The 56973-nt window shown below is 65.2% G+C and carries 51 protein-coding genes, 3 tRNA genes and 1 riboswitch (1 of these 55 only partly in view); of the genes, 26 read left to right on the forward strand and 28 right to left on the reverse strand.

What is annotated here, in order from left to right; translation table 11 throughout:
• Window positions 1-114: 114 nt before the first annotated feature.
• Window positions 115-191 (reverse strand) — tRNA-Arg (locus HHL14_RS00805).
• 67 nt (window positions 192-258) lie between these two features.
• Window positions 259-335: transfer RNA gene (locus HHL14_RS00810), tRNA-Arg, on the reverse strand.
• Window positions 336-469: 134 nt separating this feature from the next.
• On the opposite strand from HHL14_RS00810, the gene greB reads away from it, so the two are divergent.
• A complete protein-coding gene (gene greB, locus HHL14_RS00815) occupies window positions 470-1039 on the forward strand; it encodes a transcription elongation factor GreB (RefSeq protein WP_169495694.1) in 570 nt (189 codons plus the stop codon).
• A gap of 178 nt (window positions 1040-1217) precedes the next feature.
• On the opposite strand, the gene HHL14_RS00820 is transcribed toward greB, so the two are convergent.
• Together HHL14_RS00820 and HHL14_RS00825 are read right to left on the reverse strand one after the other, a co-directional pair.
• Entirely contained in the window at window positions 1218-2366 is a 1149-nt protein-coding gene (locus HHL14_RS00820; RefSeq protein WP_169495695.1) for a porin, read from the reverse strand.
• A 538-nt stretch (window positions 2367-2904) separates the two neighbouring features.
• The gene (locus tag HHL14_RS00825; protein ID WP_169496275.1) at window positions 2905-3153 is read right to left on the reverse strand and encodes a hypothetical protein; all 249 of its coding nucleotides are present in this window, start codon (window positions 3151-3153) and stop codon (window positions 2905-2907) included.
• Between the two features lie 399 nt (window positions 3154-3552).
• Between HHL14_RS00825 and HHL14_RS00830 the strand changes: the two genes are divergently transcribed.
• Together HHL14_RS00830 and HHL14_RS00835 are read left to right on the forward strand one after the other, a co-directional pair.
• Window positions 3553-3756, forward strand: a complete 204-nt coding sequence (locus HHL14_RS00830) for a cold-shock protein (RefSeq protein ID WP_169495696.1) — start codon at window positions 3553-3555, stop codon at window positions 3754-3756.
• Between the two features lie 312 nt (window positions 3757-4068).
• Window positions 4069-5217, forward strand: a complete 1149-nt coding sequence (locus tag HHL14_RS00835; protein WP_169495697.1) for an exonuclease domain-containing protein — start codon at window positions 4069-4071, stop codon at window positions 5215-5217.
• Window positions 5218-5280: 63 nt separating this feature from the next.
• Here HHL14_RS00835 and HHL14_RS00840 read toward each other — a convergent pair whose 3' ends face one another.
• A complete protein-coding gene (locus HHL14_RS00840) occupies window positions 5281-5877 on the reverse strand; it encodes a chorismate mutase (protein WP_169495698.1) in 597 nt (198 codons plus the stop codon).
• A 289-nt stretch (window positions 5878-6166) separates the two neighbouring features.
• The gene (locus HHL14_RS00845) at window positions 6167-6316 is read right to left on the reverse strand and encodes a hypothetical protein (RefSeq protein WP_008921206.1); all 150 of its coding nucleotides are present in this window, start codon (window positions 6314-6316) and stop codon (window positions 6167-6169) included.
• 1036 nt (window positions 6317-7352) lie between these two features.
• On the opposite strand from HHL14_RS00845, the gene HHL14_RS00850 reads away from it, so the two are divergent.
• Together HHL14_RS00850 and HHL14_RS00855 are read left to right on the forward strand one after the other, a co-directional pair.
• Window positions 7353-8465, forward strand: coding sequence for an acyltransferase family protein (locus HHL14_RS00850; RefSeq protein WP_169495699.1), 1113 nt, complete (start codon window positions 7353-7355; stop codon window positions 8463-8465).
• A 1158-nt stretch (window positions 8466-9623) separates the two neighbouring features.
• Complete coding sequence (locus HHL14_RS00855; RefSeq protein WP_169495700.1) at window positions 9624-10667, forward strand: RelA/SpoT domain-containing protein; 1044 nt, start codon at window positions 9624-9626, stop codon at window positions 10665-10667.
• Window positions 10668-10722: 55 nt separating this feature from the next.
• Here HHL14_RS00855 and HHL14_RS00860 read toward each other — a convergent pair whose 3' ends face one another.
• From HHL14_RS00860 to pepN, 12 genes are all read right to left on the reverse strand, one after another.
• Window positions 10723-11850: a phage major capsid protein gene (locus tag HHL14_RS00860; RefSeq protein WP_169495701.1), complete on the reverse strand. Its 1128-nt coding sequence runs from the start codon at window positions 11848-11850 to the stop codon at window positions 10723-10725.
• A 164-nt stretch (window positions 11851-12014) separates the two neighbouring features.
• The gene (locus HHL14_RS00865; protein WP_169495702.1) at window positions 12015-12497 is read right to left on the reverse strand and encodes a phage terminase small subunit P27 family; all 483 of its coding nucleotides are present in this window, start codon (window positions 12495-12497) and stop codon (window positions 12015-12017) included.
• Between the two features lie 168 nt (window positions 12498-12665).
• Window positions 12666-13082, reverse strand: coding sequence for a hypothetical protein (locus HHL14_RS00870; RefSeq protein ID WP_169495703.1), 417 nt, complete (start codon window positions 13080-13082; stop codon window positions 12666-12668).
• A 32-nt stretch (window positions 13083-13114) separates the two neighbouring features.
• Window positions 13115-14026 (reverse strand): hypothetical protein, encoded by a 912-nt coding sequence (locus HHL14_RS00875; RefSeq protein ID WP_169495704.1) that lies wholly within the window; start codon window positions 14024-14026, stop codon window positions 13115-13117.
• 167 nt (window positions 14027-14193) lie between these two features.
• A complete protein-coding gene (locus HHL14_RS00880; RefSeq protein WP_169495705.1) occupies window positions 14194-15273 on the reverse strand; it encodes an AAA family ATPase in 1080 nt (359 codons plus the stop codon).
• Window positions 15270-15536, reverse strand: coding sequence for a hypothetical protein (locus tag HHL14_RS00885; protein ID WP_169495706.1), 267 nt, complete (start codon window positions 15534-15536; stop codon window positions 15270-15272). Before HHL14_RS00885 ends, HHL14_RS00880 begins: the two co-directional genes overlap by 4 nt.
• 12 nt (window positions 15537-15548) lie before the next feature.
• The gene (locus HHL14_RS00890) at window positions 15549-15890 is read right to left on the reverse strand and encodes a hypothetical protein (RefSeq protein WP_169495707.1); all 342 of its coding nucleotides are present in this window, start codon (window positions 15888-15890) and stop codon (window positions 15549-15551) included.
• A 134-nt stretch (window positions 15891-16024) separates the two neighbouring features.
• On the reverse strand, window positions 16025-16561 hold the full coding sequence (locus HHL14_RS00895; protein WP_169495708.1) for a hypothetical protein: 537 nt from the start codon (window positions 16559-16561) through the stop codon (window positions 16025-16027).
• The gene (locus HHL14_RS00900) at window positions 16558-17565 is read right to left on the reverse strand and encodes a tyrosine-type recombinase/integrase (protein WP_169495709.1); all 1008 of its coding nucleotides are present in this window, start codon (window positions 17563-17565) and stop codon (window positions 16558-16560) included. Before HHL14_RS00900 ends, HHL14_RS00895 begins: the two co-directional genes overlap by 4 nt.
• 71 nt (window positions 17566-17636) lie before the next feature.
• Window positions 17637-17712, reverse strand: a tRNA-Thr gene (locus HHL14_RS00905).
• A gap of 74 nt (window positions 17713-17786) precedes the next feature.
• Entirely contained in the window at window positions 17787-18803 is a 1017-nt protein-coding gene (locus HHL14_RS00910) for a class 1 fructose-bisphosphatase (RefSeq protein ID WP_169495710.1), read from the reverse strand.
• A gap of 293 nt (window positions 18804-19096) precedes the next feature.
• Complete coding sequence (gene pepN / locus HHL14_RS00915; RefSeq protein ID WP_169495711.1) at window positions 19097-21799, reverse strand: aminopeptidase N; 2703 nt, start codon at window positions 21797-21799, stop codon at window positions 19097-19099.
• A gap of 367 nt (window positions 21800-22166) precedes the next feature.
• On the opposite strand from pepN, the gene HHL14_RS00920 reads away from it, so the two are divergent.
• Window positions 22167-22874, forward strand: a complete 708-nt coding sequence (locus HHL14_RS00920; RefSeq protein WP_169495712.1) for a DUF4136 domain-containing protein — start codon at window positions 22167-22169, stop codon at window positions 22872-22874.
• 233 nt (window positions 22875-23107) lie between these two features.
• Here HHL14_RS00920 and HHL14_RS00925 read toward each other — a convergent pair whose 3' ends face one another.
• On the reverse strand, window positions 23108-23680 hold the full coding sequence (locus tag HHL14_RS00925) for a TMEM165/GDT1 family protein (RefSeq protein ID WP_169495713.1): 573 nt from the start codon (window positions 23678-23680) through the stop codon (window positions 23108-23110).
• 11 nt (window positions 23681-23691) lie between these two features.
• A riboswitch (yybP-ykoY riboswitch) is annotated at window positions 23692-23902 on the reverse strand.
• 649 nt (window positions 23903-24551) lie between these two features.
• Here HHL14_RS00925 and HHL14_RS00930 point away from each other — a divergent pair.
• From HHL14_RS00930 to HHL14_RS01010, 17 genes are all read left to right on the forward strand, one after another.
• The gene (locus tag HHL14_RS00930) at window positions 24552-25286 is read left to right on the forward strand and encodes a beta-ketoacyl synthase chain length factor (RefSeq protein WP_169495714.1); all 735 of its coding nucleotides are present in this window, start codon (window positions 24552-24554) and stop codon (window positions 25284-25286) included.
• Window positions 25270-26064 carry a lysophospholipid acyltransferase family protein gene (locus HHL14_RS00935; protein WP_169495715.1) on the forward strand — a complete coding sequence of 265 codons (795 nt, stop codon included), beginning with the start codon at window positions 25270-25272 and terminating at the stop codon, window positions 26062-26064. The genes HHL14_RS00930 and HHL14_RS00935 overlap by 17 nt, the downstream gene beginning before the upstream one ends.
• Complete coding sequence (locus tag HHL14_RS00940) at window positions 26039-26338, forward strand: phosphopantetheine-binding protein (RefSeq protein WP_169495716.1); 300 nt, start codon at window positions 26039-26041, stop codon at window positions 26336-26338. The genes HHL14_RS00935 and HHL14_RS00940 overlap by 26 nt, the downstream gene beginning before the upstream one ends.
• 2 nt (window positions 26339-26340) lie before the next feature.
• Window positions 26341-26592 carry an acyl carrier protein gene (locus tag HHL14_RS00945; protein WP_169495717.1) on the forward strand — a complete coding sequence of 84 codons (252 nt, stop codon included), beginning with the start codon at window positions 26341-26343 and terminating at the stop codon, window positions 26590-26592.
• Window positions 26592-27269 carry a COG4648 family protein gene (locus HHL14_RS00950; protein ID WP_169495718.1) on the forward strand — a complete coding sequence of 226 codons (678 nt, stop codon included), beginning with the start codon at window positions 26592-26594 and terminating at the stop codon, window positions 27267-27269. The genes HHL14_RS00945 and HHL14_RS00950 overlap by 1 nt, the downstream gene beginning before the upstream one ends.
• Window positions 27266-28972: an AMP-binding protein gene (locus tag HHL14_RS00955; RefSeq protein ID WP_169495719.1), complete on the forward strand. Its 1707-nt coding sequence runs from the start codon at window positions 27266-27268 to the stop codon at window positions 28970-28972. Before HHL14_RS00950 ends, HHL14_RS00955 begins: the two co-directional genes overlap by 4 nt.
• Window positions 28972-30741 (forward strand): glycosyltransferase family 2 protein, encoded by a 1770-nt coding sequence (locus HHL14_RS00960; protein WP_169495720.1) that lies wholly within the window; start codon window positions 28972-28974, stop codon window positions 30739-30741. The genes HHL14_RS00955 and HHL14_RS00960 overlap by 1 nt, the downstream gene beginning before the upstream one ends.
• A complete protein-coding gene (locus tag HHL14_RS00965; RefSeq protein WP_169495721.1) occupies window positions 30728-32299 on the forward strand; it encodes an HAL/PAL/TAL family ammonia-lyase in 1572 nt (523 codons plus the stop codon). Before HHL14_RS00960 ends, HHL14_RS00965 begins: the two co-directional genes overlap by 14 nt.
• Window positions 32296-32745, forward strand: a complete 450-nt coding sequence (locus HHL14_RS00970; RefSeq protein ID WP_169495722.1) for an acyl-CoA thioesterase — start codon at window positions 32296-32298, stop codon at window positions 32743-32745. The genes HHL14_RS00965 and HHL14_RS00970 overlap by 4 nt, the downstream gene beginning before the upstream one ends.
• A gap of 23 nt (window positions 32746-32768) precedes the next feature.
• Window positions 32769-33512 carry a LolA family protein gene (locus HHL14_RS00975; protein WP_407945257.1) on the forward strand — a complete coding sequence of 248 codons (744 nt, stop codon included), beginning with the start codon at window positions 32769-32771 and terminating at the stop codon, window positions 33510-33512.
• The gene (locus HHL14_RS00980) at window positions 33512-35989 is read left to right on the forward strand and encodes an MMPL family transporter (RefSeq protein ID WP_169495723.1); all 2478 of its coding nucleotides are present in this window, start codon (window positions 33512-33514) and stop codon (window positions 35987-35989) included. Before HHL14_RS00975 ends, HHL14_RS00980 begins: the two co-directional genes overlap by 1 nt.
• Window positions 35986-37170, forward strand: coding sequence for a beta-ketoacyl-[acyl-carrier-protein] synthase family protein (locus tag HHL14_RS00985; RefSeq protein ID WP_169495724.1), 1185 nt, complete (start codon window positions 35986-35988; stop codon window positions 37168-37170). Before HHL14_RS00980 ends, HHL14_RS00985 begins: the two co-directional genes overlap by 4 nt.
• Window positions 37171-37175: 5 nt before the next feature.
• On the forward strand, window positions 37176-37664 hold the full coding sequence (locus HHL14_RS00990; protein WP_169495725.1) for a hotdog family protein: 489 nt from the start codon (window positions 37176-37178) through the stop codon (window positions 37662-37664).
• Window positions 37661-38386 (forward strand): 3-ketoacyl-ACP reductase FabG2, encoded by a 726-nt coding sequence (locus HHL14_RS00995; protein ID WP_169495726.1) that lies wholly within the window; start codon window positions 37661-37663, stop codon window positions 38384-38386. The genes HHL14_RS00990 and HHL14_RS00995 overlap by 4 nt, the downstream gene beginning before the upstream one ends.
• Window positions 38386-39612, forward strand: a complete 1227-nt coding sequence (locus tag HHL14_RS01000) for a beta-ketoacyl-ACP synthase (RefSeq protein WP_169495727.1) — start codon at window positions 38386-38388, stop codon at window positions 39610-39612. The genes HHL14_RS00995 and HHL14_RS01000 overlap by 1 nt, the downstream gene beginning before the upstream one ends.
• Window positions 39609-40847, forward strand: coding sequence for a beta-ketoacyl-[acyl-carrier-protein] synthase family protein (locus tag HHL14_RS01005; RefSeq protein ID WP_169495728.1), 1239 nt, complete (start codon window positions 39609-39611; stop codon window positions 40845-40847). The genes HHL14_RS01000 and HHL14_RS01005 overlap by 4 nt, the downstream gene beginning before the upstream one ends.
• 76 nt (window positions 40848-40923) lie before the next feature.
• Complete coding sequence (locus tag HHL14_RS01010) at window positions 40924-41346, forward strand: signal peptidase (protein ID WP_169495729.1); 423 nt, start codon at window positions 40924-40926, stop codon at window positions 41344-41346.
• A gap of 84 nt (window positions 41347-41430) precedes the next feature.
• Here the strand turns inward: HHL14_RS01010 and HHL14_RS01015 are convergent, their stop codons facing one another.
• Window positions 41431-42159, reverse strand: coding sequence for a class I SAM-dependent methyltransferase (locus HHL14_RS01015; RefSeq protein WP_169495730.1), 729 nt, complete (start codon window positions 42157-42159; stop codon window positions 41431-41433).
• 136 nt (window positions 42160-42295) lie between these two features.
• Between HHL14_RS01015 and HHL14_RS01020 the strand changes: the two genes are divergently transcribed.
• Window positions 42296-43540, forward strand: coding sequence for an NAD(P)/FAD-dependent oxidoreductase (locus HHL14_RS01020; protein WP_169495731.1), 1245 nt, complete (start codon window positions 42296-42298; stop codon window positions 43538-43540).
• Window positions 43541-43665: 125 nt separating this feature from the next.
• Here HHL14_RS01020 and guaD read toward each other — a convergent pair whose 3' ends face one another.
• From guaD to HHL14_RS01060, 8 genes are all read right to left on the reverse strand, one after another.
• Complete coding sequence (guaD, locus tag HHL14_RS01025) at window positions 43666-45093, reverse strand: guanine deaminase (RefSeq protein WP_169495732.1); 1428 nt, start codon at window positions 45091-45093, stop codon at window positions 43666-43668.
• 46 nt (window positions 45094-45139) lie between these two features.
• A complete protein-coding gene (locus HHL14_RS01030; RefSeq protein WP_169495733.1) occupies window positions 45140-45304 on the reverse strand; it encodes a hypothetical protein in 165 nt (54 codons plus the stop codon).
• A gap of 67 nt (window positions 45305-45371) precedes the next feature.
• A complete protein-coding gene (locus HHL14_RS01035) occupies window positions 45372-46424 on the reverse strand; it encodes an adenosine deaminase (RefSeq protein WP_169495734.1) in 1053 nt (350 codons plus the stop codon).
• 92 nt (window positions 46425-46516) lie between these two features.
• The gene (gene xdhC / locus HHL14_RS01040; protein WP_169495735.1) at window positions 46517-47533 is read right to left on the reverse strand and encodes a xanthine dehydrogenase accessory protein XdhC; all 1017 of its coding nucleotides are present in this window, start codon (window positions 47531-47533) and stop codon (window positions 46517-46519) included.
• A gap of 127 nt (window positions 47534-47660) precedes the next feature.
• The gene (gene xdhB / locus HHL14_RS01045; protein WP_169495736.1) at window positions 47661-50141 is read right to left on the reverse strand and encodes a xanthine dehydrogenase molybdopterin binding subunit; all 2481 of its coding nucleotides are present in this window, start codon (window positions 50139-50141) and stop codon (window positions 47661-47663) included.
• Entirely contained in the window at window positions 50141-51706 is a 1566-nt protein-coding gene (gene xdhA / locus HHL14_RS01050; protein ID WP_206002145.1) for a xanthine dehydrogenase small subunit, read from the reverse strand. The genes xdhB and xdhA overlap by 1 nt, the downstream gene beginning before the upstream one ends.
• Before the next feature lie 579 nt (window positions 51707-52285).
• Window positions 52286-52795, reverse strand: a complete 510-nt coding sequence (locus HHL14_RS01055) for a disulfide bond formation protein B (RefSeq protein WP_169495738.1) — start codon at window positions 52793-52795, stop codon at window positions 52286-52288.
• Between the two features lie 264 nt (window positions 52796-53059).
• Entirely contained in the window at window positions 53060-54439 is a 1380-nt protein-coding gene (locus HHL14_RS01060; protein WP_169495739.1) for an amidase, read from the reverse strand.
• 215 nt (window positions 54440-54654) lie between these two features.
• On the opposite strand from HHL14_RS01060, the gene HHL14_RS01065 reads away from it, so the two are divergent.
• Both HHL14_RS01065 and HHL14_RS01070 read left to right on the forward strand, forming a co-directional pair.
• Window positions 54655-56412, forward strand: coding sequence for a cation:proton antiporter (locus HHL14_RS01065; RefSeq protein WP_169495740.1), 1758 nt, complete (start codon window positions 54655-54657; stop codon window positions 56410-56412).
• A 173-nt stretch (window positions 56413-56585) separates the two neighbouring features.
• Window positions 56586-56973, forward strand: partial view of a type 1 glutamine amidotransferase gene (locus tag HHL14_RS01070; protein WP_169495741.1) — the 5' portion only. Its footprint extends 1103 nt past the window's final position; the window shows 388 of its 1491 coding nt (coding positions 1-388); its start codon is at window positions 56586-56588; the stop codon falls past the right edge of the window.

A 56973-nucleotide genomic window follows, 5' to 3' on the forward strand; every position in this document is an offset into this window, starting at 1 on the left:
TTGCGCCTTGGCTGATGCTCATCGGGCCGGACACGCATAGGTGGTTTGACGTGCGTGTTCGATGTGATGCCCGGAAAAACAAAGGGCCTTCCGATTGGAAGGCCCTTCATAAAGTGGCGCGGCTGGCAGGATTCGAACCCACGACCCCTTGGTTCGTAGCCAAGTACTCTATCCAACTGAGCTACAGCCGCACGCGAAACGGTGATGCTTGCTGCAATGAAACTTGCAAACTTCCGTAGGGAAATCTGCTTGAAAAGGTGGCGCGGCTGGCAGGATTCGAACCCACGACCCCTTGGTTCGTAGCCAAGTACTCTATCCAACTGAGCTACAGCCGCACACAGAAACGAGATTATAGCCAACAGATTTGAAAAATGGAAGCCCATCGCGGCGATTTGTGTCGCGAGCCCGATCGTCGTGTAACCTTTTCCTTTTAGGCAATTGTGGTTAGCTGCTGTTTTACTGGATCACTATGAACAAGGCCTTTGTCAAAGAGTCGAGCGAAGACAACGACGACGATCTCGACGTCGCTCAACCCGATGTGCCCGCAGGCACCAAAAACTACATGACGCCTGCCGGCCATCGCCGCATGCGCGATGAGCTGCTGAATCTGATCGATGTCGAGCGGCCCGAGGTGGTCAAGCTGGTGTCGTGGGCGGCATCGAACGGCGACCGCTCGGAGAACGGCGATTACATCTACGGCAAACGCCGGCTGCGGGAAATCGACCGACGTATCCGCTTCCTGACCAAGCGTCTCGATCTGGCCGAGGTGGTGGATAGCAGCCGGCAGGAAAACGTCGATCAGGTGTTCTTCGGCGCGACGGTCGAATATGCGACCGAGGATGGCGAGGAAAACACGGTGACGATCGTCGGTATTGACGAGGTCGATCTCGACATCGGGCATGTCAGCTGGATTTCGCCGATTGCGCGTGCGTTGTTGAAGGCGAAGGTCGGCGATACCGTCACGTTGTTCACGCCGGCGGGGCCTCAGCCAATCGATATTCTCGACGTCAAATATCCGCCGCCCGATAGCGGTGCTTAGGCGGTTGTCGGCGCTGCGCAGGGAGGTACGTAAGCTACCTGAACTTGACTTGTGCAAACGCCTGTCTTTGGCCACCGTAGGCATCGGGTCGTCGCGAACGGGCACAAAGGGCATAAGGGCATAAAAAAAGGCGCCGCGAACGGCGCCTTTTCTACTGCAGTAACGACTTCCGCAGTGCTTAGAAGCGGTGACGCAGACCCGCCGTCACAGCAACCTGCTTGTTGCTGCTCGAAGCTGCGCCAAGGCCGTTGATGTTGGCGTCGACGATCGAATCTTCGTTAGCCGCCTGATAGACGCCCTGCAGGTACACGTCGGTACGCTTGGACAACGCGTAGGCGGCTTGCAAGTTCGCCTGGTTCCAGTGGACGTGTGTGCTGGACAGGTTCGCGCGGGTGTAGGTGTAGGCGGCCGCGAGGCTCAGTGCCGGCGTCAGAGCGTAACGGGCATTGGCTTCGAAGTTCTGGAACTGCGCGCTGTTGGTCGGGAAGCCCACGCCGCCCGCGATACCCGATGCAGCCTGGCTGATGCCGGCCAGACCATGCAGGTTCGTCTGCGAGTACACGAGGCCGACCGTTGCCGGGCCGAACGCGTAGTTGGCACCTGCGCCCCACGTTTGCTGGCGTGCCGCGAAGAACGTGTTGTCGCCCGACACCGCACCCCCCGAGTTGAATGCCGCGGCCGCGCTGCTGGCACCGTTGCTGTTCAGTTGCAGGTAAGCCGCTGCGACGTTCAGGCCGCCCCAGTTGTACGACGCGCCCGCGCTGTACGCACGGTTGTTCGCGAAGCCGTCAGCCTGGTTCGAGAAGCCGTACAACGCACCGAACTTGAAGCCGCCGTAGTTCACGCTTTGATACTTGATCGAATTGTTGATTCGGAACGAGTTGTTCAGATTGTCGTTGTCGAACGGGTGTGCGAACTGCGTGCCGCCGTATTGCGTGCCGGTCAGCGCAAGGGGACCGACGTAGTCGACCATGCTGTCATATTGGCGGCCGAGGGTGACGGCGCCGAAATCATTGCTCGACAGACCGACGAACGCCTGGCGGCCGAACAGACGGCTGTTCTGCTTGAGCGTGCCGTCATTGATGCCGAAGCCGTTTTCCAACGTGAAGATTGCCTTCAGACCACCGCCCAGATCTTCCGCGCCGCGCAGGCCGAAACGGCTGCCGTTGACCGAGCCGCTCGTCATTTGCCAGTTGGCATGGCCGTGCTGATTGTTCGAATAGGTGATGCCGGCGTCGATCAGGCCGTACAGCGTGACGCTGCTTTGCGCATGCGCTGCCGTTGCAAAAACGCCCGTGAGGGCCGCGACCATGAGTGTCTTCTTCATTTATATGACTCCAGGAGCGAGAGAGGTATAAAACCTTGGCTTGGGGTACCTTCACACGGCGCCGCGGATAGCGGAATTCGCGTGATAAGCGCGTGACCAGATTCGCGCCGGTTTCCGTTTAGGCAGAGTGTAGAGAGACACTTCTGAAAGTGGACGTTCCGATTTCAGCAATAAAGTATTACGGGATAAGAAATTATGGAGAAGGGGCGCTTAAGCCTTGCGGATAAAGGCTTCGAGCGTTATCGACGGGATTGAAAGACAGGTGCGCTTTGATTGGCGTTGCTCATTTGCGACACCAAATGATGCGAAAAAACAACGAGATGGAAATGCAAAAAATGATTGTTGTTGATTGTTGTTATTAGGGCAATAGATGATTGTTAATAGTGTGAATAATAGAAGTTGCAGACGGCCGCTATACTGTAATTTCTGCTTTCCGAAGCAGACTTTTTCGTTGACGAAAAAGATCTCCAAACCTTTGTCGGCGCGGCTCCCCAGTCGCGCTTTTTTTTGTCTGCGAATAACGTATTCGTGGCCTTGCCTAGTGCGCGGGGGCGGTCCCGTCCGCTTCGTCCCAGTCCGTCGCGACTGACGCACTCCAGTCTTCCATCACATATCGACGCGCGTCCATCGGCGACGACAGCAGGTTCTGCCAGTGATCCCCATGCCACATCGGATCGAAATCAAAGACCGTCGACGTGTCGGCCGTCTGGGCAGGTTGATCTGCCGCTACCTCGGTATGTGAATGGGTGAGCCAGGCAAGGAGTCGGCGAATTTCATTGAACGGCATGGCAACCTCCTGAAGCACATCGCTACTACCGATTTGCATCATGCGATGTCGCATGCATCGCAACCAGTCGGACAAACACTTACGGAAACCAGGATTTAGTTACATTTATGCATCATAGGTGCAAATTTTGCTGTTCCTTGATGTAGATTAAATCCTATTTTCGGTAATTCTGATCCGAAATCTGGGATTCAATGCCGGGTGAGGGTGCTTTTTAATGCGGCAAGCACAAATGTAAAGTTTACTTGACGCCCATTCTCTGTTCCCCGTATAACAACGAAGCCGTATTTCATTGGCTGGTTCTGATTTTTATACCTGTCGGATATTAGCTAATAATGAATACGGGGTTGGTTCGCTTCTGGGCAATGCCTGATCTGGATAAACAACGAGGGAAAACAGGAAATGGAAACCGGTATCGTCAAATGGTTCAACGATGCTAAGGGCTTTGGCTTTATCACGTCGGATGCGGGCGGCGAAGATCTGTTCGCCCACTTCTCGGAGATCCGCGCGGAAGGCTTCAAGTCACTGAAGGAAAATCAGCGTGTGTCTTTCGACATCAAGACCAGCCCGAAGGGCAAGCAGGCGGCAAACATCCAGCCACTGTGAAGCTGCGGTATTGAGTGCAAACGCTCAGCAGTTTTCAGGGAAAACCCTCGCCGAAGTGCGAGGGTTTTTATTTTGAAGTGATGTAATTGGCTGCGTCCGTGGCATTGCCTTCTGTCAGTTCAATAATGCCAGGCAATGCTTGCCGGTAATTTTGACGAAAATCATTTTGCTTTAATCATAGCTACAATTTGCCGGCTAAATCGGTCTCCCAAGCTCGCGTCCAGTTTTGCCGCCGAACCCGGCTACATGGATGCCCGGCGCTTACCTGGTGCATACTTGCCGCACAGCCACGCGTCTCAAACTTTTTCCCTCATGTCTGAACAGTTTTCGCCGGAAGCGGCTCTCGATGTGCCGATCGTCTTTGTCGACCTTGAAACGACCGGGGGCTCCACGAGTGAACATCGTATTACCGAGGTCGGTGTCGTCGAGATCGGGCCGGCCGGCGTGTCGCGCTGGAGCAGTCTGATCGACCCGCAGCAGCCGATTCCATCGTTTATTCAGCAACTCACCGGCATCACGAACGAGATGGTGCGCGGCGCGCCCACGTTCGAGTCGGTCGCGCCGGCGCTGCTCGAGCGTTTGAACGGCAAGCTGTTTGTGGCGCACAACGCGAGTTTCGATCGCGGATTTCTGCGCAGCGAATTTCGTCGCGCCGGACTGGCGTTCGATCCGGACGTGCTGTGCACGGTGCGGTTGTCGCGCGCATTATTTCCGGCCGAAAAACGCCACGGCCTCGACGCGCTCGTCGAACGTCACGCGCTCGTGCCGTCGGACCGTCACCGCGCGCTCGCCGACGCCGATCTGATCTGGCAGTTCTGGCAGCGTCTGCCCACGCTCGTGCCGCTCGATACGTTGCGCGCGCAGATCGAACGCACCACACGGCGTTACCGGCTCGCCGGAGATATCACCGAGGATCTGCTCGACACCGCGCCGGCCGGCTGCGGCGTGTATGCGTTCTATGGCGAAGATGACGCGCCGCTCTACGTCGGGCGCAGCGTGCGAGTGCGCCAGCGATTGCGCTCGCATCTGACGGGCGAACGGCGCTCATCGAAAGATATCCGGCTGGCGCAGCAGGTGCGGCGCGTCGAGTGGCGCTCGACCGGGGGCGAACTCGGGGCGATGCTGGCCGAAGCCCAGTGGATTACGACGTTGCGGCCGGGCCAGAACCGTTTGCCGCGCGTCACGAAGAGCGACCCTGCGGATGCGCCGTGGCCGTTCGACGGCCCCATCGTGTTCGAGGAGCGGGACGACACGCAGCGCGTCTTTCATGTGGTCGACCGATGGCGCTACCTGGGCCATGCGCCGTCGCTCGCACAGGCTGCGCAACTGCATGTGTCGGCGATCGCCGGCGCGTTCGAGCTGTCGACCTATCGCATCTTGCAGAGCCATCTCGCGCGCGGTCTGCGCGTGATGCCGCTGAGCGTGTCGAGCGACACGCCCGAGTCAAGCTTTGCCGCTTGAGGCGCGCGGCCCGCATGCGGGCCGTTGCGTGGAGAGGAGCGGCGGGCGGGGCGGCGGACGAAATCAGCCGGTCGCGCCGACTCCACCCGTTTCGCATACGTGTCCGAGCGCGCGCGTCAGCGCGCCCGAATGGACGGCGTCATAACGCGTTAGCGATTTCCAGTTGGCCAGCGATTGCGCGACGCGCGACGGGCAATCGTCCGCGGTGCGCATCGGTTGGACGCGTGCGAGACCGGCCACCAGCGATTGCGTCAGCTTGTCCAGTTGCGGTCGCGTGCTCGCGGCGAGATCGGGCGCGGGGCCTTGCGGCGGTTGCGTGCTGCGCCATGTGGCGAAGAGCGCATTCTGAACGTCTTTGCTCGCGTCGATCTGATCCTGGAAGAACGCGTGGGCGAATGCCGGATCGACGTTCGCCGCGGCGGCGCGTTTTTCGACATCGGCGAGCAGCGCTTTTTCTCGCGGCGTATCGGTGATCGACTGGTGATTCGCCCATTTCCAGCGTGCAACGGGTTCGGCGAGCGCGAGGCGCTGCGAAACCAGCGCAATCAGGTTGGTGAGTGCGGTGTCGTCGCCATCGGCGAAAGCTGGGGCGGGTGTGACGATGAGCGTGGCAGCCAGCGCGAGCGCGCAGGACATGCCGAGGCGAAGCGAACGATTCATGAGGTGACCTGGCCGGGCGGCCGATGACGGAAAAAACAGAAGGATAAATGATGCCCGGCCCACAACGGGTACGTGCCGCTCAAAACCCGATGTGATGGAAGTTCAGACATGCGCGCCGGAGGAGTGGGCGCACGGAATCGAGCGCGTAAGCCGGTCGGCCCAGCGCTACGGAATGTTCAGACGAGCCGATCCTGCGTCATGACGCGGAAAACGGTCGAATAATGAGGGCGCGAGTATTCGCCACGCGCTGATTGCACGCGCACCGATGCTGCATCGCGCCACTGCCCCGTTACTTCGGATCGCACGACTTACGTTGTTCGTCGAAAAATGCGCGAACGTGCTCCGGCAGTTCGGCACCCAGAAACTCGACGGCCACGGGTTCCGGATCCGGGTAAAAGACTTTATCCGGGGTCGGAATCTTCGGTGGTTTGGCATCCATGATCTTTCTCCTTTACTAACCGATTATCTGCCTCGGTCCCCGCATCGCACCAGTGCGCGATGCAAGTCACTTACTCTCTGTTGCTTTAACGGCACAAGCCAACACTTGAACGGAGGGTTTGAATAAAATTTATCGCTGGCTGTCGCATATGATTGCTCTCGCATCTTCTCGCCAGATCCAGAATCAATCCTTCGCACTCCCCACCGTTTCCCTTCTCCGCCTCTGTGCCGAAGGCGTTTCTGCACACTCGACCGACGCCGTTCCCGCTTTCCATTAACGTTCTCATGTGAATAAATCATGACAACGTTGTGCGCTGCCGCATCGGCAGGATTTTCTACTTCGTCGAGTGAACGTTCGTTATTTGCCGATTGAAACGACTCAGACCTCATTCTTTGTAAACGGCAAATTCCCGCTGACGTTGACGGTGTGAACAATATTTAATGATTTTCTGTACTAATCGACTGTCTGACAGTTGGCTAGCAAACTCATTCACATACTTTTGCGCCAAAACCTCCTCATCGGATGACAGACCTTTAATGACGTTCCGCGCGCCGACAATTGGAGCGGTCATTCGTTTGCGCGCAATTCAATCTCTCTCTACCGCGAGGCTGGACCACTGTCCGCCGGTGCAAGCCGGGTGTCAGCCGCAAACGGTCGTTTAGAACTTGTCCCTGGCCCGCACGGGGCGTCCGCTGCACGCAGCCATTACCAACGCCGAACAACCCGACCGGTAAGCCATTGGGCGTTGCATGCGGCTTGGTGCGTTAGCGCATACAGCCGGCGGCGGCGAACTTATAGGATGCGATTGCCGAGTCGTAAGCGCCGCTGACCGCTCAGCGTGATCCGCCGAACACAAGGCACGTCAGTCAACAGGCAGCCGATACCGCAAAACAGCGGTAGCAGGGCATAAAAGTCTGTCTCGCAAGGTCGTTGCACCAACCTCTTTCTCGCATCAGTGAGCCGCGCCATCGTGCGGTCGGATCCGTTTTGCGCGGCACCGTTTCGTGCCCGTATGCGTTATCGCCTGGGGGGATTCATGCAAAAGATCGACAACCTGACCGGCTTGCGAGCGTTCGCCGCGCTGCTCGTGGTGGTGCATCACTTTGCCGACAACGAGGGCGTGCTGCCGCTCGGGATCGTGCACCTGGTCGACAACTGGGTATGGGGCGTCGACATCTTTTTCGTGTTGAGCGGCTTCATCCTCGCCTACACCTATCTGCCGTCACGCGGCATCGCGTTCGGGTGGGGCGACTATCGGTCGTTTATCGTCAAGCGATTCGCGCGCGTTTATCCGCTGCATCTGGTGACGTTCCTGCTGTTCGTCGGAATGTGGTTCGCCGCGAAGCGCGTCGGACATGAGTTTGCGCACAGCGACGTGGACTACACCGCGCGCACCGCGGTCGAGAACGTGCTTCTCGTGCATGCGTGGGGACTCGACAAGAAGCTCAGCTGGAACTTCGTGTCCTGGTCGATCAGCGCCGAATGGTTCGCCTATCTGTTTCTGTTTCCGCTGTGCGCGAAGGTGTTGAGCCGGGTGTCGCGCGTCACCTGTGGCGTCATCGTGCTCGTCTGCTGGGTGCTGCTGTGCGTCTACTGCTTTCTCTACAACGATGGCGACCTCGGGCTCACCACGTTCGGCGTGCTGCGGATCGTCCCGCAGTTCATCGCCGGCTACTGGCTGTTTCGTTTGCTGAAGACGTGGGAACCCGGCGATGTCCTCATGTGCTGCGGTCTCGTCGCGTTGATGGTGCTGATGTGCCTGTCGACCACGTTGCCGTTCCTGCTCCTGCCATTGATCCTGCTCGTGATCGCGGGCCTCGCCAAAGGCGGGGTGGTCGGCAACGCGTTGTTCGGCAATCGGATCGCCGTGTTTCTCGGCGAAATCTCGTTCTCGATCTATCTGATTCATCCGATCCTGCAAATCGCCTGCAACCAGGTCGTCAGAAGGCTTCATGTGCCGCAGAGCCCGCTCGTTGCGTTGCTGATCCTGCTCGTCGAATTGGGCGTGGTCGTGGCGGGTGGGGCGCTTGGCTATTTCCTCATCGAGGTGCCGGCGCGTCGCGCGATCGTCGCGAGGACGCAGGCGTGGCGCAACAAGGGCGCGGAAACTCAGGAGGAGCCGGCGAGCCCCACAGCGTCCGCGTCCTGAACGTTGCGCCTTGAAGGCCGGGGGCGCTGAGCGAAGTGCTCCCCAATGCGGAGCCGGAAAACAAAAAGCCCAGTCACGAGGACTGGGCTTTTTGCTTGAAACTTGATGGTGCCGGAAAGAGGAATCGAACCCCCGACCTTCGCATTACGAATACTTTTCCATGCACAGGTGAACCGTAAGTATAACAGGAGTGTCTGAGTAGCCATTTACCAGCGAACCGCCAGAATCGAGAAGCCGCGAATGCGTCTGCTATGGATTTCAGACGAAAAGTGGGCCTCTAACGGTCCCGGTCCTTTCGGACGCATTGGTACTTCCCGACCCCGCGAAGCCCGCCACGGCCCGATTTCGGGCCTCGCTGCGCCTTTGGCACCTTGGCCGCTCTTGCCAGCGCGACGACTGGTCCTTGCTGATGCCGAGGTCGATGAGTGTTTCAGTTTCGCTAGAAAACCGGTCGTCTCGGTGGACCGGTTTTTTTAGGCCGACCGCCTTGATCCTTTTCCATCGCGCGCAGCAAATCGCCCGTGCGCAATTCGGCGTGCACACGGCTATTCGCCCGGCAAGGGTGGCGACAGCAGCCGCTCGCGGAAGGCGCGGTAGCTTTCGCACTCCAGCGCCCGCGAGACCTGTTTAACCGGTGGTCTCGATCTGCCGCTAGTGGAGACAGACTCGATCACGTAAGAGAATTCGTCTGCCCCGGTTCGCCAGAGGTGTCCGCGCAGGCCTTCGGGATGCGGCCATCGGCGCGCCTGCGTGGAAATGGTCGTGGGTCAGCGAAGTACCCCGATGCGCGAAATTGAGCCTCGGTGCCGGTCCACGTGATGAACGTGCGGGGCACGCCTTCGGCGGGCGCAGCACCATGAATCCTCGCGATCCACACCTCCCGACCAAAGCCCGCTAGGCAGTCGACGACCCCGCGCTCGATGGCGACGTCCAGACCGGCCCGGCTCGCCAGAATCGACGCATAGCGCGATGTCGAGAATCGTTGAGCCACCGAGCACGCGCTCGCCGTGGCGGTCGAGCGTGTCGACCATGCCAATGCACATCGGCATGGTCATCACAAAAAAATATGGTAAATTTTGCGACTTATTTGCCGTAGCCACTTGGTCCTCGACAGCGGGTGGCACCGCATCTTCCGCCAGCTTTTAGGAGCAGTGTGCAGTGGCATTCGTAAAACCAAATTACTCGAAAGGCCAGGTCAATCGCGCGGGACAGATACTGGCGGCGCCGGAAAAGTACGCAGCGGACGATCAAGCATGGGCGGACGCAGTATTGACCAACTGGCGAGCTTGCCACGGATATCCAATCAACACCTTTCAAGCGACGCTTCGGAACAAGCTTCGGGGAATAGACGCGAAGGCACTCGTCGCGCAACGGATGAAGCGCACCCCTTCGATCGTTTTTAAGCTTCGCCGATTCGAGGATATGAAACTGGCTCGCATGCAGGACATCGGTGGGCTTCGCGCGGTCCTGGATTCTGTGGGCAAGGTTCGGAAACTTGAAGCCGCATATCGAAACGCCAATTTCCAGCATCAGCTGGTGTCTTCCAAGGACTACATCAACGAGCCAAAGCCGGATGGCTATCGTGGCATACATCTGATTTACCGCTACGCAAACGTCCGTGCGCCTGAATACGATGGCCTGGGTGTAGAACTGCAAATGCGCACCCGATTGCAACATGCCTGGGCGACGGCGGTTGAGACGATGGGGACGTTTCTCGGTCAGGCTCTTAAATCCGGTCAAGGCGATCAGGAATGGCGGGAGTTTTTCAGCAAGGCGGGCGCGGCGCTCGCCATTGTGGAAAAGTGCCCCCCTGTGCCTGGATTTGAAGGGAAGGCGAGCGCGGAGGTGTACGCAGAGCTTGCCGAGGCCGAACACCGCCTTCGTGTGCTTGAAAAACTGAACGGCTTCGCCATTGCCGCTGACAAGATCACCAGTGAGCGTGGACAAGGCGCGTACCACCTGATCATCCTCGATTCCGCGAAGCGCGCCGTCTTTCTCCGTCCATACCCGATCTCACGGTTGGAGCAGGCGAACTTGGACTACGCGGAAATCGAGAAGCGCACAAATGCAGGAGAGCCTATCGAAGCCGTCCTAGTGTCCGCCGGGCCGATTGACGCACTTCGCAAGGCGTATCCGAACTACTTTCTTGATACCCAAGCATTCGTTGCGCAAATCTCCAAGGTGATTGCGCAGGTTGGATAGGAGCGATTGCCTATAAGGAAAGCCCCGCCGAAGCGGGGCCTGTAGACTTGCGTGCCTACTTGCTCTTGCCCGCGTGCGTCGCCGTGCCCACAGTGGTTGCCGCCGAGAATCCGCCCCGCAACACGAGCGTCGGATTCGCCACTACCACCGCGAGCCGCGTCTCGGTAAGGATCGTGACGAGGTTGCGCCGGAAGTTGTCGGCGTCCTCGCGGCTGATCTCGAGCACCACGCCCTGCCGCAGCGCGATGTATGCGCCCTGCGGCGTCGCGGCGGCGACATAGCTGCCTTGCGGGATCGCTGCGACCGGCACGAACGTCGCCCCGAGCACACCGGCCAATGGCACCAGCGGGTTCATCAGGTATGCGCCGCTCGCGTCCTTCATGGTTGCCATACCGATCACGTCGAGCGGGTTCAGGCCGACCACGACACGCGTCGCGCCCTGCGCCACCAGCGTGGCGACCGCGATCAGGATCGTGTCGAGCTTGTTGTCACCGCCTGCGCCGTCAAGCGCGGTGCCGGCCGTGATCAGCCCGGTCAGGTGACCCGGTGCGCCGTTGCCGTCGAGCACCTCGGCATCAACCTTCGTCTGCAGCCCCTCGCGCATCTGCACGTCAATGAAGGACTGCAGCGCGGGTTCGTCATCGAGCACCTGCTTCGAGGCGATGATCCAGTGCGCGATCGTGCAGACCGGGAACAGCGTGTCGGTCAGCCCGAGCGTGCTCTGCGCCTTGAGCGTGCCCTCGGGGTACTGGTAGTCGGCATTGTTGGCGAGTTCGCCGCCGATCGCCTGCACCGCGCTCGCGGTGGTCGGCAGCGACACGAGGCTCGACCAGAAGCGCGGCAGCACCAGCGGCGGCACGAGAATCTGCTGCGCCTGACCGGGGAAGGTCTGGTTCGTGACCGGCGCAAGGTCGGCCTTCAGGTCGTAGTCGTCGAAGGCTGCGCGTACGGTGCGTGGCCCGTTGCCACCGGCCCACTGGGTGAGCAGGTTCGACTTCGCGGCCAGCGCGCCGAGCGAGGTGCCGCGTGCGCCGCTGCCAATGCGCCGGCCCTCGTCGATGCCGCCGTACTTCTGCCCGAGGTCGAGCAGGTTCGTTTCGATTCCCTGCATCCGTTCGGTCATGGCCTTGTCGCGATCCGCGAACGCCTGCATGACCATCTGCTTCATTTCACTCATGTCCATTTCGGACTCCGTTTCGATTCTCCTGCGTCGGCGGTTTCGGTCGGCGTGGACGGGTTCAGCATCGCGCAGAGCCACGGCGCGCAGCCAGCGCGTCACTGCAAAACGGATCGCACAGCATCACGCAGGCATCCGCACGGCCAGTTTTCGCCGTTAGTCGTTGCTGCTCAGAAGTACCGGCCGGCCGGTGTTTCGTCATCGGTCGGTCCCGGGGCCATCTCGATACCCGCTCGCGCCGCTGGTGTCATGCCGAACTCGCGGCACATGCGCACGTACATCAGCATCGCGCGGTTCGCAATGCCCACCAGCGGATTCTGGATCGCGTTACCCAGCGCCGTCCTGATGATCAGGCCGTGCGTGGTCGCGTCGCGCTCGCCCATCTTCGCCAGCGCGTTCTCCGCGCGCACCCAGCGCCCGTACAGCACGCACACCGCCGCGAGCGGCCCGCGATCGAGCGCGGTGATCATGCCGAGCCCCGCGAACTCCCTGGCGATGCGCCGCCACTCGGTGAAGGCGATCAGGTCTCGCCGCACGTGCGCCGGCGCGTCCGGCATCTTCGCGCCCGGCGTCAGCGTTTTGCGCGGCTGCCGGTCGGCGCGAAACGTGCCGTCGACAACGTGCAGCGCGGTTGGTTTCCGTGGGCGTGCCATGTTCGACCCCCTGTAATCCGTTTTGCCGTTTTGCAAACAAATGTTGGAGGGGGGTGCTGGGCGAATCGACTTTCGACATTTGACCCGCCCCACCGCCTCGCCTTCGCCTCGAGCCGCGACTGCTTCGCTATCCGAACGTTATCGCTCGCGAGGATGCGAGGCAAGCGCTCAGTTCAGCGTGCGCGGGCCGCTGGCGGGCTGGACGTCCTCGCAGTCGGCGAGCAGGCCGATCACGTTCGCGGTGATCTCACCAAGCGCATACATGCCGGCCGCACGCAGCTGCGCATCGTCGCGGCAGAATTTCAGCACTTCCGGCACGCTCACATAGCCCGGCACGTTCGCTGGTCCGCTCAGTGAGAGGGCGGTGGTGCGCTGCCGTCCGAACGCGAGCAGCAGCGAATCGTTTGCCCGTACTACTTCGATCGAGTGCATGACGGTCATGCAGTAGCTGCGCATCTCGTCGGCGCTCCCGACACGCAGACGGCCACCGGTCCCCGCGAGTTCGCGCATCCCCTGGTGCAGACGCGTGAGCACGTCGAGCGCATAACGTTCGGTGTCGCTGTATTTGCTGAGGTGTGTGCTCATGTCTGTCTCCGTTTCTATTTGCGGGCAAGCCATCAAATAGGACTGTCGCCGTCGAACTTCGCCCTCACTGCGCCCATGAAATCGTTCATGGACTGCCGCTGGACAGTCTCAATTCTCATGCAGTGCTCCCACGCATCACGCTCGATCAGCGCCTCGATCTCTTCACGCACACGCTCACGAAGGTCGCGCGGGTCCATCGCATCGAGTTCCCAGCACTGGTCGCCGTACATGCGCTTGTACCACTGGTGACGCGGATCGTTCGCCTTCGAGTCGGTCGCGAATCCAGGCAACGCCGGGTGCTTCACGTCGTCCGAGGTAAGCGCTATTCGCTTCAGGATGTAATTGCGGTCTTCGAACGGAATCGGCCACATACGGCCATTCGCGCCGTAGCGGTCGAGCCGGTCAGGCAGATCGACTTCCGACATGTGCATGCCGCTCGGATCGAAGTCGCCGATGTATAGCAGGTGGGTCGGCTTCATCGCGCTCCGGATCTCGTCAGCGATATCGTGCACAGTTGTGGCAGACCCGTATCCGTGCAGCACGCGAAAGGTCACGCCCAGTTCATCGAGCACGGGCGCAATCGTGCCGCGTACGGTGCCCTTCTCGCTGATCACCTCGACGTGAAACGGCTGGTCATTCCAGTAATCGAGCCGGTACCCGAGCACTGCGGCGTTCATGATCTGCATGGGGTTATCCCATTGCTGTGCGCGTTCCGGGCGACGGGTCTCGTCAACGATCCATTCCCATTCGACATGCCCGCTTTCGCGCGCCCGCGTGAGCAGCGACGACACCTTGTTGGTGCTCGTCTTGGCCATGTTCGGGATCAGTCCTATCGTGAACAGCTTGTAGCAGACTGCCCGAACGGTCGCAGGATGGATTGTTTCGAGTATGTTGATCGCGGCATCACGGATAACCTTCGACGCTTCGTGCAGTCCGCGGCCCATGATATTCGCCTCCTTGCGAAACGTGGTTGTCTAGATAAACAAGGTTAAGTGTTAGCAAGTTATACAGTTTCGTAAGCATTGCTAACCTGATAAACCAAAGTAACGTACTTAAACAAATAGACACTACTAACTCTACTAACTACTACCTACTACTACTTCTGTTTTTCCTATTGCTGCTCGGCTTCGATGATCTGCCGACCGATCTCGCTGAGCGACAGCACGCCCATCGGTCGGCGCACGAGCCCAGCTTCGAGCAGGCGCGAGACCATCTTCGAGACGGCGGCACTGCTTACCTTGAGCGCCTTCGCGATCTGGCTCTGGAAGCCTGCACCCTGCGCGATCACGCGCAGGTAGGCCAGCTGCTCGTTGCTCACCATCGCGTCGGCATCACACATGAAGCGGAATTGCAGGTCGTCACCGAGGCGCAGCAGAAGGCGGCTGTCGGCCACATCGCGTCCGGTCATGTGCAGCACGCGCCGGTCGTCGGCCTCCTTGCGCAGCACGAAGAGGGCGTCCGCGCCGCCCGCCACGGCCGTCGATCCGCCGATCTGCGCATAGACGTCACCAAGGTCGCTTTTCGTTGTGTGCCCCACGGCGATGATTGCCATCGCCCGTTCGTTGGCCTCCCGTGCGAGGAATGCGAGTTCGCTGCCTTCCTGTTCGTATTGATCCTGCCTGCGGTCGAGCGGCGCACGAAACTTCGCCCACACGTCGACGACAAGCATCCTGACCGGCATCCTGTCGAGCGCCTCGGTAAGCGCATTCTGATTGCCGCGCTTCCAGTCGAAGGACCACGCGAGGTTCGGTATATGCGAGGTGTCGATCCCGGCGCGCGTGAGGCGGTCATGCACGCGCCAGCGGGCGTTCTCGATATCGATGTACCAGCAGCGGCCCGCATCCACCTCGCGGCCCCACAGCGGCTTGCCGCTCGCCACCGCAACGGCCATCTGCAGGGCCAGCAGACTCTTACCGCCTTTCGGTCGGCCGGCGACGTAGATGAGCCCGCATGGCAGCAGGCCGTCGATCACGAACTTCGGACGCACGGGTGGTGTGGCGATCAGGGTTTCGGTCATCACGATCTCCGGGGTCCAGATTTCGGGCGCTTTGGTCTTGCCGTTCGGCTTTGCCTCCCCGTGACCATTGGGCTTCGCGCGGCGCGCTTCAGCGCGCTCGCGGCCGGCCTTGCTGAAGTCGTCGCGTGCTGCGGCCTGCTCATATTCGTCGGGGTCGATGAACGACGCGGTCATAGCTCACCCCGCGCAGCCTGCTCACGCAGCCACAGGCGCGCGGCCTCGACCACGTTCGCCGTGACCCACTCGCGATGTTCGATCCACCGCGCGGGCGTCAGCGTACGCTCGCAGCGGGCCAGTTCGCGTTCGATCATGGCTTCGACGCGCACGCGCAGCAGTTGCGCGCGGGAATGTTTCGCACTACGATCGGCGCATGCCGTCAGCGGCATGTCCAATGATCTTCCGCCCGCCTCGCGCGGGCTTTTTTCTGCCTGCATCATGACGGCCTCCGGTCACGCGGTTTCATCGTCCCGCAACGTAGTCACACGTGTGGACCTCGGCTTGACGGGTTCGACCGGTGCATAAGGCGCTTCGGTTGTCGCTCTGGCGAGAACGCGCGAATCCTCCCGCTTCATTTCGACGATGGCGTTGAAGAGGGCCACCGGCTGGTCGGTCACGATGCGCTTGCCGACGACGAACAACAGGCCGAGGTCCATGAGTTCGCGTTTGCGGTGACCGGAGACATAGGTGCGCCCCGACTGCTCGGACTGGAACAGCGGTTCGCCATAGGTCGCGCACCACGATTGTTCCCCGCCATACATATCGAGCAGGAGCTTGCGGGTTACTTCTTCCATCACATCCTCCAATGGTCACTGGTGGTTCGTTGCCAATACTGGCGGGCGTCCAGACCTGCCAATGGATGTGATGGTGGTCAAAAAAAAAGACCGGAACTTAGGTCCGGTCTCGTTTACTTCATGGGATGGGGTGGCTACGCGACCCTTTCACTCTCGGGTGGCGCTTCGTCGTCGGCATGTGGTGGTGGCCACGGGATGTCCCTCACAACCTCGCGGGCCTTCGTCTCGCTCATGCCAAGTGTCTTGCTGATGTGCGTGAACAGTTCGTTCTTCGTAACCTTGTGATGCGGGAGCGCCGCGCGGCGGTGATACTCGCTCACCCATAGCGCGCGCACCTTTTCAGTTTTGGCTTCGCTATACCGGTTGCCGTCGCGCTGCAATTGTTTCGTGTCGATCTTCTGGAAGCCGTCCCGAAGCGGTTCCTCAAAGGCCGTGAGCACCTTATGGATAACTTCATGGTTCCGTACACGCATGGCCAGGCGCAACGGAGCGGGCGGTTCGTTGCCAAGTACCGCCTTGAAGTTATCAACCAATACCTGCTCAAGTTCGGCCACTGCGACGAATATGGCCGCGTCGATAATGGTCATCCCGATTTTTTCGCGCGTGCCGATGCTGGCATCGGTCAACCAGACTTCGGGGAGCGGATACGGCGCCGTTTTTTCCTTCTTCATGCGATGTCTCCCATGACGCGCTCCACGATGGCCCGCTTACTGTCGATGGTCAGATGGCTATACCTTCGCGTCACATCTAATTGCTTATGTCCGAGCGTCGCAGCCACGTCGAGCAGCGACGCGCCGTTCTGGGCGAGGTAGCTTGCGCAGGTATGCCGCAGGTCGTGGAACTTGAAGTCAGTCAGGTGCGCGTCACGCACGGCGGTCGACCATGAGCGGTTGATGGTGAACGCACGGTCAGGGTCGCCCACGCGCGCGAAGAGCAGGGCCTCGCGAACCTTCGGCTTGCCGAAGCGGCGGATTTCCTCGATGACGGCGGGCGTGAGCGGCAGCATGCGCGGCTCGTCGTTCTTCGACAGGCGCACGTAAGCTGTCGCGCGGTCGAGGTCGAGGTCGAGGTCCGAATAGCGCAGGCGCAGCAGTTCCGACTTGCGCGCGCCCGTCGTGATGCCCATCAGTACAAGCAAATAAAGCCGGTTCCATGTCGACAAGCGGCAAACGGCCAGCAGGCGTTTGCGCTCGGCGTCGTCCAGAAAGCGCACGCGCTCGTTGTTCATCGTCAGCCCGGGTACCTCGCGGCACGGGTTCGTCCAGCCCTTGGGCATCAGGCGGCGGGTTTTTGCAAAACCGAGGACGGCGGAAAGCACGGCCTTTGCCTTGTTGATCGAGCCGGGTTTCGGTAGGCCGAGTTCGCGATAGAGCATCGCGCCGTTGTCATCCTTGCCGATGAAGCGTCGCACAGGCGTGGCGGCCCAATCGTCAAGCGCATCGGCTACGGCGTCGCCGTCCACATCGCACGCAATCCAGCCATCAAGGTATTGGGTCCAGCGGCGGACAATCTGAGCGCGTGACGGATCGCGGCCTTGATAGGCGGCTTCGTAAGCGGAGGCAAGTTCGGAGAAGGAGATTCGCCGCCTGTCCGGCGCACCGATGGCGCGAACAGGGGCGATTTCGTAGGCGGTTGCAGATGAAGCGCGAACGATTTTACGGCTTGACGTGGACATAACAGACCCCATGAGAGCAACGCATTCGTTTGCTGTACATGGGGGCGTGGAAGCCTCGCCAGTATTGGTTTTGGTGCCGGAAAGAGGAATCGAACCCCCGACCTTCGCATTACGAATGCGCTGCTCTACCGTCTGAGCTATTCCGGCATCAGGAGAAACGAGATTATAGGGACTTCCGTATCGATCTGACAAGCCCCTATAAGCATTTTTTTATTTCGAGATCACTTTTTCGCTTCGAGGTGATAACGGGTCACGCGATCGACCTCGTTCTTCGAGCCGAGGAACACAGCGACGCGCTCGTGCAGGCTCTTCGGCTGGATGTCGAGAATGCGCTTCTCGCCGTTGGTTGCAGCGCCGCCCGCCTGCTCGACGATGAACGCCATCGGATTCGCTTCGTACATCAGACGCAGCTTGCCCGGCTTGTCCGGCGTGCGCTTGTCGGCCGGGTACATGAACACGCCGCCGCGGTTCAGGATACGGTGCACGTCGGCGACCATCGACGCGATCCAGCGCATGTTGAAGTCGGCCTGACGCGAACCTTCCTTGCCGGCCTTCAGCTCGCCGATGTACTGCTGAACCGGCGGGTACCAGTGACGCTCGTTCGACGCGTTGATCGCGTACTCACGCGTTTCGACCGGAATGCGCATGTCGCTTTGCGTGAGCACCCACGAACCGAGTTCGCGATCGAGCGTGAAACAGTTCACGCCGTTGCCGGTGGTCAGCACCAGCACGGTTTGCGGGCCGTACACCGCGTAGCCCGCGGCGACCTGCTGGGTACCCGGCTGCAGGAACGACTGTTCGGTGGGCTGATGACCGTCCGGGCAGCGCAGCACCGAGAAGATCGTGCCGATCGACACGTTGACGTCGATGTTCGACGAGCCGTCGAGCGGATCGAACACGAGCAGGTATTCGCCCTTCGGATAGTTGGCCGGAATCGGGAAGAACTGTTCCATTTCCTCCGACGCCATGCCGGCGAGATTACCGCCCCATTCGTTCGCTTCGAGCAGGATTTCGTTCGACAGGATGTCGAGTTTCTTCTGCACTTCGCCTTGCACGTTCTCGCTGCCCGCCGAGCCGAGAGCATCGCCGAGCGCGCCCTTGCTGACGTGATAGCTGATCGCCTTGCAAGCACGCGCGACGACTTCGATCAACAGGCGCAGGTCGGCGGGCAGATTGTTGGTCTCGCGCTGCTGCTCGATCAGGTACTTCGAGAGAGTGGTACGACGTTGCAAAGACATTGCTGTACTCCGGAGAGGCAAAAAGAATATTGGGATTTTAACCGGTCGACGTGTCGGCTCCGTGCTTTGGGCCGCGTAGCGCGTCGGATGCCGGCATCGGGTGACGACGAGGGCGGCGCGCCGCGCTGTGCAAGCGGGTGTGGCGCGCCGCCTGCGGTTACGCAAAAAAAGCCGGCCACGCGTGCCGGCTTCTTTTCAGAACGGATCGGACGGTTGGGGGCCGCGTGGCGTGGCGCGGAGCAGAGCGGGGCACCGCACCCGCTCTGCTCCCGCACTTGTCACTTACCTGCGAGTCACCCCAGCGCTTTCTCGACGATCTCGCGCACATCGCGCGATTTCACCTGCGCGGCGACCTTCTCGAGCGCCGCGCGCATCCGGTCGCGCAGCGCCGGCGTGAAGCGGCGCCACAGTTCGAGCGAGCGCGCGAGGCGGGCAGCCACCTGCGGATTGAGCGAGTCGAGCGCGATTACCTGGTCGGCCCAGAACGCGTAGCCCGAGCCGTCTTCGGCGTGGAACTGCGCGGGATTGGCCGCGCAGAAGCTGAAGATCAGCGAACGCGCGCGATTCGGGTTTTTCAGGTTGAACGCCGGATGCGTCATCAGCCTGCGCACCGTGTCGATCACCGGCTGCTGCGCGCTGCCGCGCTGCGTGGCCTGCAGTGCGAACCATTTGTCGATGACAAGCGGCTCGTTCTCGAAGCGGCGATAGAAGTCGTCGAGCGCGTGCTGCGCATCGGGGCTGCCGCCTTGCTGGGCGCCAGCGTTGAGCAACGCGGAGAGGGCCGCCGCGCGGTCGGTCATGTTGTTCGCGGTTTCGTACTGCGCGGCCGCGAGGCGCACCGCGTCGGCGGGATTGTCGAGCTCGGTCAGGTACGACAGCGCGAGATTCTTCAACGCGCGATGACCCGCCGCCTCCGGCGTCGCTTTATACGCGCCCGGCGTGCGATGCTGCTCGTAGACCTTCAGCCAGTCGTCGTGCAGCGCATTGGCGAGGCGTTTGCGCACGAACTGCCGTGCCGCGTGGACCGCCGCCGGATTCGATTCGGCCATCTGCTCGGCCAGATAGGACTCGGACGGCAGCATCAGCGCGAGCTCGCGGAATGCCGGCGACAACGTCTCATCAGTCAGCACGCGCGCGAACGCGGCGACCACCGAGTCGTCGAGTTGCAGCGCCGAGCCCTTGGCCGCGCGCGCGGCAAGCGCGAGCAGCTCGCGCGTCGCGAGCCGCTGGCCGGCTTCCCAGCGGTTGAACGGATCACTGTCGTGCGCGAGCAGGAATGCGAGCTGGTCGGCGGTGTAGTCGTATTCGACGATCACCGGCGCCGAGAAATTGCGCAGCAGCGACGGCAGCGGCTCCTCGGCGACGTCGACGAACGTGAAGGTCTGCTCGGTCTGCGTGAATTCGAGCACGCGCGTGGTCGACGCGGACGGGGTCGTCTCGCCGTCGAGTTGCAGCAGCAGGTCGCGGCCGTCCTTGCCGATCAGGCCGATCGCGAACGGAATCAGCAGCGGTCCCTTCTGCGTTTCGCGCGCGGCCGGCGCGACCTCGCCGTAGCCCTGGCGCAGCGTCACGCTGTAGCGCCGTTGCGCGGCGTCGTAGCGTGTGCGTACCGACACGCGCGGCGTGCCGGCCTGGCTATACCAGCGCTCGAACTGCGCGAGGTCGCGGCCGTTCGCGTCGGCGAGCGCGTGACGGAAGTCGTCGCAGGTCACGGCCTGGCCGTCGTGGCGCTGGAAGTACAGGTCCATGCCCTTGCGGAAGCCGTCGCGGCCGAACAGCGTCTGATACATCCGGACGACTTCCGAGCCTTTCTCGTAGACGGTCATCGTGTAGAAGTTGTTGATCTCGACGTAGCTTTCCGGGCGCACCGGATGCGCCATCGGACCCGCGTCTTCGGCGAACTGCATCTGCCGCAGCACGCGCACGTCTTCGATGCGCTTGGTCGCGCGCGCGGCCTCGTCGCTGTTGCCGCCGCCGGCGGCCATGTCGGCCGAGAATTCCTGGTCGCGGAATACCGTCAGCCCTTCCTTCAGGCTCAGCTGGAACCAGTCGCGGCAGGTCACGCGATTGCCGGTCCAGTTATGGAAATACTCGTGGCCGACCACTGCCTCGATGTTCGCGAAGTCGGTGTCGGTCGCGGTTTCGGGGTTCGCCAGCACGTACTTCGTGTTGAAGATGTTGAGCCCCTTGTTCTCCATCGCGCCCATGTTGAAGTCGCTGACCGCGACGATCATGAAGCGGTCGAGATCGAGTTCGAGCCCGAAGCGCCGTTCGTCCCACTGGATCGAATGGATCAGCGAATCCATGGCGTGACGGGTCTTGTCGAGATCGTGCGGCTCGACCCACACCTGCAGCAGTTTTTCCTTGCCCGAGCTGGTCTTCACGCGCTCTTCGAGCGCGACCAGCTTGCCCGCGACCAGCGCGAACAGATAGCTCGGTTTCCTGAACGGATCTTCCCAGCGCGCGAAATGGCGGCCATCCGGCAGGTCGCCTTCTTCAAGCAGATTGCCGTTCGACAGCAGCACCGGATAGTCGGCTTTGCTCGCGCGCAGCGTGACCGTGAAGCTCGCCATCACGTCCGGACGATCGAGGAAGTAGGTGATGCGGCGAAAGCCCTCGGCTTCACACTGCGTAAAGAAGTTGCCGCTCGATACGTACAGGCCCGACAGCGTGGTGTTGTCCGCGGGGTTGCAGAGGCTCGTGAGCGTCAGCTCGAAGCTGTCCGGCACGTTGTCGAGCAACAGGCCGTGCTCGTGCGGATGCGCGTTGGCGAACGGCTTGCCGTCGATTTCTGCGCTCACGAATTCGAGCTGTTCGCCCATCAGTTCGAGGTGCGCGGCGCGCGACGCCTCCGGGTTGCGGCGCACGCGCATCGTATTCCTGACGACCGTGCGGTCGGGGACCAGATCGAATTCCAGCGCGACGGTGTCGATCAGGAAGGCGGGCGGCGCGTAGTCGGCGCGGCGGATCACATTGGGCGTTGCGGTATCGGCCATGGCGTTCAGTGGTGGAGGATTCGAGCGATAGTCGAGTGGCCGCGCGCTAGCGGCGCGCGAGCCGGGTTTGTCGAGCCATTGTACAAAGCCTCGGGCGATCCGTGCGGAGGGAAGCGGGGCGGGGGGAAGGTAGCGGGTGAGCCGGCACGAGCGCGTCGACCGCGCGCAGCGACAAGAACCTTTTACCGACTCACGCGGTCAGCGTATTATCGGGCGCCGCGCGCGACGGCAAGCGGACGACGGCAGTCGGCGCGGCGTCGTCCGTGGGTCACGTCCCGTCATGGGAATAAGCGCGGTCCCCGTGCGTTTAACTGAACACGTTCAATCAAAGCAATCCGGGGCTTTACGAAGCTTCACGAGGTAGACCATGAACATCGATCGATGGACCCGCCGCATCGCGCTGCTGTTCGTTGCGCTGACGGCGCTGCTGTCCGGTTGCACGACCTACGTGACGACCCAGGTCACCGCGTTCTCGGCGTGGAGCGGCAGCGACGCAACCCGCACTTATGCGTTCACGCGGCGCGACGATCAGCAGAACAATCTGGAACTGAGCGCGTACGAGCGGATCGTCGCCAATGAACTCGCGGTGCATTCGTTCCGCGAAGTCGCGCGCAATGACGCGCGCTATCTGGTCGAACTCGCGTATGGAATCCGCTCGGACATCGTGACGGTCGCCGAGCCGGTCTACTACAACCCGTGGCCCGGTCCGTACTGGGGTCGTCGGCCGTTCGATCCGTGGGGCCCGTGGGGGCCATTCCCGGCGACCTACGTGAACCAAAGCTATCCGGTGTTCACGCATCTGCTCGGCGTGCGGATCACCGAGCGCGCGAGCGGCAACGAGGTCTACAACGTGACGGCGCGCAATTTCGGCGGCGAGTCGTCGCTGGTGCGGGCAATGCCTTATCTCGCGCGTAGCGCGCTGGCCGATTTCCCGCTGGCCAACGGCGCCGTGCATACGGTGAAAATTCCGGCCGGCGGCGCGGGGCCCGGCGTCAACGAGGTGTCGCTGCCGGCTGCTACGCCGGGCGGCGCGTCGGCGCCGGCGGCTGCGTCGGGGGCGAAAGCCGGGCAGTAACCGGGTAGTAGATCGTGTAGCAGGTGGCGTCGTTGGCAGGAGTTGACGTCATACGGCAAAACGGCCCGGCAGGGATGACCTGCCGGGCCGTTTTGTTTGCGCCGAGCGGCGCGTGCTGAGTACTGCCTACCGCGCAACGCGGCCGTGAGACCAGGTTGCCGGCGAGTCGTCTACGTCGCCAACGTCGCCCGCGAGTCGCCCCCGAGCCGAAGCAACCCCCGCCGCCGCCCCGCCTAGATCCCCATCCCGAACAACGCCATCGCGCCGAGCACGACGAACATCACGGCCGCAATGCCATGCACGAGCTTCGTCGGCAGACGATGCGCGAAGCGGTCGCCGAGCAGGATCGCCGGTACGTTGGCGATCATCATGCCGAGCGTCGTGCCGGCCACCACGCCGAAGAAATCGTGAAAGCGCGCGGCGAGCGCGATCGTCGCGATCTGCGTCTTGTCACCCATCTCGGCGATGAAAAACGTCACGAGCGTCGTGCCGAACACGCCGAGGTGCGTGCGGTTGGTGTTGGCTTCCTCGTCGTCGAGCTTGTCGGGCACGAGGATCCACAAGCCCATGCCGATGAACGACGCGGCCAGCGCCCAGCGCATGACGGTCGGGGTCAGCATCGAACCGAGCCAGGCGCCGAGCGCGCCGGCGCCCGCGTGATTGATCAGCGTCGCCGCGAGCACGCCGAGAATGATCGGCACCGGCTTGCGATAGCGCGCGGCCAGCACGAGCGACAGCAGTTGCGTCTTGTCGCCGATCTCGGCGAGCGCGACCGCGCCGGTCGAAATGAGAAAAGCTTGAGTCACGTTGAATGGATTCCTCGGGCCAGATGTGAACGAGCGACGACCCACGACACGCCGGGCCCTGTTGCGGCATGTGTGGATCATCGGTCTCGCCAGGCCAGAGGCTGCGTCTGCCATGGCCATGCTGGCCAAGTCTGTTGACAGGCGCCCCCGCGTCACCCGCGCGACACACCGGCAAGGCGGTGCGGACAGGCTGCGGGGCGGCTACTCCCCAATGAGGGGCGGAGTATAACAGGCCGATGCGAGCGGGTGCCGCAAATGTCGCGCGGCGGGTGCGCCGGGATCGTGCCGGGCTTGCGCCGGGTTGTGCCGGCGCAAGCCAGCTTGCACCGAGTCGTGCCGGGTTTGCGCGGATAACCCGATCAACGGTTGAAGCGGTTTGTAACACTCGCACGGAAAGTTAAATGAAAGTTTCGCGTATCGCGCGCAAGTTTTGAGCGCTCACGAGCAGGAAAAATCGTTGCGAAAAAGCTCGCGATCCGAAAGCGGCGAGTCTCCAATAATCGTCCGGCGAAACCCCGCAAGCGCCGGTCCACGCGCCGTCGTCGGCTTTTTTGTCAATTCGTCTGACACTCTGTTGTTTTGGCGGCGCCGATACAGATGGATACGTCTTTTCTGGCTGATTTAATCCACAATATTCAGTATTATTCCGCCCACAAAAGGAGCCTGCGGGTCAAGATCAGACTAATTGTCAAAGGCGCCTAAATAATCGGGGCCAATTGCCGATAATCCTAAATCCTTATAAGACGACAGGTCGATCCCGGCTGGAAACCTCCCGATCCGCGCGGCGCTGCTCGCTGTGACGGCGGTGTATTCCGTCAGGCGTTTGAGCCTCTTTCCGTTTCTACCCGCGGTTTCTACGCGCGAACACCGTATGCCCGATCTGCACTGGACCATTCCGGTCGGTCGCTGGTCTAGCTGGCCGGCTACTGCATCTGCCGCACCCGATATCGGCTTTATCGAGCCGATCGTGCGGCGGCGTCTCAGCACGCTGTCCAAAGTGGCGCTCAAGGTCGCGCACGACTGTGTCGCGCAGGAACCGGTGTGCGTGGTGTTCGCGTCGCGTCACGGCGAGTTGCGCCGCACCACCGACATCCTGCGTTCGATCAGCGCCGGCGAGCCGGTCTCGCCGACCGCGTTCAGCCTGTCGGTGCTGAATGCGATGACCGGCGTGTTCGGCATCGCGCGCGGCGACCGCTCGGCGGCGAGCGCGGTGTCGGCCGGCGCCGAGACGCTCGGCTATGCGCTGCTCGAAGCCTATGCGCAGTATCAGACGCAGGCACAGACGCAAACCGCCACGCCGGTGCTGCTCGTGTACGCCGACGAACCGGCCGATCTCGCATACGGCACGATCGAAGACGAAGTGCAGGGCGGCGCGATCGCGTTGCTGCTGGACAAGGACGCGGCGGCTGGGCACATCGTGTGCTCTCTCACGCGCGGGCAGCCGCGGGACGACGCGCAGGGCGATACCCGCACCGCCGCCGACTCCGCCGCCAGCTTCCCCACCCAAAGCCAGGCGCTGCTGCATTGCCTCGAAACCGGCCAGCCCGCGTGCTGGCAACGCGCCGGTGTGCGCTGGCACTGGAGGTGGCATGACCGCGCGGCTTGATTACCTGTGGCGCCTGTGCGCGACCGGCATGGCTTTCGTCGTGTTCGGCGTGTGCGGCGTGCTGTTCTCGGTGCTGGTGTTTCCGCTCGCGTCGTTGTGGCCGCATCGGGCGTCGCGGCAGCGCGCGGTGACCGCCGTGATCCACGGGTTTTTTCGCGCGCTCGTCGCGGTGTTGCAGCGCGTCGGCGTGATGACGCTGGACGTGCAGGGCGCGCAGGCATTGCGCGCGGGCGCTCCGGCGGTCGTCGTCGCCAATCATCCGACCTATCTCGACGTGATGGTCCTGCTGTCGCTGACGCCGCGCGCCTGCTGCGTCGTGAAGAACGCGCACTGGCGCAACCCGTGTTTTTGGGGCATTGTGCGTGCCGCCGAATACGTGAGCAACGCGGACGCCACCGAACTCGTCGACGCGGGCGCGCAGCAGCTCGCGGCCGGCTATACGATGATCATTTTTCCCGAGGGCACACGCAGTCCCGCGCCGAACCGGCTGCACGCGTTCTCGCGCGGCTTCGCGCATATGGCGCTGAAGGCCGGCGCGCCGATCGTGCCGGTGCTGATGGATTGCGATCCGCCCGCGTTCACGCGGCAGATGCGCTGGTACGACGTGCCGGCGCGCGCGTTCCGGATGCGCGTGAACGTGCTCGCGCCGCTTGGCGTCGACGAACTCGCGGCCGCCGACACGACCCCGGCCATCGCGGCGCGCAGCGTCACGCATGCCGTCGAAGCCCACATTACCCAGCACCTGTTCGATTATGGATTCTTTAAAACTGGAAATTAAAAAGCTTCTGATCGAAGCACTCGATCTCGAAGACCTGAGCCCCGCCGATATCGACGACGACGCACCGTTGTTCGGTCCCGACGGCATCGGTCTCGACTCGATCGATGCGCTCGAAATCGGCATCGTGCTGCGCAAACAATACCAACTGACCATCGCGGCGAACGACGAACGCACGCGCGAGCACTTTCGCTCGATCAGCACGCTGGCCGCGCTGGTCGAGAGTCAGCGCGAAGCGGCGCAGGCTGCGAACGAAACCACCAGGAAGGGGGAATAACCGTGTCCGAGACTGAGATCCTTGAGCGCATCCGCGCGATCTTTCAGGAGAACTTCGCGATCGAGCCGGAACGCGTGACGCCGCAGGCGCATCTGTTCGAAGACCTCGATCTCGACAGCATCGACGCCGTCGATCTGGCGATCAAGCTGCAGGAAATGACCGGTCGCCGCATCAAGCCGGAGGATTTCAAATCCGTGCGCACCGTCGGCGATGTGATCGGCGCGGTCGAATCGCTGCTCGCGGCGCAAGGCTGATGCCGGCCGCGCGACCGCGCTCGCCGATGCCGGAGCCTCGTGTCGTCGCCAGTGCCGCTCACGCCGGCGGCGCTCGGCCTCACTGGAGCAGGGCCCTTGTCCAGGTGCTGCTGAAACTCGCTTACCCCGCGCTGATTTTATGCGCATGGCATTGGGACGCGCCGCGCCTCGTCGGCTTCATGCTGCTGGCGATCCTGTGGCTGCAGCGCTGGGTCGGCGGCGGTCCGGTCGCGATGCCGCTGCGGCAGTTGTCCGCGCTCGACTGGGGCGTCGTGCTCCTGCTGAGCTGCGCGTCGGCGGCGATCGTCGTGACCGATAGCGAGCTGCTGTTGCGCTTCTATCCGGCGCTCGTCAACCTCGGGCTGTTGATCGCGTTCGGCGCGACGCTCAGGCACGGGCCGTCGATGATCGAAAAATTCGCGCGGCTCGGCAAGCCCGATCTGCCGGCCGCCGCGGTGCGTTATACGCGCCGCGTCACCCAGGTCTGGTGCGGGTTCTTCGTGCTGAACGGCGCGTTTTCCGTCTATACCGCGCTGTGCTGGAGTCGCGCGAACTGGTCGCTGTACAACGGTGTGATCGCGTATGGGCTGATCGGCGCGTTGCTCGCCGGCGAGTACGCGTGGCGACGCTTCGTCGTGCTGCCGCGGGTCGCGCGCGCGGGTTCGGAGGCGGCATGATCGCATTGCACGATCTGTTGACGGTGTCGGCCGAGGTGGCCGCGCCCACGACCCCGGTGTGCCGCGACGGCGCCGTGCTGCTCGATCGCGCGGCGTTTCGCGCGCGGGTCGCGGCGTTGATCGCGCTCGTGCAAACGCGCGCCGCGTCGCGTTGCGCGCTCTGCATCGACGACCCGTTCGACTTCGCCTGCGCGTTGTTCGCGGTATTCGCCTGCGGCAAGGAGCCGATCATCCCGGCCAACGCGACGCCGGGCTATCTCGCGGATCTCGCCGGCGCGTACGACTTCATGCTGACGGACGCGGATTTGCCGCCGTGCGTGGCAACGACGCCTGAGCACGAGTCCGCCGCGATCCATCCCGCTTACCCGATCGACCCCCACGCACCGCTCACGCTCTACACCTCCGGCAGCAGCGGCACGCCGAAGCCGATCCGCAAGACGCTCGCGCAATTCAACGCCGAGGTCCACACGCTGGAGACGCAGTGGGGCGCGTTGATCGGCGCCGCGACGATGCTCGCGAGCGTGCCGCATCATCACATCTACGGTCTGCTGTTTCGCGTGCTGTGGCCGCTCGCGGCCGGCCGTGCGTTCGATCGCGCGCTCGGCATGGAGCCGCTGCAATTGCAGGCGTGCATTGAGCACTGCGGCGCGACGGCGATCGTCTCGACGCCCGCGCAACTGTCGCGCTGGCCCGCGATGCCGGGTTTCGCCGCGCTGAGTCCCGCGCCGTGCGCGTTCTTTTCGTCGGGTGGTCCGCTTGCGGCCGATGCCGCGCAGCACTACGCGGCGAGCTATGGCGCCGCGCCGCTCGAAATCTACGGCAGCACCGAGACCGGCGGCATCGCGTGGCGCCGGCAGGACCACGGCGATGCGTGGCAGCCGGTTGCCGGCGCGCAGGTGCGCCGCGACGACGACGGCGCGCTGTGCGTGCGCTCGCCGCATCTCGATCACGACGGCTGGCATCGCACCGGCGACCGCATCGCCGTCGATGCCGACGGTCGCTTCCGTCTGCAAGGCCGCCTCGATCGCGTGCTGAAGCTCGACGGCAAGCGCGTGTCGCTGCCGGAACTCGAAGCGCGGCTCGCGCTGCATCCGCATGTCGCGCAGGCGGCGCTGGTGCCGCTCGAAGGCGCGTCGCGCGAACGGGTCGGCGCGGTCGTCGCGCTGACCGAAGCGGGTAGCGCCGCGCTGCTCGAAACCGGCCGTGTCGCGCTTGCGAAACTGCTGCGTCGCCATCTCGCCGATTACTTCGACGCGGTCGTGCTGCCGCGTCACTGGCGTTTCCGCGCGAGCCTGCCGTTCGATGCGCGCGGCAAGCTGCCGGCGAGCGCGGTGGCCGCCGCGTTCGCGCCGCGCGCCGAGGGCGTGGAAGTGCTCGCGGAAGCGCGCGCCGGCGACACGCTGCATTACGAGCTGCGCGTGCCGCCCACGCTCGTGCATTTCGCCGGCCACTTCCCCGGTCTGCCGATCCTGCCTGGCGTCGTACAGGTCGACTGGGCAGCGCGGCTCGCCGCCGGGCACTGGCCGCGGGCGCGCGTGGTGGCGTCGGTCGAGCGTCTGAAGTTCATGGCGCCGGTGACGCCGGGCGCGGTGCTGAAGCTCACGCTGACGCACGACGCTGCGCGCCGGCGCGTGCAGTTCGCGTACTGGCTCGATGCGCGCGAATGTGCGTCGGGCGTGCTCGTGCATCGGGAGGACGCGTGATGCGCTTCGCGCCCTGCATCGTGATTCCGATCTACAACCACAAGGATGCGATCGGCGCGACCGTCGCGCATCTCGCGGTGCACGGGCTGCCGATTTTCGTCGTCGACGACGGCAGCGATGCGCCGACCCAGCAGGTGCTCCGCGCGCTGGCGCTGCAATACCAGGGACAACTCACGTTATTGCGTCTGCCCGAAAACGGCGGCAAGGGCGCGGCGGTGATGGCGGGCTTGCGCGCCGCGCGCGCGGCCGGCTACACGCACGCGCTGCAGATCGACGCCGACGGCCAGCACGACGCGACCGACGTGCCGCGCTTCATCGACGCCGCGCGCGCCGAGCCCGGCGCGGTGATTCTCGGTCGTCCGGTCTACGACGACACGGTGCCGAAGTCGCGCCTCTACGGCCGTTATCTGACGCACGTGTGGGTGTGGATCGAAACGCTGTCGTTCGCGATTCGCGATTCGATGTGCGGCTTCCGGCTCTATCCGCTCGCGCTCGTATGCGAGCTGATCGACAGCGTGCAGTTGCCGACGCGGATGGACTTCGACATCGAAATTCTCGTGCGTCTGCACTGGCGGCGCGCGGCGTTCCGCTCGATTCCGACGCGCGTGACCTACGCGGCCGACGGCGTGTCGCACTTCGACGTGCTGTGGGACAACGTGCGCATCAGCCGCAGCCACACGCGGCTCGTGTTCGGCATGCTGTGGCGTCTGCCGATGCTGCTCGCGCACAAGGTGATGCCACGGCGCGGCGTGCTGATCGATGCGCAGGAACAACTTGGCCAACCGGCAGACCAACCCACTGCCGCACTCGCCGACGGCTCGCCGCCGCAAGCCTGGTGGCGTATCGCCGAACGCGGCAGTCATCTCGGCATGCGCGTGCTCGCGCTGAGCTGCAAGCTGTTCGGCCGACGCTTCACCGCGCTGTGGCTGCATCCGATCGTCGCGTATTTTCTGCTGACCGGGCGTGCCGCGCGCGCGGCGTCGGACAACTATTTCACGCATCTCGGCGCGGTGTCGGCGCCGGGCGATACGCCGCGCCCCGGCTGGCGCTCCGCGTATCGGCACATGCTGGCGTTCGCGCAGTCGGGCTTCGACAAGCTCGCCGCGTGGAGCGGTCGCGTCAACCAGAGCGACGTCACCTTCGACGACCCTTCGGCATTCGATGCATTGATCGCGAGCGGCAAGGGCGCGCTCGTGATCGGCGCGCATCTCGGCAATCTGGAGATGATGCGCGCGCTCGCGGTGCGCGGTGATCACGCGAAGGTCACGGCGGTCGTCTATACCGAGCACGCGCGCCGCTTCAACGAGGTGCTGGCGTCGTCGAATCGCGATTTCGCGCGGCATCTGCTCGAAGTCGGCGATTTCGGTCCCGAGACCGCGGTGCTGATGCAGCAGCGCATCGATGCGGGCGAGCTGCTGGTGATCGTCGGTGATCGTGTGCCGGCACGCGAAGCGGGGCGCACCACCGACGCGCAATTCCTCGGCGCGAGCGCGCCGTTCGCGCAAGGGCCGTACGTGCTCGCGCATGCGCTCGGCTGCCCGGTCTACCTGTTCTTCTGCCTGAAAGAGCGCGACGGCTACCGGATGTACTTCGAACCGTTCGCCGAGCGCATCGAGCTGCCGCGCCGCGAACGCGCGCAGCATCTGGCCGCGTGGGCGCAGCGCTATGCAACGCGTCTCGAACACTATTGCCGCAAGGCTCCTTATCAATGGTTCAACTTCTTCGATTTCTGGGCCAGCCCGAAGCGAGGCACGAATGGCCCGAGCTGATCTGAGTGGGACGTCAATCGTTATCGGCGCGCGCAAGCTGACGATCGACGACGTCGTCGCGATTGCCCGGCAGCGTGCCGCTGTCGTGCTGAGCGACGATCCCGCGTGGCGCGCGCGCATCGAGCGCGGCGCGGATTTTCTGCGTCGCCAGTTGGCCGCTGGCGCGACCGTGTACGGCGTCAACACCGGTTACGGCGACGCCTGCGTGGTCGACGTGCCGATGGCGCTCGTCGAGGCCTTGCCGCTGCAACTGACGCGCTATCACGGCTGCGGCATGGGTGCGTATCTCGACGACGCGCAAACGCTCGCGGTGATCGCCGCGCGTCTGACGTCGCTCGCGTATGGTTTTTCGGGCGTGCGTACGGTGCTGCTCGAACGGCTCGCCGCGTTGATCAATCATCGCGTGTTGCCGCGTATTCCGTCCGAGGGTTCGGTCGGCGCGAGCGGCGATCTGACGCCGCTGTCGTACGTGGCGGCCGCGCTCGTGGGCGAGCGCGACGTGCACTATGCCGGCGGTGTGCGCGCGGCGCGCGACGTATGGGCCGAACTGGGTGTCGAACCGCTGACGCTCGCGCCGAAGGAAGGCCTCGCGCTGATGAACGGCACGGCCGTGATGACGGGCCTCGCATGTCTCGCGGTGGCGCGCGCGGAGCATCTGACGCGGCTGGCCGCGCGGTTGACCGCGCTCTCGACGGTCGCGCTCGACGGCCGCGCCGCGCACTTCGACGCAACGCTGTTCGACGTGAAGCCGCACGCGGGCCAGGCCGAAGCGGCCGCATGGATTCGCGCCGATCTGGCGGGCCGCGCCGACACGCCGGGGCATCGGTTGCAGGATCGCTATTCGATCCGCTGCGCGCCGCATGTGATCGGCGTCGCGTGCGATGCGCTCGGCTGGGTGCGCCGCGATGTCGAGAACGAACTGAACAGCGCGAACGACAATCCGCTCGTCGATCCCGACAACGAACGGATCTTGCACGGCGGCAACTTCTACGGCGGCCATATCGCGTTCGCGATGGATGCGCTGAAGGTCGCCGTCGCCAATCTCGCGGATCTGATGGATCGGCAGCTCGCGTTGCTGGTCGACGTCAACTTCAATAACGGCTTGCCGCGCAATCTGTCGGGCGCGGCGCCCGAGCGCGCGGCGATCAATCACGGCTTCAAGGCCGTGCAGATTTCGTCGTCCGCATGGACCGCCGAGGCGCTGAAGAACACGATGCCCGCGAGCGTGTTTTCGCGCTCGACCGAGGCGCACAATCAGGACAAGGTCAGCATGGGCACGATCGCCGCGCGCGACTGTTTGCGCGTGCTCGAACTGACTGAGCAGGTGGCCGCCGCGCATACGCTCGCGACCGTGCAGGCGGTGAATTTGCGTCTGCGCATCGATCGCACGACGCCGGTGCCTGCCGTGCTGAGCGCATTTATCGACGATGTGGGTGCACAATCGCCGTTCGTCGCGGAAGACCGCGCGCTCGAAGGCGAGCTACGCGCGCTGAGCGCGCGCATTGCCGCGAGCGAACTGTTGGACATGAACGAATATCGCAAAGGAAACAACGCATGAGCGAGGCTGCAAAAGTGCTGAACGTCCCCCATCTGCTCGCCGCGAGCACGACGGTCGAAGTGCCGTTTCACGACGTCGACGCGATGAGCGTGTGCTGGCATGGCAATTATTTGAAGTACTTCGAAATGGGCCGCGCGGCACTGCTGCGCACGTTCGACTACGACTATCGCGAGATGGAGGCGTCCGGCTATGTGTGGCCGATCGTCGAGGCGCATCTGAAGTACGTGCGTCCCGCCGTCTATGGACAGACGCTGGAGGTGCGCACGCACCTGCTCGAATATGAAAACCGCCTGAAAATAGGCTACGAAATCGTCGATCGTGCATCGGGCACGCGGCTCACCAAGGGCTATACGATCCAGGTCGCCATCGATGCCGCGACCAGGGAACTGCAGTTCGTGTCGCCGCCGGTCGTGGCCGAAAAGCTCGCGCGCGTGCTGGGACGATGAGCGAGGCGATGATGGGGCCGACGATGGGAGCGATCAATCGAAGCGTGGCGCGATCGGCCGTGTGCCGCACGATGAGCGCGCTGGCGATGACGGGCGCGCTCGGCGTGGCATGCGCGCTCGCATGGCCGCCCGCGCCGGCGCAGGCGGCAACTACGACCACCGCGACCGCGCAATCGACCACACCCCCCACCTCGGCGTCGTCCGCCAACGACCCCGCGCTCGTCGCGCAGATCACCGCGCATCTCGCCGCGGCGAAGGGCGTGCGCGCGCAATTCACGCAGACGCAAACGCTCGCCGCGATGAAGCAGCCGCTCGTCAGCAGCGGCACCTTGCTGTTTTTCCGCGAGCGCGGCGTGATCTGGCAGATCGATACGCCCTACAAAGCGACCTACGTGATCACCGATGCCGGCGTCACGCAGCTCGACGCGAGCGGTCATCGCGTGAATACACGTAGCGCGCAGGGCGCGCGCGGCGTCGCGCAGGTCTCGAAGATGATGCGCGCGATGCTCGGTGGCGATCTGTCGGCGCTGTACTCGCAATTCGACGTCGGCGCCGAAGGCAGCATCGCGCAATGGCGCATGCACCTCACGCCGAACCAGCCGCAGCTCGCGCAATCGCTCAAGGGCCTCGAGATGAGCGGCGGCGACTATCTGCAAAGCCTGCGCATCACGCTCGCGAATGGCGACGTGACGAAGCTCGACTTCGCGAACAGCGCGGCCGTCGCCGAACCGGGCCCGGCCGAGCGCACTCTGTTCGGAGCGCCGTAATGGACATGCTGCAACAGCGCGTCGCGAAACAGGCCTGGGGCGTGCGCGCCGCATGGCTCGTGCTCGCGCTGCTGGCAGCGCTGTATTGCGGCTGGCGGTTCGCGGGACCGTCGCCGCTCGAAACCAATCTGCTCGCGCTGTTGCCCGCGACCGAAGCGGATCCGGTCGCCGAGAAGGCGGTCGATACGCTCGCGAGCGCGCTCGGCGATCGCACGGTGCTGCTAGTCACGAGCCGCGACGACGCGCACGCGAAAGCGGCCGCGAAACAACTGGGCGCGGCGTTGGGCAAGAGCGGCGCGTTCGCGTCGGTGATCGCCGAGTTGCCGCCGTTCGATCTGTCGCAGATCGCGGTGCTGTATCAGCCGTATCGCTTCGGCCTGCTCGCGCCGGCCGATCGCGCGACGCTCGCGAACCCGGGCGCCACGACGCTGCACGACATGCTCGCGCAGCGCATCTATAGCCCGTTGCAAGGCGGCCTCAGCACGCCGCTCGCCGACGATCCGTTCGGCTGGCTCGAACGCTGGCTCGGCGGCTTGCCGCTCGCGACGTCGAATCTCGACGTCGAGGACAACCTGCTGGTCTCGCATCGGAACGACGCGCATGGCGACACGACCAGCGTACTGATCGTCGCGACGCTGCCGGGCTCCGCGTACGAAACGAAGACGCAGCGCGCGGTGCATGCGGCGCTCGCCGATGCTGAAGGCGCGTTGCGCGAGCGTTTTCCCGACGTCACGGTGGCCCGCGCCGGCGCGGTGTTTTACGCCGAAGCCGCGCGTAGCGCGTCCGAGCGCGAGGTGCACCTGATCGGCCTCGCGTCGCTCGGCGGCATCGCACTGCTGATGATGTGGGTGTTCCGTTCGCCGCGTCTGCTGCTGCTCGGCTTCGTGTCGACCGCGCTCGGCATCGTCTGCGCGCTCGCCGCGACGCTACTGATCTTCGGCAAGCTGCATCTGCTGACGCTGGTGTTTGGCGCGAGCCTGATCGGCGAGGCCGTCGATTATTCGATCCAGTACTTCGTCGTCTATCTCGGCGCGGGCCGTGACTGGGATGCGCGGCGCGGCGCGCGCATGGTGCGCCCCGCGTTGACGGTCGCGCTCGCGACGAGCCTGCTCGGCTACGCGATCCTGATGTGGGTGCCGTTCCCGGCGCTCAAGCAGATCGCGTGTTTCGCGATGGTCGGGATCGCGACCGCGTTCGCGTCGGTGCTGTGGCTGTTGCCCGCGCTGCTCACGCGCGCGCCGAAGCGCAGCCCGCAACGCGTGTTCGCGGGCGCGGCGCGCCTGCTCGCCGGCTGGCAGCGCGTGCTTGGCGGCAAGCGCGCGTGGTGGGGCGCGGCGCTGCTGCTGATCGTCGCGATTCCGGGTTGGCTGCGTCTGACCAGCGACGACGACATTCACCTGCTGATCCAGCGCGATGCATCGCTGGTCGCGCAGGAGGACAAGGTGCGCGCGGCGGTCGGCGTCGACAATAGCGCGCAGTTTTTCGTCGTGCGCGGCGCGACCGGGGAAGCGGTGCTGCAACGCGCCGAAGCGCTCGGCGCCAGGCTCGATGCGCTGAACGGCACCGCGAATGGTGTCGGCGGCTATCAGTCGGTCGCGCAGTTCGTACCGTCCGCGCAGCGTCAGAACGCAGACCGCGCGTTGCTCGCGCAGCACGTATTCGACGATCCCGCCGCGTTGCGCGCCACGCTGTTGCAAGCCGGCTTCAAGGACGAAGTCGCCGATGCATGGCTCGCCGCGTATGCGCGCCCGCAGGCGCCGCTGAGCGTCGGGCAGTGGCTCGCGGCGCCGTGGTCGCAGCCGTATCGGCATCTGTGGCTCGGCGCGGTACAAGCGGATTCGGCTCATGGAGCGAATAACGCAACGGAGGCAACCGGAGCCGGTTACGCCGCCGTCGTGATTCCGCAAGGCGTGACGCCGCGCAACGAGCCGGCGCTGATCGCGCTCGCGCACGACTTGCCCGGCGTCGTCTTCGTCGACAAGGCCGCGAGCGTGTCGAAGCTGTTCGGCGCGTATCGCGTGGACAGCGGCTGGTGGCTCGGCGGCGCGCTGGTGCTCGTCGGCGTGCTGCTGATGCTGCGCTATCGCGTGCGCGGCGGCCTCGCGACGACGCTGCCGGTGCTGCTCGCGGTCGGCGTTGCGCTGGCGGTGTTCGGCTACGCGGGCGTGCCGCTCAATCTGTTCAACTGGCTCGCGCTGATGCTGGTGCTCGGCGTCGGCGCAAACTATGCGGTGTTTCTGCGCGAAGGCTGTCTGCGCGCGGAAGCGGATCTCGGCGCGGTGTGGACCGGCGTGCTGCTGTCGGCGGCGACCACGCTGCTGTCGTTCGGCATGCTCGGCATGAGCGAGATGCCGGCGTTGCGCAGCTTCGGCACGACGCTCGCGCTCGGTATCGCCGTGTCGGTGCTGCTCGCGCCGCTCGGCATGCCGGCGCGGATGCCAGCGCCCGCGTCATCGGAATCACGGAGGGCGGCATGAACGCGCCAGCAGTCTATTTACACGCGCTCGGCATGATCAACGCGCTCGGCGGCGACCTCGACGAGATCGTGCCGGCGCTCGCCGCCGCGCGGTCGCCCGGCATGGGCCTCGTGCATACCGGCATCGGCGATGCGTTTGTCGGCAGTGTGCTGGCGCCGCTCGATCTGGCGCCGCGCGCCGATCTCGCGCGCTACGACTGTCGCAACAACCGGCTGCTGCTCGCCGCGCTCGCGCAGATCGCGCCGGCCATCGACGCGGCGCGCGAACGCTACGGCCCGGCGCGCATCGGTGTGGTGCTCGGCACCAGCACGTCGGGCATCGAGGCGGCCGAAACCGCGTTCGTCTATCACGCGCAGGCCGGCGAGTTGCCCAGCAGCTTCAACTACCGGCAGATGGAAATCGGCACCGCCGCGCCGTTCGCGGCTGCTGCGCTCGGCGTCGAAGGACCGGCGTTCACGATCTCGACCGCGTGTACGTCGAGCGCGAAGGCGTTCGCGTCGGCGCGTCGGCTGCTGCAATTGCAGCTATGCGATGCGGTCGTGGTGGGCGGCGTCGATTCGCTGTGCGAATTGACGGTGCAGGGTTTCGCGTCGCTCGAATCGACCAGCGACGTGCGCACCAATCCGATGAGCCGCAATCGCCGCGGCATTAACGTCGGCGAGGGCGCGGCCGTGTTCCTGATGAGTCGCGACGAAGCGGCGGTGCGGCTCGCGGGCCTCGGCGAATCGAGCGACGCGCATCATATTTCGGCGCCGGACCCGCAAGGCGTCGGCGGCGAACTCGCGTTGCGCGCGGCGCTGGCGGATGCGGGCATCGCGGCGTCGGCGCTCGGCTACGTGAACCTGCATGCAACCGCGACGCAGAAGAACGACGAGATGGAAGCGCGGCTGATGGCGCGCGTGTTCCCCGCGGGCGTCGCCGCGAGCGGCACCAAGCCGCTGACCGGCCACCAGCTCGGCGCGGCCGGCGCGACCGAGCTCGGCTTCGCGTGGCTCACGCTGGCCCGCGAGGACGTGCCGCTGCCGCCGCATCTGTGGGACGGCGAGGCCGATCCGGCGCTGCCCGTGCTCGATCTCGTCGACGGCACGCGTCATCTGCCGCGCGGCGCGGGCACGCAGTACGCGATGAGCAATTCGTTCGCGTTCGGCGGCAGCAACGTCAGCCTGATTCTGGCCCGGTGACGCGCATGACGGCTTCGTTTCCGACGGTCGAACAACTCGCGCGCCAGCCCATCGAGGCGATCATCCCGCATCGCGGCAGCATGTTGCTGCTCGACGCGGTCGAGACCTTCGCCGACACCACGCTGAGCGCGTTCGCGCACGTCGACCCGCACGCGTGGTACGCGGATGCCGACGGCGCGATGCCCGCGTGGATCGGCATCGAGCTGATGGCGCAGGCGATCGCCGCGCACGTTGCGCTCGTCGCGATGCGTGGCGGCGGTCACGCGCGGCCTGGCGTGCTGCTCGGCTCGCGCAGCTATCAGGCGTTGCAGCCGGCGTTCGAAAGCGGCGCGCGGTTGCGCATTCACGTGAGCGAACTGCTGCGCAGCGATGCCGGCCACGGCGCGTACGAATGCACGATCGACGCCGGCACCGCGCGCTGCGCCGAAGCCGTGATCAAGGTGTTTCAGCCGCCCGATTTCCAGTCTTTCATCGAAGGGAGTGTCAGTTCATGAGCCGGCGTGTTCTCGTTACCGGCGCAAGCCGCGGCATCGGCCGCGCGATTGCGTACAAGTTGGCCGCCGACGGCTTCGCCGTATCCGTGCATTGCCGCACCGGACGCAGCGAGGCCGACGCGGTCGCGACGGGCATCGCCGCGCAGGGCGGCACGGCGCGCGTGCTGCAGTTCGACGTGCGCGAGCGCGCTGCGTGTCGTGAAGCGCTCGAAGCGGACGTCGCCGCCAACGGTCCGTACTACGGCATCGTGTGCAGCGCGGGCGTCACGCGCGACGCCGCGTTTCCGGCGCTGACCGAAGAAGACTGGGACGTGGTGATCGAAACCGGGCTCGACGCGTTCTACAACGTCGTGCATCCGCTGACGATGCCGATGGTGCGCGCGCGCAAGGGCGGACGCATCGTCACGATCGCGTCGGTGTCGGGCGTGATCGGCAATCGCGGGCAGGTCAACTACAGCGCGGCGAAGGCCGGCCTGATCGGCGCGACCAAGGCGCTCGCGGTCGAACTCGCATCGCGCAACATCACGGTCAACTGCGTCGCACCGGGGCTGATCGAAACCGGCATGCTCGAACAGACGACGCTCGAACATGCGCTGAAGAGCGTGCCGATGAACCGCGTCGGCCAGCCGGCCGAGGTGGCGTCGGTGGTGAGCTTTCTGATGTCCGATAGCGCGTCGTACGTGACGCGTCAGGTGATCGGCGTGAACGGCGGGATGATCTGATGAAGCGCGTCGTCATTACCGGCATGGGCGGCGTGACCGCGTTCGGCGATAGCTGGGACGAGGTTCAAGCGCGTCTGCAGCGCGGCGAAAACGCGGTGCGGCGCATCGCCGAGTGGGACTATTTCGAAGCGTTGCATACGCGGCTCGCGTGTCCGCTGCCCGGCTTCACGACGCCCGCGCATTACCCGCGCAAGAAGGTGCGCTCGATGGGCCCGGTGTCGCTGTACTCGGTGCGCGCGAGCGAACTCGCGCTCGCCGACGCGGGTCTCGCCGACGACGCGAGCATCGCCGACGGCCGCATGGGCGTCGCGTACGGTTCGTCGTCGGGCTCCGTGCAGCCGATCCGCGCGTTCGGCACGATGCTCGAAACCGGCTCGATGACCCACGTCACGTCGAACAGCTACGTGCAGATGATGCCGCACACCACGGCCGTCAACGTGAGTCTGTTCTGGGACCTCAAAGGCCGCATCATCCCGACCTCGTGCGCGTGCGCGTCGGGCAGCCAGGCGATCGGCTACGCGTACGAGGCGATCCAGAGCGGCAAGCAGACGCTGATGCTGGCGGGCGGCGCGGAAGAGTTGTCGGGGCCGGCGGTCGCGGTGTTCGACACGCTGTACGCGACCAGCACGCGCAACGACGAGCCGCATCTGACGCCGCGTCCGTTCGATGCCGCGCGCGACGGCCTCGTGGTCGGCGAGGGCGCGGCGACGCTGGTGCTCGAAGAATACGAACATGCGATCGCGCGCGGCGCGCGGATTCACGCGGAGATCGTCGGCTTCGGCTGCAATTCGGACGGCGCGCACATGACGCAGCCGACCGCCGACACGATGGCGCTGGCGATGCAGCTCGCGCTGCGCGACGCGCGGCTCGCGCCGGAAGCGATTGCGTATGTGAACGCGCACGGCACCTCGACCGATCGCGGCGACATCGCCGAAAGCTACGCGACCGCGCAGACCTTCGGCGCGCGCATGCCGATCAGTTCGCTGAAGAGCTACGTCGGCCATACGCTCGGCGCGTGCGGTGCGATCGAGGCGTGGTGGACGATCGAGATGATGAAGCGCAACTGGTACGTGCCGACGCTGAATCTCGAGCAGGTCGATCCGGCCTGCGCGCCGCTCGATTACATCGTCGGCGGGGCGCGCGAGATCGATGCCGAGTACGTGATGAGCAACAACTTCGCGTTCGGCGGCATCAATACGTCGCTGATTTTCAGGCGCGTTCGATGAGCGTCGCGCTGCAACGCGTGGTCGTGACCGGCATGGGCATCGTGTCGTGTCTCGGCAATACGCTCGACGACGTCGCGGCCGCACTGCGCGATGGACGTTCGCGGATCGAGCGCATCGACGCGTGGCGCGAGCGCGGCTTCGGCTCGCAGGTCGCGGGCGTCGCGTCGGTCGCGCATGAGGAGCCGTTCGAGCGCAAGCTCGAACGCTTCATGGGCGACACCGCGCGCTTTGCCTGCCACGCGGCGCGCAATGCAATCGATGACGCGGGCCTTGCCGCGCACGCGTTGCAGTCGCCGCATGCGGGCGTCGTGATCGGCTCGGGCGTCGGCACGATGGCGAGCTACGACGCGGCGCTCGCCATTGGCCACGCGCGCGGCATCGACAAGATACCGCCGTACACGGTGCCGCACGCGATGAGCAGCACCGCGTCGGCGAACGTCGCGCAGGTGTTCGGGCTCGAAGGCGTCAGCTATTCACCGTCGTCGGCGTGTACGACTTCGGCGCTCGCGATCGGTCAGGCGCTGCAACTGATCCAGACCGGCCGTCAGCAGATCGTGCTGGCCGGCGGCAGCGAAGCGCTGCACGACCACATGACGTTGATGTTCGACGCGATGGGCGCGTTGTCGCGGCGCTTTAACGACACGCCGTCGCGCGCGTCGCGGCCTTACGACACCGAACGCGATGGCTTCGTGATCGCGTCGGGCGGCGGCGTGCTGGTGCTCGAAGCGCTCGACCACGCGCTCGCGCGCGGCGCGCGCATCTACGCGGAGCTGACGGGCTTCGGCGATTGCACCGATCGCGCGGGTATGGTCGCGCCGCGCGCGGCCGGTATCGCGCGCGCGATGCTCGGCGCGCTCGCCGACGCGGGGCGTCGCCCGGACTACGTGAACACGCATGCGCCATCGACGCCGCGCGGCGACCTCGAAGAGCTGCACGCGTTGCGCGACGTGTTCGGCGCATCGGTGGAAGGCGTGCCCGCGTTTTCGTCGACCAAGGGGATGACCGGGCATTCGCTCGGCGCATGCGGCGCGCACGAAGCGATCTACACGCTGCTGATGATGCGCGACGGGTTTATCGCGGGCACGGCCGAGGTCGATACACCTGAGCCGGAAGTCATGGCCATGCCGCTCGTGCGCCGCGCGCGCGACGCGCGTATCGATACCGCGATGTCGGTTTCATTCGGGTTCGGCGGCAGTTGCGCGAGCCTGATTTTCGAAGCGTGGCGAGGCGGATGAGTCGACGCCGAGCCGCGATAACCGGCCGCCGGACTCGAAGGCGGTCGTCAATCTGCAGACAGGGAAGAGGATAAGAATGAAAAAGCTCGTTTCGGTGGGTGCGGTGCTGGTGGTGGCGTTGACGCAGGCCGGTTGCGGCACGCAGGTGAAGTCGCTGCCGTTCGCGGCGGCCGGCGGCGAATCGCGCGGCGAGGTGCCGGTGTACTTCGGCACGCAGAATCATCAGCCGGTGAAGACGCGTCTGGGCGAAGTGTCGTACTCGGTGCGGATCGCGCGTCAGACGTCGGGCCCGGATGACGCGTGTCATCTCGCGCTCGCCGAAGCGGTCGGCAAGCTGCGCGCGGCGGCGCGCGCGCGTCATGCGAATGCGGTGATCGACGTGTCGACGCGCTTTCACAACACCGAATCGAATTCGTCGACCGACTTCACCTGCGGCGTGAGCCCGAGCGCGGCGGCGATCGCGGTGCGCGGGCAACTGGTGGTGCTGGAAGCGCGTTGATGCGGTGGCGCGCGCTGGCAACGTGAGCGGGCCTCGTGCGCGGGCTCGCGCATGAGCGCGGACTAACGCGCCACCGAACCAGCCTTACGCGCGCTTCACGGCCGCGACGTTGACGAGCGTCTCGCGACGCTTGCCGGGTTGCGGCCGGTACAGGCCGAGCCGTTCGAGCAGACCGAAGTCTTTCGCGCGGCTCCACCACAGGTAGGGCAGCGACACGTTATGCGGGCCGAAGCTGAAGCCGCCGTCGCGCAGCATGTCGAGATAGCCGTCGGCGCTCTTCTGTACGTGCATAGGATGACGAAACAGTAGCCGGATCACCCACGACCTGATGTACGCATCGGTCGATTCGGCGAACAGCAGCACGCCGCCCGGCTTCAGCACGCGGTGGAACTCGGCGAGCGCGCGTTCCTGCTCGACGAGATGATGGAAGGTCTGGTGGCAGAACACGAGGTCGGCGCTGGCATCGGGCAGCGGCAGTTGCGCGCAGTCGCCATGCAGCAGTTCGATGTCGGCAACCGTGTCACGGCACGCATGAGCGGCCTGCGCGGCGAGCGTCAGCGATGGCGCATGGAAATCGATGCCGACGATGCGGCGCGGCTTGAACGCGTCGGCGAGCAGCCGGAACGAGATGCCTTGCCCGCAACCCACATCGACGATGACCGGTGCATCGGGCAACGGCGTATCGATCAGGCGCTTGAGGTCGTTGATTGCGACGCGCAGCACGTGATGTTCCCACGTGTGCGTGCGCAGGAACCAGATTCCGAAGGCCGTTTCCGGCACGAAGGGCACACTGGATAGTTCGGATGACGACACGATGCACTCCCGGCAAAGCCGTTTCTTGCTGCTGGAGGCAGGATTGTAGCGAGAAGTGCGTGCATCGCGCGAGGTCGGGCGATGCATGAAACCCCGCATGCAGAGCGGCACGCATGCAAACCGTTGGAGCAGTGATTTGAATAGCGATTCTTCAAAGCGGAACGCGGTCGACGTCGCGATCATCGGCGCGGGTCCGGCCGGCGCGGTGGCTGCCGCGCTGTTGCGGCGCGCGGGCCGCTCGGTGCTGGTGCTCGAGCGTCAGCATTTTCCGCGCTTCTCGATCGGCGAGAGCCTGCTGCCGCAGAGCATGGCGTACCTCGAAGAGGCCGGCATGCTGCAGGCGGTCGTCGAGGCGGGCTTCCAGTACAAGAACGGCGCGTATTTCGTGTACCGCGACCAGCATTCGTCGTTCGACTTCCGCGACAAGCATTCGCCCGGCTGGGGCACCACGTATCAGGTCGAGCGCGCGGTGTTCGACGACGTGCTGATTCGCGGCGCGGCCGCCCAGGGCGCCGACGTGCGTTTCGGCCATACGGTGCGCGCGGTGCAGACGGGCGCGGCGCCGCGCCTCGATGTGGTCGATGAAGCGGGGCACGCGTATCAGGTCGACGCGCGCTTCGTGCTCGATGCGAGCGGCTTCGGCCGCGTGCTGCCGCGTCTGCTGAATCTGGAGTCGCCGACGCGCATGCCGACGCGCGCGGCGATCTTCTCGCACGTGCGCGACGGTCTGACGCTCGATGCGTCCGATCGCAACAAGATCTGCATCGCCACGCATCCGGAGCGGCGCGACGTGTGGTTCTGGATGATTCCGCTCGCGGGCGGCCGTTCGTCGGTCGGCTGCGTGGCCGAGGCGAGCTTTCTCGACGTGCCCGACGAGGCGCGCGAAGCGACGCTGCGTGCGTTGATCCGGCAGGAGCCGACGCTGAACCGCCTGATCGGCGATGCGCCGTTCCTGATGCCGGTGAACCGGATCGGCGGCTACGCGGCGAACGTCGAGCGTTTGCACGGGCCGGGTTATGCGCTGCTCGGCAATGCGGGCGAGTTTCTCGATCCGGTGTTTTCGTCGGGCGTGACGATCGCGTTGCGCTCCGCGCATCTGGCCGCGCATACGCTGAACCGGCAACTGGATGGCGCGACGGTCGACTGGTCCGCCGATTACGACGTGCCGTTGCGCAAGGGTATCGATACGTTCCGAGCGTTCGTCGAGCGCTGGTACACCGGCGAGCTGCAGGACATCATCTATTACCCGGACCCGACGCCGTCGATTCGTCGCATGATCTGCGCGGTGCTCGCCGGCTATGCTTGGGACGAGTCGAATCCGTATGTCGCGGATCCGGTCAGGCGGCTCAATGCGCTGCACGAGGTGTGCAAGCCGCATTGAGGTAGCGGGCGGTCGCGATGCGAAGAAAAAACGGCGCTTCGGAATCGAAGCGCCGTTTTGCCATGCAGCGCATCAACCGACGATCGGCGCATTCAGGCCGTCGATTCGAAGCCCGAATTCAAGCTTCAAGCCGCGATCTTCGCGTGCCCCGGCACATGCCCGCGCGCGTCGCCGCGCCGATGCACACGCTTGCCGGCCGCATACGTTTCGTACACCGCACGATCGTCGCCGAGCAGCGCGAACGCGAACAGCAGCTCTTCCAGCGACTCGGGCCGCGCGGTGCGGCGCGCGAGCAGCGGCGTCGCCTGCGGATCGAGCACGACGAAATCCGCTTCCGCACCGGTCTTCAGCGTGCCGACCTGGTCGCCGAGATCGAGCGCTTCGGCCGCGCCGGCGGTCGCCAGCCAGAACATCCGCGTCGCGGTCAGATGATGGCCGCCGAGACGCGCGACCTTGTGCGCTTCGTTCATCGTTTGCAGCATCGAGAACGACGTGCCGCCGCCGACGTCGGTGGCGAGCGCGATCGGCATGCCGGCCGAGTCGGCCTTGTCGAAGTCGAACAGGCCGCTGCCGAGGAACAGGTTCGAGGTCGGGCAGTGCGACGCGACCGCGCCGGTTTGCGCCATGCGCTTGCGGTCCTCGTCGTCGAGATAGATGCAATGGCCGTACACCGCGCGGCGGCGCAGCAGGCCGTAGTGATCGTAGACGTCGAGATAGCTGCGGTGGCCGGGGAATAGATCCGCGACCCATTTCACTTCGTCGGTGTTCTCCGCGACGTGGCTCTGGATGAACACATCCGGATGCAACTTCGCGAGCGCGCCGCACGCTTCGAGCTGCGCCTCGGTCGAGGTCGGCGCGAAGCGCGGCGTGAGCGCGTACATCTGGCGGCCGCGCTTGTGCCAGCGGCCGATCAGCTCGGCGCTGTCGTCGTAGCCCGATTGCGCGGTGTCGCGCAGGAACTCGGGGCAGTGGCGGTCCATCAGCACCTTGCCGGCGACCATGCGCAGATTGCGCGCGTCGCTCTCGGCGAACAGCGCGTCGGCGGATGCCTTGTGAACCGTGCAGTAGACGAGCGCGGTGGTGGTGCCGCAGGCGAGCAGTTCGTCGACGAAGAAGCTCGCGGTGTCGCGCGCGTGGTTGGCGTCGGCGAAGCGGCGCTCGGTCGGGAACGTGTAGGTGTCGAGCCACGGCAGCAGACCCGGCGCTGGCGACGCGATCATGTCGGTCTGCGGATAGTGGATGTGCGTATCGATGAAGCCGGGCACGATCAGCTTGCCGCGTCGGTCCTCGACGGGCGTGCCGGGCGCGAGCCGCGCCGCGAGTGCCGCATACGCGTCCGCCGCGACCACGCGACCGTCCTCGACGATCAGCAGGCCGTCTTCATGAAACACCGCCCCATGGGGCGCGTGCGCGGGATCGCCGTGAAAGGTCAGCAGCGACGCGCGAAACGCGGTCGGCGCGGATTTCCCGGATTTCCCGGATTGCGCGGGTTTCGCGGATTGGCCGGTTGGCGCCGGGGTGCCCGCTTGCGCGGTGTGAGCCGAATCAGTCATGGAAAACCTGTCTCCGAATGTTAAAAGCGGGCCTGTGTGCCGAGGTTTAATGGCTGCGGCATTCAGGCAGCGGCGGATTCGTTGCCCGCTTGCCGGGGCTGGCCGACACCGCCGAATTCACCGAATCCAGCGAATGCAGCGAATGCAGCGAATGCGTCCGCGCTCGCGAGCGGGCGCCGAGGACGGGCTCGCCCGCGAGCAGCCGATCCATTCAACGCGTGCCCAAGCCGCGGCAAATGCCGCGTCCGACTCGTGCCAGATGCCGCGCCAATACCGCGTCAGTGCGAAGCGTCCTGCCGCCAGCTCGCATCCAGCTTGCCGATCAGCAGATCGCGTTCCTCGGGCGTCACGAACGACGCCTCGAAGCCGTTGCGGATGATCGTGTAGACCTCGGCGTCGTCGAGCTTCAGCGCATCGATCGTGGCCAGGTAGTTCGCGTTCACGTAGCCGCCGAAATAGGCTGGGTCGTCGGAATTGACGGTGACCGCGACGCCGCGATCGAGCAGATCCTTCAGCGTGTGTTTGGTCAGATCGTCGAACACGCACAGCTTCAGGTTCGACAGCGGGCACACGGTCAGCGCGACGCGCGTGTCGGCCAGACGCGTGACGAGCGCCGGATCCTCGATGCTGCGCACGCCGTGATCGACGCGATCGACCTTCAGCACGTCGAGCGCTTCGTAGATGTACGACGGCGGGCCTTCCTCGCCCGCGTGCGCGACCAGCTTCAGACCGAGCGCGCGCGCCTTCGCGAACACGCGCTCGAACTTCGACGGCGGATGGCCGCGCTCCGACGAGTCGAGACCGACGCCGATCAGCCGGTGCTGGTATTGCTCGAAGAGGGGCAGCGCTTCGTCGAAGGTGGCGAGCGCGTCGTCCTCGGACAGATGGCGCAGGAAACACAGGATCAGCTTGCTCGACATGCCGCGCTTTTCCGCGTCGGCGAGCGCGCGCTCGATACCGGCCACCACCGCCGCGATCCGCACGCCGCGTTCGGTGTGCGTCTGCGGGTCGAAGAAGATTTCGCTATGCACGACGTTGTCGGCGAGACAGCGCTCGACATAGGCCATCGTCATGTCGTAGAAGTCCTGCTCGTGCAGCAGCACGCTCGCGCCCGCGTAGTAGATGTCGAGGAACGATTGCAGATCGGTGAACGCGTACGCGGCGCGCAGGGCTTCCACCGAGTCGTACGCGAGCTTCACGCCGTTGCGCTGCGCGAGCGCGAAGATCAGCTCGGGTTCGAGCGAGCCTTCGATATGGATATGCAATTCGGCCTTCGGTGCGCGCGCGGTTTTGTCGGCGAGCGAGAGAGGGGTAGCGATTGTCGTGCTCATGGTGGTCAGGTGTTCTGTTGATTGTGTTATTGGATGCGCGGGGGCGTGCCGTGACGTGTCGTTTCGTGATGTAGGGTCGGTGCGCCGGACCGTCAAACCGGCTGGGTCGCGCGCCGCGCGCCCGCGTGCGCTTCGACCGCCTGCAGCACCTGCGCGGCCGCCGAGATCGCGATGACCTCCGGCGCCTTGTCCACGATGCCGTCCACGCCGAGCGGGCACTTCATTCGGGCGATCTGCGCCGGATCGATGCCGCGCGCCGCGAGCCGGTGTTCGAACTGCTTGCGCTTGCTGTGCGAGCCGATCATGCCGAAGAACGCGAAGTCGCCGCGTCGCAGGATGCGCTCGGCCAGTTCGAGATCGAGCGCATGGTTGTGCGTCATCACGACGAAGTACGTGCCGGGCGCGGCCTCGTCGATCGCTTCGTCGGGCGCGTCGTTGGCGTCGATCGTGACGTTCGGCGCGTGCACGGTGTCGAGCGACGGAAACTGCGCGTCGCGTTCGTCGACCCAGCGCACCGTGCACGGCAGCGTCACGAGCACGCGCACCAGCGCTGCGCCGACGTGACCGGCGCCGAATAGCACCACCGGGAATTCGCCCGGCGCGATGGTCTCGGTCAGGAGCGCGCTGCTGTCGTCGAAGCCGGCGCCGTCCCACAGCAGGCAGTCGGCGGTGTCGACGCCGGGTTCGGGCTCGGACAGCATCACCGCATCCGGCGCGGGGCCGAATGATACGCTACGCACGGTCGACTGACCCGCGGCGAGCCGCTTCACGAGCGACGCGATCCAGCCGAGATCGCCGATGTCGAGTCGCTCGAACGCGAGAATCACCGCGCCGCCGCAGCACTGGCCGAGGCTCGGGCCTAGCGCGAATCGTTCGAGGCGGCGCATGTGCGGCGCGCGCATGCCGTCGCGCAGCACCTGGCGCGCGGTCTCGATCGCTTTCCATTCGAGATGGCCGCCGCCGATCGTATGTTTCGCGGCTTCGCGCGTGACGATCATCTTCGTGCCGGCTTCGCGCGGCGCCGAACCTTCGGCGCGCGCGACCGTTACCAGCACGGCGGCGTCGCCGTGCGCGAGCAGGTGTTGCAGGTCAGTGAGCCAGGCTTGCATCCGGCGCTTCTCCATTGGCATGCCGCACGGGGTGTCCGGGCGGCGGGTTGTTTGCGGCTCGCGGCGGTTGTGTCGCGTTGGGCCGGTCGATACGTTCTCGTTCGATACGTTCTATCTGTTCGATGTGTCAGGTGGGTTCGCTTCGCTCCGTTGGTTCGGCGGCTGCGGTGCTTGTGATGGGCGCCTGCGCGGCGGACGTACCCGCAGTAACGGTTGCGCCTGACGTACTTGCCACGCTTGCCACCTGCAATGCCTCCAGCGCATCGAGTATCGCCTCCGGCGTCGCGGGCGCGCGCAACGGCGGCGCCCCGTTGGCGTCCGGCACCGCCGCGGCCACCGCGTCGCGAATGGCCAGAAACACCGAGAACGGCAGCAGCAGCGGCGGCTCGCCGACCGCCTTCGAGCGGAACACAGTGGGCTCCGCGTTGCGGTTCTCGTAGAGTCGCACGTGAAACGCGGCGGGCGTATCGCTGACCGCGGGAATCTTGTACGTCGATGGCGCGTGCGTCATCAGTCGGCCATCGCGATTCCACCATAACTCTTCGCTGGTGAGCCAGCCCATGCCCTGAATGAAGCCGCCTTCGATCTGGCCGAGATCGATGGCCGGATTGATCGATTGGCCGGCGTCGTGCAGCACGTCCGCACGCACGAGCTTCCATTCGCCGGTCAGCGTGTCGATCACGACTTCCGACACCGCCGCGCCGTACGCAAAGTAGTAGAAGGGATGCCCGGTCAGCGTCTGCGCGTCCCAGTGCACTTTCGGCGTCGCGTAGAAGCCGTCGGACCACAGTTGCACGCGCGCCAGATAGGCGGCGTTGATCAGTTGCCCGAACGGCATCGCGCCGCCATTCACCGACACGCTGCCGTGCGCGAACTGGACGTCCGACGCGTCGCCGCCGAGCAGCTTTGCCGCGAGTTCGGCGAGCCGCGCGCGGATCGTTTGCGCGGCGGCTTCGGCGGCCTTGCCGTTCAGATCGCTGCCGGTCGATGCCGCGGTCGCCGACGTATTGGCGACCTTCGACGTATCGGCGGCCGTCACGCGCACACGCGCGAGCGGCAGGCCGAACTGGCTCGCGACCACCTGCGCGACCTTGGTGTTGAGCCCCTGGCCCATCTCGGTGCCGCCGTGATTGACGAGCACCGAACCGTCCTTGTACACGTGCACGAGCGCGCCGGCCTGGTTCAGGAACGGCACGTTGAACGAAATGCCGAACTTGACCGGCGAAAACGCGAGACCGCGCTTGAGCACCGGACTCGTTGCGTTGAAGGCGGCGAGAGCGGCGCGGCGCGCGCGGTAGTCGCTGGAATCGAGCAGCGCGTCGGTTAGCGGCGCGATGATGTTGTCTTCGACGCGCTGTCCGTACGGCGTCGTATCGCGCTCGCCGATGCCGTAGTAGTTCGTGCGCCGCACGTCGAGCGGGTCGAGTTGCAGCTCGCGCGCGATGCCGTCGAGCAGCACCTCCATCACGAGCGCGCCCTGCGGTCCGCCGAAGCCGCGAAACGCGGTGTTCGACTGCGTGTTGGTCTTGCAGCACAGCGCGACGATATCGACGTCGGCGAGGTAGTACGCGTTGTCGAAGTGACATACCGCGCGCGTCGCGACCGCGCCCGACAGGTCCGCCGAATAGCCGGCGCGCAACGCGATCTCGACGCGCACGCCGAGCAGGCGCCCCTGATCGTCGAAGCCGGCTTCGTACGCGTAGAGCGCATCGTGGCGCTTGCCAGTGATCATGAAGTCGTCGTCGCGATCGGCGCGCAGCTTGACCGGCCGGCGCAGGCGTTGCGCGGCGAGCGCGGCCACGCACGCGAACAGCGCCGATTGCGATTCCTTGCCGCCGAAGCCGCCGCCCATGCGCCGGCATTCGCACACGACGTTATGCGCGGGCCGGTCGAGCATATGCGCGACCACCTGCTGCATTTCGCTCGGATGCTGGGTCGAGCTATAGACGAGCATGCCGTCCATTTCCTTCGGCACCGCATACGCGATCTGGCCTTCGAGGTAGAACTGTTCCTGGCCGCCGACTTCGAACGTGCCAGCGAGCCGGTGTGGCGCGGCGGCGATCTTCGCGTCGGGGTCGCCGCGCCGCAGATGCAGCGGCGGCAGCACGAACTGCTGCGCGGCTTTCGCTTGGGCAGCGGTGAGGATCGCGGCGAGCGGTTCGTAGCGGATCACGTCGTCGCTTTTCGCGAGCGCGGCCGCGCGGCGCGCGAGTTCGTGCGTTTCGGCGATCACTGCGAACACCGGCTGGCCGAGGTACAGCACCTCGCCGTCGGCGAGGACCGGATCGTCGTGCAGCACCGGGCCGCAGTTGTTTTCGCCGGGGATGTCGGCGGCGCTCAACACCGCGATTACGCCGGGCGCGTTTCTGACCGCGTCGAGATCCATCGACACGATCCGCGCGTGCGCGTGGCGCGACAGGCCGAGCGCTGCGTGCAGCGTGCCGTGCAGTTCGGCGATGTCGTCGGTATAGGTCGCTTCGCCGCTCACGTGCAGCACGGCGGATTCGTGCGGCAGCGGCACGCCGATCGCCGTGTCGTTCGAGGCCGCCGCCGATTCCGTGGCATGGCCGCCTACGCGCGCGTCGATAAACGCATCGGTACGATTCATCACGACGCCTCCGTCACGCTGACGATGGCGGCAACGGCAACGTCGGCTTCGAACGCGAACGCGTTGACGTCGCATAGCGCGAGCGGCGCGTGGTCGCGCGTTTCGAGGTGGAAGCGCCACAGCAGATTGCGCGCGACCTTCAGCCGATACGCGCTCGACGCTCGCATGTCGGTGAGCGGCTGGTAGTCGGCGGCGAGTGCGTCCATCGCGCGACGGGCGCTGGTTTCATCCCAAAGCGCGCCGTTCAGCACCGCTTCGGCCTGCGCGGCGCGCTGCGGCGTTGCCGCCATCCCGCCGAAGGCGACGCGGGCCGCGCGGATCGTGCCGTCTTCCGCGACGTGCAGCGCGAACGCCGCGCATACCGCCGAGATGTCCTGGTCGTAGCGCTTCGCCACCTTGTAGGTGCGAAAGCGCAGCGCGGCGGCCGGGCGCGGCACGCGTAGCGCGCTGACGAATTCGCCGGGCGCGAGCGCGGTCTTCTGATAGCCGACGTAGAACGTGTCGAGCGGCAGCGTGCGGGTCGTGCGCTCGCGGCGCAGCACGACCTCGGCGCCGAGCGCGATCAGCGCCGGCATCGAGTCGCCGATCGGCGAGCCGTTCGCGACGTTGCCGCCGAGCGTGCCGGCATTGCGGATCGGGCGCGACGCGAAGCGCGTCCACAGTTCGGCGAGCTCGGGGTAGTCGACGGCGAGCGCGGCGAACGCGTCTTCGAGCGTGGCGGCCGCGCCGATCGACAGCGTCTGCGCGTCGCGCGAGATCGTCTTCAGTTCGGCGACGTTGCCGACATAGAGCAGGTCGCCGAGGTCGCGAAACTGCTTGGTGACCCACAGGCCGACGTCGGTGCTGCCCGCGACGATGCGTGCGTCCGGATGCTGCGCGCGCAGCGTCGCGAACGCGTCGAGCGTGAGCGGGGCGTAGAAGGTGGGCGAGCCGAATGCGGCGCCGCGTGCGTCGGCGGCGCGGTATTCGAAGGTGGTTTCGCGTTGCAGCGTGCGTAGCGTGGCCGCGACGGCGGCGCGGTCGAGCGCGACGCGCGGATGTTGCTGCGGTTGTTGTGAAGCGTCGAACATCCTCTGCGCGGCTTCGACGATCGGCCGGTAGCCGGTGCAGCGGCACAGATTGCCGGACAGCGCGGCGTTGATTTCATCGCGGGTGGGCAAGCCGGCGTCGGCGGGCTGGTTTTCGTACAGCGCCCACATCGACATGACGAAGCCGGGCGTGCAGAAGCCGCATTGCGAACTATGACAGTCGACCAGCGCCTGCTGCACCGGATGCAGCGTGCCGTCCGCGGCGCGCAGGTCTTCGACAGTGAAGAGCGCGCGGCCGTCGAGCGTGGGCAGGAACTGGATGCACGCGTTGACCGCTTTCAGCGCTAGACCGCCCTGCGCGTCGAGCTCGCCGATCACGACCGTGCACGCGCCGCAATCGCCTTCCGCGCAGCCTTCCTTGGTGCCGGTGCAGCGCAGATCCTCGCGCAGGTGCTGCAGCACGGTGCGCGTCGCTGGGACGCCCGCGATTTCGCGGACGGACCCCTGGTGATAGAAGCGGATGGTTTGCGTTGTCATGGCGAATCGAAAGACAGTGCGGACCGGGCGCGCGTTACGCAGGGGCTCGCAAAAGCCGGCCTCGCGCACGTAGATCGCCATCCATACCCGAAGATAGCACTACCCCGTCTCAAAAATATTTCCCGTGTCGCATGAAGCTTATTCGGCGAGGGTCATGGTCTTTGTACGATTCGCGGGGCGGCGGGAAGTTGCGCGGGGGCTGGGGCGTGGTGGGAGCTGGAAGGGAGCGGCTGGAGGGAGGCAAGCGGCGAAGGGCTGCGGGCTGCGGGCGAAGGGCGAAGGGCGAAGGGCGAAGGGCGAAGGGCGAAGGGCGAAGGGCGAAGGGCGAAGGGCGAAGGGCGAAGGGCGAAGGGCGCGAATGGTGGCGAAGCCGACCTTGGCCGGTCCACGGCAACGGGCGACGCGGAAAAGAAAACGCCGGACTTCGGTGGCCACTCGAGGGCGGCACGAAGTCCGGCGTCATGTTCTGCGCGGATCGAGGAGTAAGGAGGGCGAGGGCGCCTTGGAGCGGCGAACCAGCCGCTTCGAACCGGGCGCTTCGAACCACCCCGGAACGTGCCCAACCCGCCCAACGCTCCGTCAGCCGACCCTGCGCCGATTCCGGATCAGGCTCAGCGCCAGCGCGGCGAACGCGACCACGAAGCCGACCAGCGACCACATCGGCAGCGTCAGACCGAGGATCGGCGGATAGGCGGTTTCGCACAGCCCGGCGACCTTGAACACGCCCGGCAGCCAGTGCGCGGGCGGCAGGCCGTCGACGATCGGCTGCAGCGCGTCGAAGCCGCAGCTAAAGCCCGGATTCGCCTGCACGTACACGTGGCGCGCCGCGGTCGCGATGCCGGCCAGCGCCGACAGCGCGGCCAGCACTTCGAGCAGGCGCACGCCGCGCCAGTTGTTGAAGCGCGAGCCGAGGAACGCGAAGATCGCGATCAGCAGGAAGAAATATCGCTGGATGATGCACAGCGGGCAGGGGTCTTCGCGCAGGAAATATTGCAGGTACAGCGCGCCGCCCACCAGGGCGACGCAGATCAGACCGAGCAGAACCAGCAGGGCGCGCTCGCGGCGCAGTATCGCGGAATCGTTATTCATTGGGTCGTCGGGTTAGCTGCAAACGAAAAAGACGGGTGCCACGATTCTAGCGCGAACCCCCGGACGGTCGCTTATTGACTGAGTGAGGATTGGGGTGGCGTGGGTGGGGGCGTGGCGGCTGGCGCGAGACGCGCGTCATACAGCCACTCGCGAACCGTGCCGCTTCGCCGCGACGCGTGACGCGCGACATCCAGCCCAGCGCATCGCGGCCCGACAAAGCGCCGCCCATAAATAGCGTCACGCCACACCCCTCGCAGCCTCCGCTCAACGAATCGCGTTCAGCACCGCCTCCGCCGCGCGGCCGATCACCAGCAGCGCGTCGTCGGCATGCGGCGCGCCCGCCAGCATCAAGCCGACCGGCGCGTCGCCGCGCAGATGGCACGGCAGCGACAGCGCGCAGCTGTCGAGGAAGTTGAACGCGCTCGGATTGCGCAGGATCAGCGCGTTGGTGCGGCCGAACGCGTCGTCGTCGTTGAGCAGGTCGGCGAGGCGCGGCGGCACCACCGGCACCGTCGGCGTGACCACTGCGTCGAAGCGCTGCCACAGCGTGCGGGCAGCTTCGTCGAGCATGGCCGCGCGCTCGGCGACGAGGTCCAGATAATCGACCGCGCTGGCCGGTTGCCCCTTCAGGATACGCACCAGCACGCGCGGATCGTACTGCTCGCGGTGCTTGTCGAGCAGCGGCCGATGCCATGCATACGCCTCGATCGCCGAAAAGCCGAAGCGGTTGATCTCCGGCAGCCGGTCGAGCGGCGCGAAGCGCACTTCGCTGACGATCGCGCCGGCCGCTTCCAGATGCTTGAGCGCGGTATCGATCGTACGCGCGACGTCGGGCTCGACGCCGTCGGTCACGAAGTTGCTCAGCACGCCGAGGCGCACGCCTTCGAGCGGTCGCGCGGCCGGGATGCGCGGCTCGAGCCCGGCGAGCATCCGGTCGACCAGCGCGCAGCACGCGACGGACACGCCGATCGGCCCGAACGAATCGAGCGTCGACGACAGCGGCACGCCGCCCTGCTTCGGAATGCGCGCGGCGGTCGGCTTGAAGCCGGTCAGCCCGCACAGCGCGGCCGGAATGCGGATCGAGCCGCCGGTGTCGGTGCCGAGCGCGACGGCCGCCATGCCGTCGGCGACCGAGGCCGCCGCGCCCGACGACGAGCCGCCCGAGATCCGCTCGTCGCCCTTCACGCCGCGCCGGTACGGCGACAGCGGATGGCCGTAGTGTGGATTCAGGCCGAGCCCGGAAAACGCGAACTCGCTCATGTTGGTGCGCCCGACCAGCACCGCGCCGGCCCGCTTCAGACGCGCGACCGCGACCGCGTCGGTGGTGGCCGGCGGCGCGTCGGCGAGCGCGACGGAGCCCGCGCGGGTCGGCTGGCCTTCGATGTCGAACAGATCCTTGACCGACACCGGAATGCCGGCGAGCGGCGACAGCACGGTGCCGGCCGCGCGCAGGCGGTCGTGCGCGTCGGCGGCGGTGCGCGCGGCATCGGCGTCGACGTGCATGAAGACGGCGGCGCCCTGGCCGGCCGGATCGGCGATCCGTTCGAGCGCGGTTTCGACGAGCGCGCGGCTGGTGGTGCGGCCGGCGGCGAGATCGGCGGCGAGCTGGGCAAGCGGCGGGAAGGGCGTGAAGTCAGTGGCCATGATGTCGGTAGAAATCCGGTTGAGCGCGGCTCGGGCGCGTGAGCGGGGCGGTGTCGAGCCAACGGGGAAGGTCCGTCCGCATTGTAGAGCAAGGTTTTGCGCCCGCGCGGCCGCAGCCGGTCGGGGCCGCGCGATGCGCTCGAGCCCCGAAAATTGCGCCGCCTCGTTTGTTACACTGCGCTTTCTCATATTTACTATTTGTAAGGAACGCGTTCATGCACCAGGGCATCGGCTTCATTCAGGATCTGGCCGTCGTGATGGCGCTGGCCGGCGTCGTCACCGTGCTGTTCCATCGCATGAAGCAGCCGGTGGTGCTGGGCTATATCGCGGCCGGCGTGATCATCGGGCCGTACACGCCGCCGTTCCAGCTGATCCACGACGAACAGACGATCCAGACGCTCGGCGAACTCGGCGTCGTGTTCCTGATGTTTTCGCTCGGGCTCGAATTCAGTCTGCGCAAACTGTTCAAGGTCGGCGTGACGGCGATCGTCGCGGCGCTGTCGGAGATCGTGCTGATGCTGTGGATCGGCTACGAGATCGGCAGCGCGTTCGGCTGGGGCCGGATGGACTCGCTGTTCCTCGGCGCGATTCTCGCGATCTCGTCGACCACGATCATCGTGAAAGCGCTGTCCGATCTTGGTCTCAAGCGCGAGGGCTTCGCGCAACTGGTATTCGGCATCCTGATCGTCGAGGACATTCTCGGCATCGCGATGCTGGTGCTGCTGACCGGCATCGCGCAGACCGGCCAGCTGAGCGCCGGGCTCGCCGCGATCACGCTGGGCAAGTTGCTGCTGTTCATGATGGTGTCGCTGCTGGTCGGCGTGCTGCTGGTGCCGCGCGCGCTGAACTACGTCGCGCGCGCGCATAGCGACGAGATGATGCTGGTGTCGGTGCTCGGTTTCTGCTTCGGCTTCTGCCTGCTGGTGGTCAAGCTCGATTACAGCATCGCGCTCGGCGCGTTCCTGATCGGCGCGATCATGGCCGAGTCGCGCCACCTGCACCGCATCGAGCATCTGATCGCGCCGCTGCGCGATGCGTTCTCGGCGATCTTCTTCGTGACCATCGGGCTGATGCTGAACCCCGCCGTGATGCTCGACTACGCGTGGCCGATCGCGGTGATCACGCTGGCGGTGATCGTCGGCAAGATCGTGTCGTGCGGGCTCGGCACGTTCCTCGCGGGGCGCGATGCGCGCACCTCGATGCGTGTCGGCATGACCGTGTCGCAGATCGGCGAGTTCTCGTTCATCATCGCGTCGCTCGGCGTGACGCTGAAGGTCACGAGCGGGTTCCTGTATCCGATCGCGGTCGCGGTGTCGGCGCTGACCACGTTGACCACGCCGTATCTGATCCGCGTCGCCGATCCGCTCACGCGACGGATCGCGCGAGTGATGCCCGATACGCTGTCGAACGTGTTCGGCTTGTATGGGCAATGGCTGCGCAGCCTGATCACCGAAACCGGCGAGCCGACGCTGTTCGGCATGACACGGCGGATCATTGTGCAGATCGCGGTGAATCTCGCGTTCGTCGCGGCGATCTTTCTGGCGGTGTCGTATAGCGCGCCGTATAGCGGCCGGCTGCTCGCGCACTGGCTCGCCGACGAGCCGTTGCAGCGCGTCGTGCAGTGGAGCGTCGCGCTCGTGGTGTCGCTGCCGTTTCTGGTGGCGGTTTATCGCAAGACCAAGTCGCTCGCGTTGCTACTCGCCGAAGTCAGCGTGCAGCCGATCAGCGCGGGACGCCTGACGAGCGCGCTGCGTCACGCGATTGCCGACGTGGTGCCGATCGTGTCGATGATCGGGGTGTTTCTGCTGGTGGCCGCGCTGTCGAGCAGCATCCTGCCGCCGACCGGGCTGCTCGTCGTGGTGATGGTGTGCGCGGCGGCGCTGCTCGCGCTGGTATGGCGCTGGTGCGTGAAGATCCACGCGTCGATGCAGATTGCCTTGCGGGAGACTTTCGAGGAACAGCCGGATCCTTGAGCGGGGCAGAAGCGTCGCGCCGCAACGGAGCGAAGCCGCAGGAGTCCAAAACGGTTTTGTGTCACACGCGGCAACAATGTGAGCAATTGTGTGCGGGTTTGCCGGGCCTGCTGCGCTGACGGATAATCAGGGCATATTCATTCGTTCGCGCAAAAGGCGCCTGTCTGACAGTCATGAGCGAAAACAAACCCGAAAACGCCGGCACGACCGGCAGTCCTTCGCCGGTTTCTCCCGCGCCGACCGGCGCGCCGGCCACCTCCCTCCCACCGTCGCATGAAGACGCTACCCAGGCGCCGCTCAAGGAAACGAGCCGCGCCGATGAGGAAGCGACCGTGCGATCGTCGACCGACGATCCGATCAGCGCATCGGCGTTAACGCCCGAAGATCCGCAAACCGCGCGGCGGCGCGATGCTGCCGAGGCGCGCAGCGCCGCCGCGGCCTCCACCGCGCAGCAGGAAGCCGAGGCGCACGAGCGTGACGCACGGCGCGGCGGCAGTCCGGCGGGCGCAGCGCAGAGCGCCCGCCAGGTCGGCGGCGCCGGCGGCGCGAAGGCCGAACTGG

The sequence above is a fragment of the Paraburkholderia antibiotica genome, from assembly GCF_012927125.1.
Taxonomy (GTDB): Bacteria; Pseudomonadota; Gammaproteobacteria; order Burkholderiales; family Burkholderiaceae; genus Paraburkholderia; species Paraburkholderia antibiotica.

Coding starts and splice junctions, on each gene's coding strand:
- greB (WP_169495694.1), top strand. CDS start 470: ATGAACAAGGCCTTTGTCAAAGAGTCGAGCGAAGACAACGACGACGAT.
- HHL14_RS00820 (WP_169495695.1), bottom strand. CDS start 2,366: ATGAAGAAGACACTCATGGTCGCGGCCCTCACGGGCGTTTTTGCAACG.
- HHL14_RS00825 (WP_169496275.1), bottom strand. CDS start 3,153: ATGCCGTTCAATGAAATTCGCCGACTCCTTGCCTGGCTCACCCATTCA.
- HHL14_RS00830 (WP_169495696.1), top strand. CDS start 3,553: ATGGAAACCGGTATCGTCAAATGGTTCAACGATGCTAAGGGCTTTGGC.
- HHL14_RS00835 (WP_169495697.1), top strand. CDS start 4,069: ATGTCTGAACAGTTTTCGCCGGAAGCGGCTCTCGATGTGCCGATCGTC.
- HHL14_RS00840 (WP_169495698.1), bottom strand. CDS start 5,877: ATGAATCGTTCGCTTCGCCTCGGCATGTCCTGCGCGCTCGCGCTGGCT.
- HHL14_RS00845 (WP_008921206.1), bottom strand. CDS start 6,316: ATGGATGCCAAACCACCGAAGATTCCGACCCCGGATAAAGTCTTTTAC.
- HHL14_RS00850 (WP_169495699.1), top strand. CDS start 7,353: ATGCAAAAGATCGACAACCTGACCGGCTTGCGAGCGTTCGCCGCGCTG.
- HHL14_RS00860 (WP_169495701.1), bottom strand. CDS start 11,850: ATGGACATGAGTGAAATGAAGCAGATGGTCATGCAGGCGTTCGCGGAT.
- HHL14_RS00865 (WP_169495702.1), bottom strand. CDS start 12,497: ATGGCACGCCCACGGAAACCAACCGCGCTGCACGTTGTCGACGGCACG.
- HHL14_RS00870 (WP_169495703.1), bottom strand. CDS start 13,082: ATGAGCACACACCTCAGCAAATACAGCGACACCGAACGTTATGCGCTC.
- HHL14_RS00875 (WP_169495704.1), bottom strand. CDS start 14,026: ATGGGCCGCGGACTGCACGAAGCGTCGAAGGTTATCCGTGATGCCGCG.
- HHL14_RS00880 (WP_169495705.1), bottom strand. CDS start 15,273: ATGACCGCGTCGTTCATCGACCCCGACGAATATGAGCAGGCCGCAGCA.
- HHL14_RS00885 (WP_169495706.1), bottom strand. CDS start 15,536: ATGATGCAGGCAGAAAAAAGCCCGCGCGAGGCGGGCGGAAGATCATTG.
- HHL14_RS00890 (WP_169495707.1), bottom strand. CDS start 15,890: ATGGAAGAAGTAACCCGCAAGCTCCTGCTCGATATGTATGGCGGGGAA.
- HHL14_RS00895 (WP_169495708.1), bottom strand. CDS start 16,561: ATGAAGAAGGAAAAAACGGCGCCGTATCCGCTCCCCGAAGTCTGGTTG.
- HHL14_RS00900 (WP_169495709.1), bottom strand. CDS start 17,565: ATGTCCACGTCAAGCCGTAAAATCGTTCGCGCTTCATCTGCAACCGCC.
- HHL14_RS00910 (WP_169495710.1), bottom strand. CDS start 18,803: ATGTCTTTGCAACGTCGTACCACTCTCTCGAAGTACCTGATCGAGCAG.
- pepN (WP_169495711.1), bottom strand. CDS start 21,799: ATGGCCGATACCGCAACGCCCAATGTGATCCGCCGCGCCGACTACGCG.
- HHL14_RS00920 (WP_169495712.1), top strand. CDS start 22,167: ATGAACATCGATCGATGGACCCGCCGCATCGCGCTGCTGTTCGTTGCG.
- HHL14_RS00930 (WP_169495714.1), top strand. CDS start 24,552: ATGCCCGATCTGCACTGGACCATTCCGGTCGGTCGCTGGTCTAGCTGG.
- HHL14_RS00935 (WP_169495715.1), top strand. CDS start 25,270: ATGACCGCGCGGCTTGATTACCTGTGGCGCCTGTGCGCGACCGGCATG.
- HHL14_RS00940 (WP_169495716.1), top strand. CDS start 26,039: ATGGATTCTTTAAAACTGGAAATTAAAAAGCTTCTGATCGAAGCACTC.
- HHL14_RS00950 (WP_169495718.1), top strand. CDS start 26,592: ATGCCGGCCGCGCGACCGCGCTCGCCGATGCCGGAGCCTCGTGTCGTC.
- HHL14_RS00955 (WP_169495719.1), top strand. CDS start 27,266: ATGATCGCATTGCACGATCTGTTGACGGTGTCGGCCGAGGTGGCCGCG.
- HHL14_RS00960 (WP_169495720.1), top strand. CDS start 28,972: ATGCGCTTCGCGCCCTGCATCGTGATTCCGATCTACAACCACAAGGAT.
- HHL14_RS00965 (WP_169495721.1), top strand. CDS start 30,728: ATGGCCCGAGCTGATCTGAGTGGGACGTCAATCGTTATCGGCGCGCGC.
- HHL14_RS00970 (WP_169495722.1), top strand. CDS start 32,296: ATGAGCGAGGCTGCAAAAGTGCTGAACGTCCCCCATCTGCTCGCCGCG.
- HHL14_RS00975 (WP_407945257.1), top strand. CDS start 32,769: ATGGGAGCGATCAATCGAAGCGTGGCGCGATCGGCCGTGTGCCGCACG.
- HHL14_RS00980 (WP_169495723.1), top strand. CDS start 33,512: ATGGACATGCTGCAACAGCGCGTCGCGAAACAGGCCTGGGGCGTGCGC.
- HHL14_RS00985 (WP_169495724.1), top strand. CDS start 35,986: ATGAACGCGCCAGCAGTCTATTTACACGCGCTCGGCATGATCAACGCG.
- HHL14_RS00990 (WP_169495725.1), top strand. CDS start 37,176: ATGACGGCTTCGTTTCCGACGGTCGAACAACTCGCGCGCCAGCCCATC.
- HHL14_RS00995 (WP_169495726.1), top strand. CDS start 37,661: ATGAGCCGGCGTGTTCTCGTTACCGGCGCAAGCCGCGGCATCGGCCGC.
- HHL14_RS01000 (WP_169495727.1), top strand. CDS start 38,386: ATGAAGCGCGTCGTCATTACCGGCATGGGCGGCGTGACCGCGTTCGGC.
- HHL14_RS01005 (WP_169495728.1), top strand. CDS start 39,609: ATGAGCGTCGCGCTGCAACGCGTGGTCGTGACCGGCATGGGCATCGTG.
- HHL14_RS01010 (WP_169495729.1), top strand. CDS start 40,924: ATGAAAAAGCTCGTTTCGGTGGGTGCGGTGCTGGTGGTGGCGTTGACG.
- guaD (WP_169495732.1), bottom strand. CDS start 45,093: ATGACTGATTCGGCTCACACCGCGCAAGCGGGCACCCCGGCGCCAACC.
- HHL14_RS01030 (WP_169495733.1), bottom strand. CDS start 45,304: ATGGATCGGCTGCTCGCGGGCGAGCCCGTCCTCGGCGCCCGCTCGCGA.
- HHL14_RS01035 (WP_169495734.1), bottom strand. CDS start 46,424: ATGAGCACGACAATCGCTACCCCTCTCTCGCTCGCCGACAAAACCGCG.
- xdhC (WP_169495735.1), bottom strand. CDS start 47,533: ATGCAAGCCTGGCTCACTGACCTGCAACACCTGCTCGCGCACGGCGAC.
- xdhB (WP_169495736.1), bottom strand. CDS start 50,141: ATGAATCGTACCGATGCGTTTATCGACGCGCGCGTAGGCGGCCATGCC.
- xdhA (WP_206002145.1), bottom strand. CDS start 51,706: ATGACAACGCAAACCATCCGCTTCTATCACCAGGGGTCCGTCCGCGAA.
- HHL14_RS01055 (WP_169495738.1), bottom strand. CDS start 52,795: ATGAATAACGATTCCGCGATACTGCGCCGCGAGCGCGCCCTGCTGGTT.
- HHL14_RS01060 (WP_169495739.1), bottom strand. CDS start 54,439: ATGGCCACTGACTTCACGCCCTTCCCGCCGCTTGCCCAGCTCGCCGCC.
- HHL14_RS01065 (WP_169495740.1), top strand. CDS start 54,655: ATGCACCAGGGCATCGGCTTCATTCAGGATCTGGCCGTCGTGATGGCG.